This window comes from Mycobacterium sp. DBP42 (assembly GCF_005924235.1).
In the GTDB taxonomy this organism is placed as follows: Bacteria; Actinomycetota; Actinomycetes; order Mycobacteriales; family Mycobacteriaceae; genus Mycobacterium; species Mycobacterium syngnathidarum.
Genome location: NZ_VCMY01000040.1, coordinates 1 through 56,392, shown reverse-complemented (window position 1 = coordinate 56,392; position 56,392 = coordinate 1). Strand labels below are relative to the sequence as shown.

The 56,392-nt window shown below is 65.0% G+C and carries 58 protein-coding genes and 2 pseudogenes; 28 read left to right on the top strand and 32 right to left on the bottom strand.

Features of this window, described 5'->3' with window-relative positions; translation table 11 throughout:
* Nucleotides 1–154, top strand: a pseudogene (locus E0T84_RS25795) (DNA-binding protein); the annotation flags it as partial.
* A gap of 8 nt (nt 155–162) precedes the next feature.
* Entirely contained in the window at nt 163–1,308 is a 1,146-nt protein-coding gene (locus E0T84_RS25790) for a thiolase family protein (protein WP_070188417.1), read from the top strand.
* An 81-nt stretch (nt 1,309–1,389) separates the two neighbouring features.
* On the opposite strand, the gene E0T84_RS25785 is transcribed toward E0T84_RS25790, so the two are convergent.
* Complete coding sequence (locus E0T84_RS25785) at nt 1,390–1,995, bottom strand: TetR/AcrR family transcriptional regulator (protein ID WP_070188416.1); 606 nt, start codon at nt 1,993–1,995, stop codon at nt 1,390–1,392.
* Between the two features lie 188 nt (nt 1,996–2,183).
* Here E0T84_RS25785 and E0T84_RS25780 point away from each other — a divergent pair, with 188 nt between their 5' ends.
* From E0T84_RS25780 to E0T84_RS25770, 3 genes are all read left to right on the top strand, one after another.
* Nucleotides 2,184–3,476: a cytochrome P450 gene (locus tag E0T84_RS25780; RefSeq protein WP_070188415.1), complete on the top strand. Its 1,293-nt coding sequence runs from the start codon at nt 2,184–2,186 to the stop codon at nt 3,474–3,476.
* Nucleotides 3,477–3,645: 169 nt separating this feature from the next.
* The gene (locus E0T84_RS25775; protein WP_070188414.1) at nt 3,646–4,119 is read left to right on the top strand and encodes a hypothetical protein; all 474 of its coding nucleotides are present in this window, start codon (nt 3,646–3,648) and stop codon (nt 4,117–4,119) included.
* Nucleotides 4,120–4,122: 3 nt separating this feature from the next.
* A complete protein-coding gene (locus tag E0T84_RS25770; protein ID WP_234998499.1) occupies nt 4,123–4,572 on the top strand; it encodes a hypothetical protein in 450 nt (149 codons plus the stop codon).
* An 80-nt stretch (nt 4,573–4,652) separates the two neighbouring features.
* On the opposite strand, the gene E0T84_RS25765 is transcribed toward E0T84_RS25770, so the two are convergent.
* Nucleotides 4,653–5,024, bottom strand: coding sequence for a hypothetical protein (locus E0T84_RS25765; protein ID WP_070188432.1), 372 nt, complete (start codon nt 5,022–5,024; stop codon nt 4,653–4,655).
* A gap of 215 nt (nt 5,025–5,239) precedes the next feature.
* On the opposite strand from E0T84_RS25765, the gene E0T84_RS25760 reads away from it, so the two are divergent.
* Nucleotides 5,240–5,749, top strand: a complete 510-nt coding sequence (locus E0T84_RS25760; RefSeq protein WP_070188412.1) for a hypothetical protein — start codon at nt 5,240–5,242, stop codon at nt 5,747–5,749.
* 91 nt (nt 5,750–5,840) lie between these two features.
* Here E0T84_RS25760 and E0T84_RS25755 read toward each other — a convergent pair whose 3' ends face one another.
* Genes E0T84_RS25755 through E0T84_RS25720 form a run of 8 tightly spaced genes read right to left on the bottom strand, consistent with a single transcriptional unit; the run spans nt 5,841 to nt 15,483 of the window.
* The gene (locus tag E0T84_RS25755; RefSeq protein ID WP_070188411.1) at nt 5,841–7,583 is read right to left on the bottom strand and encodes an MCE family protein; all 1,743 of its coding nucleotides are present in this window, start codon (nt 7,581–7,583) and stop codon (nt 5,841–5,843) included.
* Nucleotides 7,584–8,954, bottom strand: a complete 1,371-nt coding sequence (locus E0T84_RS25750) for an MCE family protein (RefSeq protein ID WP_070188410.1) — start codon at nt 8,952–8,954, stop codon at nt 7,584–7,586.
* The gene (locus E0T84_RS25745) at nt 8,951–10,429 is read right to left on the bottom strand and encodes an MCE family protein (RefSeq protein ID WP_070188409.1); all 1,479 of its coding nucleotides are present in this window, start codon (nt 10,427–10,429) and stop codon (nt 8,951–8,953) included. The genes E0T84_RS25750 and E0T84_RS25745 overlap by 4 nt, the downstream gene beginning before the upstream one ends.
* Nucleotides 10,429–11,511 carry an MCE family protein gene (locus E0T84_RS25740; protein WP_070188431.1) on the bottom strand — a complete coding sequence of 361 codons (1,083 nt, stop codon included), beginning with the start codon at nt 11,509–11,511 and terminating at the stop codon, nt 10,429–10,431. The genes E0T84_RS25745 and E0T84_RS25740 overlap by 1 nt, the downstream gene beginning before the upstream one ends.
* Nucleotides 11,511–12,536: an MCE family protein gene (locus E0T84_RS25735; protein ID WP_070188408.1), complete on the bottom strand. Its 1,026-nt coding sequence runs from the start codon at nt 12,534–12,536 to the stop codon at nt 11,511–11,513. The genes E0T84_RS25740 and E0T84_RS25735 overlap by 1 nt, the downstream gene beginning before the upstream one ends.
* Nucleotides 12,533–13,810 carry an MCE family protein gene (locus tag E0T84_RS25730; protein WP_070188407.1) on the bottom strand — a complete coding sequence of 426 codons (1,278 nt, stop codon included), beginning with the start codon at nt 13,808–13,810 and terminating at the stop codon, nt 12,533–12,535. The genes E0T84_RS25735 and E0T84_RS25730 overlap by 4 nt, the downstream gene beginning before the upstream one ends.
* 10 nt (nt 13,811–13,820) lie before the next feature.
* Nucleotides 13,821–14,678, bottom strand: a complete 858-nt coding sequence (locus E0T84_RS25725; protein ID WP_036448723.1) for an ABC transporter permease — start codon at nt 14,676–14,678, stop codon at nt 13,821–13,823.
* A 13-nt stretch (nt 14,679–14,691) separates the two neighbouring features.
* A complete protein-coding gene (locus tag E0T84_RS25720; RefSeq protein WP_070188406.1) occupies nt 14,692–15,483 on the bottom strand; it encodes an ABC transporter permease in 792 nt (263 codons plus the stop codon).
* Nucleotides 15,484–15,503: 20 nt separating this feature from the next.
* Between E0T84_RS25720 and E0T84_RS25715 the strand changes: the two genes are divergently transcribed.
* Nucleotides 15,504–15,701 (top strand): hypothetical protein, encoded by a 198-nt coding sequence (locus tag E0T84_RS25715; protein ID WP_070188405.1) that lies wholly within the window; start codon nt 15,504–15,506, stop codon nt 15,699–15,701.
* 278 nt (nt 15,702–15,979) lie between these two features.
* Here the strand turns inward: E0T84_RS25715 and E0T84_RS25710 are convergent, their stop codons facing one another.
* Both E0T84_RS25710 and E0T84_RS25705 read right to left on the bottom strand, forming a co-directional pair.
* Nucleotides 15,980–17,194, bottom strand: coding sequence for a CaiB/BaiF CoA-transferase family protein (locus E0T84_RS25710; RefSeq protein WP_075910156.1), 1,215 nt, complete (start codon nt 17,192–17,194; stop codon nt 15,980–15,982).
* Nucleotides 17,191–18,669 (bottom strand): aldehyde dehydrogenase family protein, encoded by a 1,479-nt coding sequence (locus tag E0T84_RS25705; protein ID WP_070188403.1) that lies wholly within the window; start codon nt 18,667–18,669, stop codon nt 17,191–17,193. Before E0T84_RS25705 ends, E0T84_RS25710 begins: the two co-directional genes overlap by 4 nt.
* 263 nt (nt 18,670–18,932) lie before the next feature.
* On the opposite strand from E0T84_RS25705, the gene E0T84_RS25700 reads away from it, so the two are divergent.
* From E0T84_RS25700 to E0T84_RS25680, 5 genes are all read left to right on the top strand, one after another.
* Nucleotides 18,933–19,634, top strand: coding sequence for an SDR family NAD(P)-dependent oxidoreductase (locus tag E0T84_RS25700; protein WP_070188402.1), 702 nt, complete (start codon nt 18,933–18,935; stop codon nt 19,632–19,634).
* 49 nt (nt 19,635–19,683) lie between these two features.
* Nucleotides 19,684–20,544 carry a mycofactocin-coupled SDR family oxidoreductase gene (locus tag E0T84_RS25695; protein ID WP_138745903.1) on the top strand — a complete coding sequence of 287 codons (861 nt, stop codon included), beginning with the start codon at nt 19,684–19,686 and terminating at the stop codon, nt 20,542–20,544.
* A 34-nt stretch (nt 20,545–20,578) separates the two neighbouring features.
* Complete coding sequence (locus E0T84_RS25690; RefSeq protein ID WP_070188400.1) at nt 20,579–20,773, top strand: ferredoxin; 195 nt, start codon at nt 20,579–20,581, stop codon at nt 20,771–20,773.
* Between the two features lie 43 nt (nt 20,774–20,816).
* Complete coding sequence (locus tag E0T84_RS25685; RefSeq protein WP_075910163.1) at nt 20,817–22,181, top strand: cytochrome P450; 1,365 nt, start codon at nt 20,817–20,819, stop codon at nt 22,179–22,181.
* Nucleotides 22,182–22,298: 117 nt separating this feature from the next.
* Nucleotides 22,299–22,637 (top strand): hemophore-related protein, encoded by a 339-nt coding sequence (locus E0T84_RS25680; RefSeq protein WP_138745902.1) that lies wholly within the window; start codon nt 22,299–22,301, stop codon nt 22,635–22,637.
* 4 nt (nt 22,638–22,641) lie between these two features.
* On the opposite strand, the gene E0T84_RS25675 is transcribed toward E0T84_RS25680, so the two are convergent.
* From E0T84_RS25675 to E0T84_RS31950, 3 genes are read right to left on the bottom strand one after another with little or no spacing between them, the layout of a single operon-like run.
* On the bottom strand, nt 22,642–23,838 hold the full coding sequence (locus E0T84_RS25675; protein ID WP_138745901.1) for a cytochrome P450: 1,197 nt from the start codon (nt 23,836–23,838) through the stop codon (nt 22,642–22,644).
* 53 nt (nt 23,839–23,891) lie between these two features.
* Nucleotides 23,892–24,671 (bottom strand): spirocyclase AveC family protein, encoded by a 780-nt coding sequence (locus E0T84_RS25670; RefSeq protein WP_138745900.1) that lies wholly within the window; start codon nt 24,669–24,671, stop codon nt 23,892–23,894.
* Complete coding sequence (locus tag E0T84_RS31950) at nt 24,668–24,805, bottom strand: hypothetical protein (RefSeq protein ID WP_171055173.1); 138 nt, start codon at nt 24,803–24,805, stop codon at nt 24,668–24,670. Before E0T84_RS31950 ends, E0T84_RS25670 begins: the two co-directional genes overlap by 4 nt.
* Nucleotides 24,806–24,930: 125 nt before the next feature.
* On the opposite strand from E0T84_RS31950, the gene E0T84_RS25665 reads away from it, so the two are divergent.
* Nucleotides 24,931–25,563 (top strand): TetR/AcrR family transcriptional regulator, encoded by a 633-nt coding sequence (locus E0T84_RS25665; protein ID WP_138745899.1) that lies wholly within the window; start codon nt 24,931–24,933, stop codon nt 25,561–25,563.
* 2 nt (nt 25,564–25,565) lie between these two features.
* Here E0T84_RS25665 and E0T84_RS25660 read toward each other — a convergent pair whose 3' ends face one another.
* The 9 genes from E0T84_RS25660 to E0T84_RS25620 all read right to left on the bottom strand — a co-directional run bounded on the left by E0T84_RS25660 (nt 25,566) and on the right by E0T84_RS25620 (nt 36,320).
* Nucleotides 25,566–26,441: a mycofactocin-coupled SDR family oxidoreductase gene (locus tag E0T84_RS25660; protein WP_138745898.1), complete on the bottom strand. Its 876-nt coding sequence runs from the start codon at nt 26,439–26,441 to the stop codon at nt 25,566–25,568.
* Between the two features lie 31 nt (nt 26,442–26,472).
* Nucleotides 26,473–27,741: a cytochrome P450 gene (locus E0T84_RS25655; protein ID WP_138745897.1), complete on the bottom strand. Its 1,269-nt coding sequence runs from the start codon at nt 27,739–27,741 to the stop codon at nt 26,473–26,475.
* Between the two features lie 37 nt (nt 27,742–27,778).
* Nucleotides 27,779–28,987 carry a cytochrome P450 gene (locus tag E0T84_RS25650; protein ID WP_070945071.1) on the bottom strand — a complete coding sequence of 403 codons (1,209 nt, stop codon included), beginning with the start codon at nt 28,985–28,987 and terminating at the stop codon, nt 27,779–27,781.
* Between the two features lie 12 nt (nt 28,988–28,999).
* Nucleotides 29,000–30,466, bottom strand: a complete 1,467-nt coding sequence (locus E0T84_RS25645) for an aldehyde dehydrogenase family protein (RefSeq protein ID WP_138745907.1) — start codon at nt 30,464–30,466, stop codon at nt 29,000–29,002.
* 13 nt (nt 30,467–30,479) lie between these two features.
* Entirely contained in the window at nt 30,480–31,367 is an 888-nt protein-coding gene (locus tag E0T84_RS25640; protein WP_138745896.1) for an SDR family oxidoreductase, read from the bottom strand.
* Nucleotides 31,360–32,487, bottom strand: a complete 1,128-nt coding sequence (locus E0T84_RS25635; RefSeq protein ID WP_138745895.1) for a spirocyclase AveC family protein — start codon at nt 32,485–32,487, stop codon at nt 31,360–31,362. Before E0T84_RS25635 ends, E0T84_RS25640 begins: the two co-directional genes overlap by 8 nt.
* 1 nt (nt 32,488) lies before the next feature.
* Nucleotides 32,489–33,604: an ABC transporter substrate-binding protein gene (locus tag E0T84_RS25630; protein ID WP_070945074.1), complete on the bottom strand. Its 1,116-nt coding sequence runs from the start codon at nt 33,602–33,604 to the stop codon at nt 32,489–32,491.
* Nucleotides 33,605–33,691: 87 nt separating this feature from the next.
* Entirely contained in the window at nt 33,692–34,540 is an 849-nt protein-coding gene (locus E0T84_RS25625) for a CbbQ/NirQ/NorQ/GpvN family protein (protein WP_070945170.1), read from the bottom strand.
* 136 nt (nt 34,541–34,676) lie between these two features.
* Entirely contained in the window at nt 34,677–36,320 is a 1,644-nt protein-coding gene (locus E0T84_RS25620) for a nitric oxide reductase activation protein NorD (protein ID WP_138745906.1), read from the bottom strand.
* Nucleotides 36,321–36,470: 150 nt separating this feature from the next.
* Here E0T84_RS25620 and E0T84_RS25615 point away from each other — a divergent pair, with 150 nt between their 5' ends.
* Together E0T84_RS25615 and E0T84_RS25610 are read left to right on the top strand one after the other, a co-directional pair.
* Nucleotides 36,471–37,400 carry an SDR family NAD(P)-dependent oxidoreductase gene (locus tag E0T84_RS25615; protein ID WP_138745894.1) on the top strand — a complete coding sequence of 310 codons (930 nt, stop codon included), beginning with the start codon at nt 36,471–36,473 and terminating at the stop codon, nt 37,398–37,400.
* 187 nt (nt 37,401–37,587) lie between these two features.
* On the top strand, nt 37,588–38,907 hold the full coding sequence (locus E0T84_RS25610) for a TetR/AcrR family transcriptional regulator (RefSeq protein WP_070945077.1): 1,320 nt from the start codon (nt 37,588–37,590) through the stop codon (nt 38,905–38,907).
* A gap of 86 nt (nt 38,908–38,993) precedes the next feature.
* Here E0T84_RS25610 and E0T84_RS32455 read toward each other — a convergent pair.
* From E0T84_RS32455 to E0T84_RS25595, 3 genes and pseudogenes are all read right to left on the bottom strand, one after another.
* Nucleotides 38,994–39,107, bottom strand: a pseudogene (locus E0T84_RS32455) (dihydrodipicolinate reductase); the annotation flags it as partial.
* A 78-nt stretch (nt 39,108–39,185) separates the two neighbouring features.
* Entirely contained in the window at nt 39,186–40,361 is a 1,176-nt protein-coding gene (locus E0T84_RS25600) for an acyl-CoA dehydrogenase family protein (RefSeq protein ID WP_138745893.1), read from the bottom strand.
* A complete protein-coding gene (locus E0T84_RS25595; protein WP_070945079.1) occupies nt 40,362–41,393 on the bottom strand; it encodes an acyl-CoA dehydrogenase family protein in 1,032 nt (343 codons plus the stop codon). It lies immediately after the preceding gene.
* Nucleotides 41,394–41,671: 278 nt separating this feature from the next.
* Here E0T84_RS25595 and E0T84_RS25590 point away from each other — a divergent pair, with 278 nt between their 5' ends.
* The 4 genes from E0T84_RS25590 to E0T84_RS25575 are packed head-to-tail and all read left to right on the top strand — an operon-like array spanning nt 41,672 to nt 45,295.
* Nucleotides 41,672–42,796 carry an amidohydrolase family protein gene (locus E0T84_RS25590; protein ID WP_171055177.1) on the top strand — a complete coding sequence of 375 codons (1,125 nt, stop codon included), beginning with the start codon at nt 41,672–41,674 and terminating at the stop codon, nt 42,794–42,796.
* 21 nt (nt 42,797–42,817) lie between these two features.
* Complete coding sequence (locus E0T84_RS25585; RefSeq protein WP_171055176.1) at nt 42,818–43,972, top strand: amidohydrolase family protein; 1,155 nt, start codon at nt 42,818–42,820, stop codon at nt 43,970–43,972.
* A 1-nt stretch (nt 43,973) separates the two neighbouring features.
* The gene (locus E0T84_RS25580) at nt 43,974–44,366 is read left to right on the top strand and encodes a Rieske 2Fe-2S domain-containing protein (protein ID WP_138745892.1); all 393 of its coding nucleotides are present in this window, start codon (nt 43,974–43,976) and stop codon (nt 44,364–44,366) included.
* Nucleotides 44,366–45,295, top strand: a complete 930-nt coding sequence (locus E0T84_RS25575; RefSeq protein ID WP_070945083.1) for an alpha/beta fold hydrolase — start codon at nt 44,366–44,368, stop codon at nt 45,293–45,295. Before E0T84_RS25580 ends, E0T84_RS25575 begins: the two co-directional genes overlap by 1 nt.
* Before the next feature lie 23 nt (nt 45,296–45,318).
* Here the strand turns inward: E0T84_RS25575 and E0T84_RS25570 are convergent, their stop codons facing one another.
* Nucleotides 45,319–45,792 carry a hypothetical protein gene (locus E0T84_RS25570; RefSeq protein WP_171055175.1) on the bottom strand — a complete coding sequence of 158 codons (474 nt, stop codon included), beginning with the start codon at nt 45,790–45,792 and terminating at the stop codon, nt 45,319–45,321.
* A gap of 27 nt (nt 45,793–45,819) precedes the next feature.
* Here E0T84_RS25570 and E0T84_RS25565 point away from each other — a divergent pair, with 27 nt between their 5' ends.
* The 9 genes from E0T84_RS25565 to E0T84_RS25525 all read left to right on the top strand — a co-directional run bounded on the left by E0T84_RS25565 (nt 45,820) and on the right by E0T84_RS25525 (nt 53,916).
* On the top strand, nt 45,820–47,127 hold the full coding sequence (locus E0T84_RS25565) for an NADH-ubiquinone oxidoreductase-F iron-sulfur binding region domain-containing protein (RefSeq protein WP_138745891.1): 1,308 nt from the start codon (nt 45,820–45,822) through the stop codon (nt 47,125–47,127).
* The gene (locus E0T84_RS25560; RefSeq protein ID WP_138745890.1) at nt 47,124–47,345 is read left to right on the top strand and encodes a ferredoxin; all 222 of its coding nucleotides are present in this window, start codon (nt 47,124–47,126) and stop codon (nt 47,343–47,345) included. Before E0T84_RS25565 ends, E0T84_RS25560 begins: the two co-directional genes overlap by 4 nt.
* Before the next feature lie 84 nt (nt 47,346–47,429).
* Nucleotides 47,430–49,085, top strand: a complete 1,656-nt coding sequence (locus tag E0T84_RS25555) for an OB-fold domain-containing protein (protein ID WP_138745889.1) — start codon at nt 47,430–47,432, stop codon at nt 49,083–49,085.
* A 16-nt stretch (nt 49,086–49,101) separates the two neighbouring features.
* Nucleotides 49,102–49,983 carry an alpha/beta fold hydrolase gene (locus E0T84_RS25550; RefSeq protein WP_138745888.1) on the top strand — a complete coding sequence of 294 codons (882 nt, stop codon included), beginning with the start codon at nt 49,102–49,104 and terminating at the stop codon, nt 49,981–49,983.
* A complete protein-coding gene (locus tag E0T84_RS25545; RefSeq protein ID WP_075910155.1) occupies nt 49,983–50,801 on the top strand; it encodes an NAD(P)-dependent oxidoreductase in 819 nt (272 codons plus the stop codon). The genes E0T84_RS25550 and E0T84_RS25545 overlap by 1 nt, the downstream gene beginning before the upstream one ends.
* Nucleotides 50,801–51,589: an NAD(P)-dependent oxidoreductase gene (locus E0T84_RS25540; RefSeq protein WP_138745887.1), complete on the top strand. Its 789-nt coding sequence runs from the start codon at nt 50,801–50,803 to the stop codon at nt 51,587–51,589. Before E0T84_RS25545 ends, E0T84_RS25540 begins: the two co-directional genes overlap by 1 nt.
* Nucleotides 51,590–51,738: 149 nt before the next feature.
* Entirely contained in the window at nt 51,739–52,941 is a 1,203-nt protein-coding gene (locus E0T84_RS25535; RefSeq protein WP_138745886.1) for a cytochrome P450, read from the top strand.
* The gene (locus E0T84_RS25530) at nt 52,941–53,141 is read left to right on the top strand and encodes a ferredoxin (protein WP_036448623.1); all 201 of its coding nucleotides are present in this window, start codon (nt 52,941–52,943) and stop codon (nt 53,139–53,141) included. The genes E0T84_RS25535 and E0T84_RS25530 overlap by 1 nt, the downstream gene beginning before the upstream one ends.
* Nucleotides 53,142–53,148: 7 nt before the next feature.
* Nucleotides 53,149–53,916: an alpha/beta fold hydrolase gene (locus tag E0T84_RS25525; RefSeq protein WP_138745885.1), complete on the top strand. Its 768-nt coding sequence runs from the start codon at nt 53,149–53,151 to the stop codon at nt 53,914–53,916.
* Between the two features lie 83 nt (nt 53,917–53,999).
* Here the strand turns inward: E0T84_RS25525 and E0T84_RS25520 are convergent, their stop codons facing one another.
* The 4 genes from E0T84_RS25520 to E0T84_RS25505 form a co-directional block, all read right to left on the bottom strand.
* Nucleotides 54,000–54,917 (bottom strand): LLM class F420-dependent oxidoreductase, encoded by a 918-nt coding sequence (locus E0T84_RS25520; protein ID WP_138745884.1) that lies wholly within the window; start codon nt 54,915–54,917, stop codon nt 54,000–54,002.
* 11 nt (nt 54,918–54,928) lie between these two features.
* Nucleotides 54,929–55,225 (bottom strand): DUF1330 domain-containing protein, encoded by a 297-nt coding sequence (locus E0T84_RS25515; RefSeq protein ID WP_070945094.1) that lies wholly within the window; start codon nt 55,223–55,225, stop codon nt 54,929–54,931.
* A gap of 15 nt (nt 55,226–55,240) precedes the next feature.
* On the bottom strand, nt 55,241–55,435 hold the full coding sequence (locus E0T84_RS25510; RefSeq protein ID WP_036448614.1) for a ferredoxin: 195 nt from the start codon (nt 55,433–55,435) through the stop codon (nt 55,241–55,243).
* Nucleotides 55,435–56,392: cytochrome P450 (locus E0T84_RS25505; RefSeq protein ID WP_138745883.1), on the bottom strand; the 958-nt coding region annotated here is incomplete at its 5' end. The genes E0T84_RS25510 and E0T84_RS25505, both read right to left, overlap by 1 nt.

Below are 56,392 nucleotides of genomic sequence, written 5' to 3'. Positions count from 1 at the left end.
CGACACCGGCCCCGTCATCCGCGTCGAAGGCCGACTCACCGAAAACGACCCGACGAAACTGCAATTCGGCATGGACGTCGAACTCACCATGATCCCGTTCACCACCGACGAAGACGGCAACGAGATTGTCACCTTCGCCTTCCAACCCATCTGAGGATTGCCATGACCAATGACGTCGCCATCATCGGCGTGGGCCTGCACCCCTTCGGCCGGTTCGACAAGACCGCGATGCAAATGGGCGCCGAGGCAATCCAATTCGCGCTCGAGGACGCGGGCCTTCAGTGGAAAGACATCCAGTTCGGCTTCGGCGGCAGCTACGAGGTGTCGAACCCCGACGCGGTCACCCGCCTGGTGGGGCTGACCGGCATCACGTTCACCAACGTGTTCAACGCATGCGCCACTGCCGCCAGCGCGATCCAGCAGACCGCCGACACGATCCGATTGGGCAAGTACGACATCGGGATCGCGATCGGCCTGGACAAGCACCCCCGCGGCGCGTTCACCGACGACCCGGCCAAACTCGCCCTGCCGCAGTGGTATGCCGAGAACGGCCAGTTCGTCACCACCAAGTTCTTCGGGATGAAGGCCAACCATTACATCCACAAGCACAACATCTCCGAGGAGACGCTGGCGCGGGTGGCCAACAAGAACTTCCGCAACGGCGAGAAGAACCCGAACGCGTTCCGGCGCAAGGAGATCGCGGTCGAGGAGATCATGGCCTCGCCGGTGCTGAACTACCCGCTGCGGCAGTACATGTTCTGTGCACCCGACGAAGGCGCGGCCGCGGTGATCATGTGCCGCGCCGACATCGCCCACAAATACACCGACAAGCCGGTGTACGTGCGCGCCAGCGAGATCCGGACCCGAACATTCGGTGCGTACGAGGTCCATGCCACCTCGGCTCCGCTCGACGAGGATCCCTCACCGACGGTGTTCGCCGCCAAGGCCGCCTACGAAGCCGCGGGCATCGGGCCCGAGGACGTGGACATCGCCCAGCTGCAGGACACCGACGCCGGCGCCGAGGTGATCCACATGGCCGAGACCGGGCTGTGTGCCGACGGTGAGCAGGAGAAGCTGCTGGCCGACGGCGCCACCGAGATCGGCGGCTCGATCCCGGTCAACACCGACGGCGGCCTGATCGCCAACGGCGAGCCCATCGGCGCCTCGGGGCTGCGCCAGATGCACGAACTGGTACGCCAGCTCCGTGGCGAGGCCGGGGAACGCCAAGTGCCTGGCAGCCCCCGTGTCGGCCTGGCCCAGGTCTACGGCGCACCCGGCACGGCCTCGGCCACCATCTTGTCGCTCTAGTTCCCCTGGCGAGCAGACGTGATTGTCCTCCGCAACCATCGGTTCGGGGGACATTCACGTCTGCTCGCGCAGGGTCGGGTGTCAGGCCGGCAGTTCCAACGGCTGCGGTTCGCCTTCCAGGCGCCGCAGCCAGTCCTCGCAGAACTTCATCACCTCGGCATGCCCTGCCGTCATGCCCAGCGCCTGCTCCATGACCATCACCCGAGACACGCTGGCGGCGATGAAAGTCCAGACGATGGGCGGCACCTCGGACGCCTCGACGCCGTAGCGCCGCAGCGCCCCGTCGATCGCGTTGGTCTCCGCTTCGCGGAACAGCTCGGCGTAGCGGCCGATCTCCGCACGCAGCGCCGGCCGGTGGTTGGCGAGCCCCGTCATCTCCATCGTCAAGCGCGTTGCACTCGGGTCGGTGCCGAATCGCCACAGCGCCCAAAGCGGCTGCGGCGAGTTCAGGGCTGCGGCCTGCGCCGCCAACCCCTCCTCGGCACGCCGCGTGAACACCGCCAGGAACAGGTCGTCCATCGTGCGGAAGTAGTAGTGCACCAACTGGGGCTTGAGACCGGCCCGCTCGGCCACCCGGCGGGACGTCACCGCGACGTACCCCTCCTCGATCATGAGCGCCTCAGCGGCGTCGAGCAGCACGATCCGGTTCTTCGCGTCCGGCGCCCCGATCCTTCGCGCCGATGCCATCGATCCTCCTCACAACATGTCCCCGACGATGTCTGGCTGATCGTAACTTTCGCCCAGCCAGGTGATCTTGACCACGACTCTACCGCCATGCTAAGCAGGTGCTCAGCAATTTTCGAAAATTCTTCGCGCGGTGCAGCCCGTCGCGAAACCACCGCAGCGCATATCGATTTCGGGAGGCAGCACACACCATGAGCGATTCCAGCACGACCGATTACGACACCGTCGATTACTTCACCGACCCGTCGCTGGTACCCGACCCGCACCCGTACTTCGACCACCTGCGCAGCAAGTGCCCCGTCGTGACGGAGCCGAACTACGGCGTCATGGCGATCACCGGGTTCGAGGAGGCCACCACGGTCCTCAAGGACACCGACACCTACTCCTCCTGTATCGCGGTGGCCGGACCGTTCCCGCCCCTGCCCTTCACCCCCGAGGGCGACGACATCACCGAGCAGATCGCTGCGCACCGCCCGCAGATGCCGATGTTCGAACACATGGTCACGATGGACCCGCCCGACCACACCAACGCCCGTTCCCTGCTCAATCGGCTGCTCACACCGCGCCGGCTCAAGGAGAACGAGGACTTCATGTGGCGGCTGGCCGACCAGTGCCTCGACGACTTCATCGCCGACGGCAAATGCGAGTTCCTCAGCGCCTACGCAAAGCCCTTCTCGCTCTTGGTGATCGCGGACATGCTCGGCGTGCCCGAAGAGGACCACGAGGAGTTCCGCACGGTGCTCGGCGCCCCCCGGCCCGGAGCTCAGGTCGGCTCCCTCGACGGCGATCTCGTTGCCAGCAATCCATTGGAATGGCTCGACGAGAAGTTCATCAGCTACCTTGAAGACCGGCGCAAAGAACCTCGAGACGACGTGCTGACGGCACTCGCCACCGCGAACTACCCGGACGGATCCGTACCTCCTGTCATCGAGGTGGTTCGGTCGGCAACCTTCCTTTTCGCGGCCGGGCAGGAGACCACCACCAAACTGCTGTCCGCGTCGCTTCGAGTGCTCGGCGACCGTCCGGACATCCAGCAGGCCCTGCGCGACGACCGGAGCCGGATCCCGACCTTCGTCGAGGAGGCACTGCGGATGGACGCACCGGTCAAGAGCCAGTTCCGGCTCGCCAAGAAGAACACCACGCTCGGCGACATCGACGTACCGGCCGGCACCACGATGATGGTCTGCCCGGGCGCGGTGAACCGGGACCCGGTCCGGTTCGAAGACCCGCACACCTTCAGCCTGGATCGCAAGAACGTGCGTGAGCACATCGCCTTCGGCCGTGGCGTGCACAGCTGCCCCGGTGGCCCCCTGGCGCGCGTCGAGGGTCGAGTCTCGCTGGAGCGGATCCTGGACCGGATGGCCGATATCACCATCGACGAGGAGTTTCACGGCCCCGCCGACGATCGCCGTTACAACTACGAGCCGACGTTCATCCTGCGCGGCTTGACCGATGTCCATATCAGGTTCAAGCCCGTGCGCTGACAACCTCCCGAAGGCCGATTCCGCGGATCTCGTCTTCGCCGCATTTGCTATTCTCCGATTACGAGAATGACAATCTCACTGGCGAAGACGAGATTCCGGTTTCAGCACGCTGAAGCCTGATCACGTTCTATAGTCAGCCGACCAGTGCCTGATCCGTGGAGGTGTGCCTGTGAAATCCAGCTTGATCCGCGTGGCGATGAGCGCCGCGCTCGGGTTGGGGACAGCAATCGCATTGGCGCCGCCCTCGCAGGCCATGTACTTCGGCAACTACAACCTCAACATTCCGGATCGCCGCGATTTCCACACCTGGATCTGGTCGGCGATCACACCGTGCCACGAACCCGGGACCGACATTTTTGTGAAGGACTGCATCACCATCCGGACGATCCCGCAACCGGTCGCCAAAGCGGTCCCCAACACCGGGGACGCAAGATTGGTCGACGGTCGCTACACCTTGACGATCGATGAGTTCTACGGCCTGCGCTGCGGGGACATCTACTACGGTCCCACCATCCCGACCCACGACGTCTACACGTGGGACGCGAACACCCTTGCCGGCGAGATGGTCTCGTCGTTCGACGCCGGCTGTGACGGCGCGCCCGGCGGCTCCTTTACCTACCCGTTCACCTTGACGAGGATGTGATCGATGCGCCACCCCCTCGTCCGGATGCTCGCCGCTGCCGCTGCCACCGCGCTGGCAGCCGGCGCGGTCGCCACTGCCGCACCGGCATTCGCCGATGACCCACCGCCGCCCCCCGGTCCGCCGCTGCACCACGTGCAGTACACGGTGACCACCGACGCGCCGTACTGGGTGCACATCTACTACCGCGACAGTGAGCCCGCGATCTTCTCGGACTACAGCCACAATCCGTACCAATTCAGCCCACGAGTCGATGTCGATGTCGCGCCGGACAAACCGTGGGTGTTGGACACCATGCTGGCCGATCCAGACCTGTGGGCCATGGTGCTGGTGCAGAGTGGTGAGTCGCCGAACTTTCCGACCCCCGGGTTCAACTGCAAATTGGCAGTCGACGGTGTGGTGGTCAAGACCGACAGCGGCCCCAAGGGTGCGCTGTGTTCGATCCGGAATTGGTAACCCGGCTTCACGGTCAAACGCCAAGACACTTGAGGCGACGCAATATGCGTCGCCTCAAGTGTTTTCTGCGTCGTGGCGACTCAGGCGTCGCCGCGCAGCCATCGGGTCTCGCCGTTCATCGGAACACAGCTCAGGAACAACCCGTCCGGCGCCTGCGCCACCGAGTTCTGCTCGTTGATGCACAGGCTGTTCTCGTCCCTGACACCCACCATGGGGGGCGAGCGGAACCACCGTGGCTCATAGCGCCGCGGCGAGCCGCAGAACAGCAGCCGGCCCCACCCATTGCGCGCATCGACACCGAACACGTAGTAGGACGTGTTGTCACACGGCGCGCCGAGTACCGCATTGGGATTGATTCCCGGCGTGCAAAACGCGTCATTACATGTCTGCGGTCCCGCATTTGCCTGCGGGGCAGCCAGCATCCCGGCGACAATCACTGAAGCGGTCGCCATCACCGTCACACGCACGTTGCCACTTTCGCATAGCTGGAAATTAAACTCTCGATTTTGGAGAATATTACTACGATGGGTCCCGCCGCAGCTCTCCCACACCCCGCGACCACGGGTCCCACGGAACCGAATCCACCGTGGACCGACTGTTGATAGTGATATTCTCCCAAACTGAGAACATGGCTACCAGGCGATCAGGTCGGCCAGAAGGAGCGTTCATGTCAGTCACCCGGGTACGTGCCGGTGCGGTGGCAATCGCCGCTGCGGCGACGGTCAGCCTGAGCGGCGCCTCGCCTGCGGTCGCAGGCGAGCAGTGGGGTATCAACGGCACCTTCGCCACGTCGTCGAATGGCGCATGGGCCAAGATCAACGACCGCTACGAGGAGCAACCGCGGGTGGTGAGCACCTGGACGATCTCGACCCAGTGCATCTCGCCCACCGAATGCAGCGGCACGGTCAACAGCGACGCCGGCTGGTCCGCACCGGTCTACACCACGAACGGTCTCTGGTATGTCAAGCGCGTGGTACCCAACTGGCGTTTTTGTGCCGACGGCACCCCCGTCGAGGGCATGCAGGTGTACAAGTTCTACCCGGTGGGCTTCGACGGGCACGTGGACACATCCTCGAACGAATACGCCGGCGAGGACGTGACCAAGGGCCCCAGCGGTTCGTGTGGACGCAACCAGTGGCCAGTGGTTCGCATGCCGTTCTATATGAAGCTTGCGTAGATCCTCTCGGCATGCCCGGAACGAAAACTGAAGACAGAAAAGAGAACTGGCCACGGGCGATTGCCCGTGGCCAGTTCTCATGCATTGCACGCTAGGTCGGCATCAGGTCCTGCCACGTCTTGGGTGTGGACACCAGATCCGTCTGCTTGTACAGATTGCCGTCACTGCCCATGTACTCCCCCGTGCGCGGGTTGTACTTGGCAATCGCCACCGACGGCCCATTTCCGGCATCACCCTTGAATGCGCTCGGGGCCACGCCAGGTTCCGCGGGCATGGGAAGCTCCGGAGCATCCGGAAACACCCCTTGGCCGTGCGGGACCGACGGAAGCTCGGTGGCTTGCGGCGTATGCGCCTCAGGCACCGGAACCGCGTTGGGATCACCTGCCGGAGGCGGTGGCACGCCGGGCACCGGCGGCTCCAGGTACATCGGCTGCCCCGGCAGCAGCGGGCCAGGACCCGTCCCGGCGAAACTCGGCGCCGGCTGCGGCTCGGGTGCCGCACCCGGTGGCGGGGCGGTGACCCCCGTTGGCAGCGGAGTGCCGCCGAGCGGCCCGAAGATCTTCTCGTCAGGCAGCACCCGGGTATCCGGAGGTATGCCCTGGGCGATCAGATTGGGGTCGAGCGGGTAGGGGCCGAGGGCATGCTGGCGCTGCGCGAGCGGCTGGAAACCCTTGGGGTCGTTGCACAATTCAACCGTGGGCGCGCGCTTGCCCGGATGCGCCATACACGGGTAGTTGCGGGCACCGCGAACGCCGATCGGGGAATCCTGTGGCAGCTTGCAGTAGATGTCGTCGGGAGTGTCGATCACGGTGGTATCGGCCGGTGAGCGCCAGGCCGAAGGCGGGAGGAAGCCCACCGTGCAGGTCGGCGGATCCCCCAGGCCCAGCGAGAAGTCGGCCATCGGCAGACCGCTCGTGTTGTTGGTGTGCGAGTACGTCTGCAGCTGAGCGACGTACGGCGGCAACAACACCAGCAGTTGCTCGATCGACGGGTTGTAGGTGACCGCGATCTGACCGAACGTGGTCAGATTCGCCAGCAGGATTGGCAACGTCGGCTTGATCTGCTCGAGCAGCTTGGTGGTTTCCTGAGCGAAACCCGGACCGTTGCGCAGCAGTGATCGAATCTCGGGATCGTTCTCGGCGACCTGCCCGGTGATACCAGCCATGCTGGCCGCCCAGGTCCGGATCGAATCGGTGGTCTGAGCCTGTGCATCGAGGAAGGGCTTGGAGTCGTCGATCAACGCCCGTGTCTGATCGGAGACGGCGTTGGAGTCCCTGGTGATCGTCGATGCCGAGTCCAGCAGCGAGCCGAAGTCGTAGCCGGTGCCGTTGAACGCGTTGTAGGACTCGTCCAGCAGCTGGCTGAGCTTGTCCTTCGGGATGGTGTCCACCAGCGCACTGAGCTGATCGAGCATCGGGCCGACCTGCTGTGGGATCTTGGTGTCGGACATCATGATGACCGAGCCGTTCTCCAGATACGGCCCAGAATTGGTGCGCGGCAACAACTCGACGTACTGCTCGCCGACCGCCGACATGCTCCGGACCTCAGCCGCCAGGTCTGCAGGCACCTTCGGGGAACGGTCCAAAGACAGGGTCGCCTCGGCCCCCTTCTCGGTCAACTCCACCGAAGTGACCTTGCCGATCTGGGATCCGCGGTAGGTGACATTGCTGAATTGGTACAGCCCGCCGGTGGCCGGCAGTTCCAACTTCACCGTGATGCGTCCGATGCCGAGCAGCGTGGGCACCTGCATATAGGCGAACAGCATGACGGCCACACCGACGACAGATGCGACGGTGAAGAGAATCAGCTGAGTCCGGATGAAGCGGGTGAGCATTTATCCGCCACCCCCTGTCGGTGGAGTAGGAGCAGTAGGTGCCGGCGGTTGATCACTGGGCGCCGAACCGCCTTGCTGCGCATACGGTCCCGCGAAAACTGAGGTCGACCCGCTGGAGGGGTTCACCGGTTGGGGTGCTCCCCCGGGCATGGTCATCGGCGCCGGCGGTACCACGGGTAGCACCGGACCTGCATAGGTGGGAGGTGGAACATCCGGTGGCGGCGGTGCGTCCGGAGCCGGCGGGAACGCATCCGGTGGTGGCGGGTTGACCCCGGTCTTGAGCGGGTCATACGTGTAGTTCAGATAGCTCGGATCCCCGGGCACCGGAGCGTTTTGGGCGTCTCCCTGCTCCCATCGCGTTCCCATCATCAGGCTGCGCTTGAGATGCGGAATGGTCATGTCGAAGTACGCGAACAGGTTGTAATAGTCGCCGCGGATCACCCGGTCCATGAAGCTCTGGGTGAACGGGAAATGCGGCGCATATTCGAGCACCGAAGCCAGGTCCGGCCCGACGTTGGCCAAGGCCTTCAGCGCGGGCTCCAGATTCTTCAGGTTTCTGACCAGATCGGCCTGCGAATCGTTGACGAATTGGTTGGCGGTGGCGCTGAAGGTCCCGAGCTTCTGCAGCGCCGTGGTGAATCTCGGTCGCTCTTTGATCAAGACGTCGAGTGCGGGCGGGATCTTCTCCAATGCCCGGGTGATGACATCACGCTGTCCGGCGAAGGTAGAGGCCAGCTGATTCAAGCCCTGAATGGAAGCAACGATGTTGTCGCGCTGGGCATCCAGGGCGCCCACGAACGTATCCAGCCGGGTCAGCAGGTCACGGAAGTCAGTTTCCCGGCCGTTGATCGCGGCGCTGAAGTTGTGGATGATGTCGCCCATCTGGCCGAGACCGCCCCCGTTCACCACCGCGGCCAGCGATGACAACGTCTGCTCGGTCGTCGGATAGGTCGACGAGTTGTTCAGCGCAATCGTCGTTCCCGGCTGGAGTTTCCCGCGGGGAGCCTCACCGGCAGGCGCATTGATCGCCAGGTGCATCGAGCCCAGAAGGCTGGTCTGTCCGATGCTGGCCACGACGTTGGCCGGCACCACGACGCCGGGTTTCACCGAGAACTCGACGTCGGCGTGCCAGTCCCTCACCGACAGGCTGCGCACACTACCGACGACGACATCGTTCATCATCACCGGCGAATTCGGTTCCAGCGTAGCCACATTCGCGATTTCGACGTGGTAGACGCTGGAGTCCGCGCCGCGGCCCACTGCCCCGGGCAGGGGCAGCGAGTTTACGCCTTGGAAGGCGCATCCGCTCGCGGTGAGCGCAACGCAGGACCCGGTGGCGATCGCCAGCCGCAGCCGCTTGTCCCTGATCATGCTGGCGGCGTCCCTTCTGGTGGTAACGGCGCTTCGGGTGCCGGCGCTTCCGGTGCCGACGCTTCGGCGGCCAGGGGACCTGGCGCAGGTCCCGGTGGCGGGCCCGGTTGTCCGGCAGTCGGATTGAGCATGTCCGACACTGTGTTCGGCATGTTGGGCGGATAGTACTCACCGCCGGGCAGTAGCTGCTGGGCGCCTGGCGGCGGCACGCCGGGCGCGCGGCCGGTGAACGGCGGTGGTGGCTCCGGACCGGGGTTGTACGCCGAGATCGCCGGCGGCGTCTCGGGCGGCGTGGGCTCCCCACCCTCACCGCCGGGTGCCAGCCGCGGCTCGGAGTACTCGATCATCTCGGGGCTGGCCGATGGCATCAGGTAGGGCGTGATCGGGAACGGCAGGTAGTTGAAATTGATCAGCCGCAACGCCGGCCCGAGATACTGCGAGCAGAGTTTCGCGGTCTCGGGCGCGGTGGTGTTCTCGACGGCGCCGATGGCGCCGCAGACGAACTCGACCGGGTTGGAGAAGTTGTTCATCACGAACTGACCGACCGGGCTACCTGAGTCCGGGTTGTAGATGTTGTACCCGTTCATGAATGCGTTGGGCGCCACGTGGAGCAGTTGCTCGATGTGCATCTTGTTGTCGACCAGGTTCTGAGTGACATTCGCCAGGCGCTGGACCTGCTCGGAAGTCTGGTCACGGCTTCCCGCGACGAACCGCTGCACATCGACGACCGCCACCGACAGGTTGGTCAATGCCGCATCGAGATCCGACCGGCTGCCGTCGACCACGCTGGTCAGGGTGGCCAACCTGTTCTGGAACTGCACTACCTGCTGGTTGCTGTCCCGCAAGGCGGTCACGAACGTCTGGAGGTTTTTGATGATGTCGACGATGTTGCCACTGCCCTCGGCCAAGACCCGGGCAACACCGGACAACTGCGAAATCGTCTGCCGCAGTTTGTCGCCGTTGCCGGCCATCGCGTCGGCCGTGCTGTTGATGAACCGGGACACCGAGGTCCCGTCGACACCGCTCTGCGGTCCGAGGTCGGTGGACAACCGCATCAGCTGTTCTTTGACCTGGTCCCACTCGACCGGAACCGCGGTGCGGTCCAGGCCGATCACCGCGTCGTCAGGCAGCGTCGGACCACTCGACCGGTAGGCCGGCGCGAGCTGCACATAACGCGCGGCCACCAAGTTCTGGGCCACGATCACCGCTTTGGCATCGGCGGGTATCGGCACGTCATGGTCGACCTTGAGGGTCACCCGGGTCTGGGTGCCCTCGGGTTTGATGGACTCGATCGTGCCGACCTTGACGCCGGAGACCCGGACATCGTCACCGGGATAGACACCGGTGGCCGAAGTGAAGAGAGCGGAGAAGGTCTTCTGCCCGAAGAAGGCCTGACGCAGCACAACTGCCGCGCCGACGACCAGCAGCGCCACCAACGCCACCGCAAGCCATTTACCGAGACGACTGCGGTTCATCAGCGTGAACCTCCGGGAATTCCGTTGTAGGGCATTGGGAATTCAGCACGCGGGCCGGCATTGTCCGGTGGCTGACCGGCATTGGTTCCGCGCCTGAATCCGAAGGCATAGTCGAAGAACGGCTGCAGCAGCTGGGCCGGTTGCAGGTTGGGCACATAAGCGTTGTAGTACGCCCCGTTCGCCAGGGTCTCGGCCTGAGACAACTGGAACTTGTTCATGTTCGGCAACGCCTTGGTGATGTTGTCGCGGTTGCGTTCCAGCATTGCGGTCACCGAGTTGAGCCTCTTGAGCGTCGGCGCCAGCTGTGCCTCGTTGTCGGCGACGAGGCCGGACAGTTGCTGCGAGACGGCTGCGGTGTTGGCCAGCAGATCAACGATGGCCTGGCGCCGGTCGTTGAGCACCCCGAGCAGATCATTGGCGTTGAGGATCAACGTGTTCAGCTGATCGCTGCGCTGTGACAGCACCACGGTCACGTCGCTGGCGCTCTTGAGCAAGCTGGCCAGGCTCTCGTTGCGGCCGTTGATCGATTTCGACAGCCGGCTCAGACCGTCGAATGTCGGCCCGAGCTTCGGTGCGACCTGATCGATGGTCGCCGACAGGGTGTCCAGGGACTGGTTGAGCGAAGCCGTGTCGGTACCCGCCGAATTGGTGGTGAGGTCACTGACAGCGTCGGTCAGCGAGTACGGCGACGAGGTACGCGACGTCGGAATCACATCCGTGGTGCGCAAGGTGCCGCCACCGTCGGACTCCAACGTCAGCACCCGCTCGCCCAGCAGTGAACCGGTGCGGATGTGCGCCGTGGTCAGCGATCCCAGGGGGTACTTGCCTTCCGTGGTGAACGTGACCAGCGCGTCGCCGTTCTCCAACGACACGTCGGTGACCGAACCGATCTTGATCCCCGAAAGTGTCACGTCGTTGCCGGCGGCGATCCCGCCGGCCTCGGTGAACAGCGCCTGGTGGCGCACCGAGGAGGCCCATTGCTGCAGCCGCTCGGGCTGCAACCCGACGGCGATGACGAGCATCATCAGCACGACACCGATGAAACCTGCCTTGATCAGGTTTGATTCGCGGTACTTGAGCATCAGGGCTCCGCGCACCTCCCGCCTTCTTGTTTGATCATCGGGAAGTGCGCGGTGCGCCCCTGCAGATCGGTGACACGGATGGAAAGTCCGCAGATGTAGTACATGATCCAGCTGCCGTAGGAGCCCAGCCGGGCCAACTTGCGGAAGTTGTCGGGGGCCTTCTGCAGACCCCGGTCGAGAACGATCTGGTGGTCATCGAGCAACGGCGCCAGTCGGTTCATCTGATCGACGGTGCCCTTCAGCGGCGGCCGTGCCTCGGTGAGCAGGCTTGCCAGCGAAGCCGTTCCGTTGTCCAGCTGCGTCACCGCCGTGCCCAGCGGGTCACGATCCTGCGACAGGCCACTGATCAACTGTTCGAGGCGATCGACGGTGCCGTCGAATTTCTTGCCGTCCTTGGCGATCGTGCCGACCACCGAGTTCAGGTTGTCGATCAACTGCTGGATCACCTGATCGTTGTTGGCCAACGTGTTCGAGAACGACGAGGTCTTGCTCAGCAGCGAGTCCAGGGTGTCGCCCTGCCCTTGGAAGATCTGGATGAGCGACGACGTCAGCGCGTTGACGTCCTGGGGGTTGAGCCCCTGGATCACCGGGCGCAGGCCGCCGAGCAACAGATCCAGGTCGAGCGCGCTCGCGGTGCGGTCCTGGGGAATCTGAGATCCGGCCGGCAGGAGCTTGGTCGAGCCGGGGCTGTCGATCAGTTCCAGGTAGCGATCCCCCACCAGGTTCAGGTAGCGGACGGCGACCTTGGTGCTGGTGGTCAGCGCGACGCTGCGGTCGGTGTCGAAATCCACCTTCACCGACTTGTCCGGTTGCAGCGAAACGCTTTTCACCGTTCCGACCCGGACGCCGGCCACCCGCACCGAATCTCCTGCCTCCAGTCGCGAGGCGTCACCGAAGACTGCCGAGTAGCCCGAGTAGGAACCGCCGCGGTACTCCGAGAACGTCATGAACAGGAAGGCGGTGAGGACCGCCATCACCACGGCGAAGGACGCGAACTTGATGAATGTGCCTTTGCCGCGTTTCATCCCGGTTGTCCGATCTGCATGGTGTTACGGGGCGGGCCGTCCAGCGGGCCGAACAGCATCTGCTTGAGTCCGTCCGAGTTCAACAGGATGCCCTGGTTGCCGTACTTCCACGGGTTGGCGTTGGTGTCCATGACCAGGTACTTGGACTTGTTGCCGAATCCGATGTAAGGCAGGCCCATACAGTGTGGACCACCCTTGGCCGCCACCTTCGGGAGGTTTTGCGGGTATCGGTACCGCTCGATGCCCAGAGTGAAGGCCACGTTCACCACGACACCGGGTTCCGGCTGTGGTGGCGTGTGAGCCATGTAGTTCATGCCTTTCAGGCCGCATTCGATGCCGGGGGCGTACTCGTTGAGCAGATCGGTGGTGGGCGCCAACAGGTTCAGCGTGGTACTGAGCGCCTGCCGGTTGCCGCCGATGACTTCGTTGCCCGTATCGGCCAGGCCGATCGAGCTGACCAGGAAGTTGTCCAGGTTGTTCTGCTCGGCCACGATGCTGTCGCTGAGCTTGTTGGTGTTCTCGACGGTCTTGAGCAGGTCCGGCGCCGCGTCGCCGTAGGCGCGCGACACCGCCGCCATGCTCTCGATGTCGCCGGTCAGGTTGGGCAAGCTCGGCTCGATCTTCTTCAGCACCGCGTTGAAGTCGGACAGGGACTGCCCCATCGCCTCGCCGCGGCCGGAGAAGGCCGACGACAGCGCGCCCAAGGTCTCGTTGAGCTTGGCCGGGTCGATCTTGTCCAAGACATTGGTGAGTTGTTGGAAGACCGTGTTCATCTCGACGGTGACATGGTCGCCCTGGAGTGTCTGACCGGGGCGCAGTTTCTCGGACGAGGGATTGTCCGGGGCGACGAGCTGAACGTACTTGGCACCGAACACCGTGGTCGAGGCGATGTCAGCCTGGACGTTTCCGGGGATCAGGCGAAGCTGCGCCGGGTTCATCGCGAGGTGCAACACGGCCTTGCCGTCGGGGCGCTGCTCGATCGAGCTGACGGTCCCGACCTGAACGCCCCGCATCTTCACCTTGGCGTCCGGGTTCATCACCAGACCGGCCCGATCGGAGATCAGGGTGATCGGCTCGGTCTTGGTGAAGCTGCCGCGGAACAATGCGACCGCGAGGGCGAAGATCAGGCCTATCGCGACGACGGTCGCCAGACCGGCCAGTGGCCGTGCGGAGCCCCGCGCGCCGAAGCTACGCCCGGGACGGGCTGCCACCGGCGATGCGCTACTTGTGGTTTCGGACCGGTGGGCTGGGCCCGGTCCAACGTTTCGTGTCAACTCGTCTCCCTTAACCCGACAGGTTGAAGTTTCCGTTGGAGCCGTAGACGGACAGTGACACCAGCAGGGTCACCGAGACCACGACGATCAGCGACGTACGTACGGCATTGCCGACGGCCACCCCGACCCCGGAGGGCCCGCCGGAGGCGAAATAGCCGAAATAGGTATGGATCAGCAGGATGGTGATGGCCATGAGGACCGCCTGCAGGAACGACCACAGCAGGTCGATCGGATTGAGGAATGTCGTGAAGTAGTGGTCATAGAGGCCACCCGACTGCCCGAGCAGCACCACGGTGGTGAACTGGGAGGCCAGGAAGGACAGGATCACCGCGATCGCGTACAGCGGGGTGATGGCGATCATCCCGGCCACGATGCGGGTGGACACCAGGTACTCGACGGGCCGGATCGCCATGGCTTCCAGCGCGTCGATCTCCTCGTTGATCCGCATGGCCCCGAGCTGGGCGGTCACGCCGGCGCCGAAGGTGGCGGCCAGGCCGATACCGGCCACCACCGGGGCCGCGATCCGGACGTTGATGAAGGCTGCCAGGAAGCCCGTGAGTGCCTCGATGCCGATGTTGCCCAGCGACGAGTAACCCTGGATAGCCAGCACACCACCGGTGGCCAGGGTCAGGAACCCGACGATCACGACCGTGCCACCGATCATGGCCAAGGTGCCTGCACCCATGGAGATCTCGGCGATGAGCCGGACCAGTTCCTTGCGGTAGTGCATGGCCGCGTGCGGAGTGCCCGCCAGCGCCTTGAGATAGAACAGCGTGTGATCGCCGATCCGGCTCAGCGTCGATACCGGCTTGTTGAACTGCCGGGTCACCCGCGGATAGGTCGACCGCAGGATCGTCATCGTTCCCATTGCGTCCCCTGCCTCACGCCGTCAACCGGATACCGATGGCCGTAACGACCACATTGATCACGAACAACGCCATGAAGGCGTACACCACGGTCTCGTTCACCGCGTTACCCACTGCCTTGGCGCCGCCGCCGCTGATCGTCAGCCCGCGGTAGCAGGCCACCAGCCCGGCGATCAGCCCGAACAGTGCCGCCTTGACGCAGGAGATGATCACCTCGGGCACCCCGGTCAGCAGCGTGATCCCGGCCGCGAACGCGCCGGGGTTGACGTCCTGGATGAACACCGAGAACACGTAGCCGCCGAGGATGCCGATGATCACCACCAGGCTGTTCAGCAGCAGCGCCACGAGTCCCGAGGCCAGCATCCTGGGAGTCACCAGGCGCTGGATCGGGTTGATGCCCAGCACCTCCATCGCGTCGATCTCCTCGCGGATCGTGCGTGAGCCGAGATCCGCGCACATCGCGGTGGCCCCGGCGCCGGCGACGATCAGGACCGTCACCATCGGGCCCAACTGGGTCACCGCACCGAAGGCCGCACCCGCGCCCGACAGGTCGGCGGCACCTAACTCTCGCAGCAGGATGTTCAACGTGAAGCTCACCAGCACGGTGAACGGAATCGCCACCAGCAGCGTCGGTGCCATCGACACCCGCGCCACGAACCAGCACTGCTCCAGAAACTCGCGCCCCTGAAACGGCCGCTTGAAGATGAACCGGAAGGCATCCAGCGACATCGCGAACAACGCTCCGACCGCCTGCATCGGACCCGAGAGGTTGCGTAGCGATACCCCGGTCGACCACTTATCCGCCATGAGCGCTCCTGTCCCGGCTGGTGGCTGCCGGCGCCGCGGTCGGTGCAGCCTGCGGAGCCAACAGCGTCGTGTCGTACCCGGTACCTGCCAACCGGCTGGCCGGGCACCCGATCTTCACCGAAACCATCTGGGGTGCAATGCCTTTCACGTACCAGCGCGATACCGAGCCGTTCGGCTCGAAACTGGCCGGCAAATGCGAGGTGCGCTCGGACATTTGACGCACCTCCTGCCTTCCGCGGATCTTGTTGACCCCACCGGACCTACCGATGAAGCCGGACAGACTCGTCCCCGCGACCGCCCCCCGACTGCCTGATGCTATCGGACCTGCTATCTGTCGCGAGGGCAAATAACGCAGAACTTGCTCCCGTAGTTGACAATTGGGACCGGTCCCGGTGGACGGTTGCACCGTGCGACCGTCCACGCCGTGGGCTGCAACGGCAGCCGCTGACGACGGGCGGAGTGCGACGGTGGCGATCAATGGCATCGGGACGGCAGCCTAGGTGACAGCGCCGGCGGTCTTGAGTTCGATGATGCGATCCCAGTCCAAACCCAGTTCGCCCAGGATGTCATCGGTCTGCTCGGCGAAGCCCGGCGCCGGCCCGGTGCTCGGCGCCGTGACGTCGAATTGCACCGGGTTGGCCACCAACTCGAGCTCGCCGGCCTGCACCAGGTACTCGTTGGCCCGGATCTGGGAATCCTGTGCCGCCTGCAGGGTGTCCTGCACCGGGGCCCACGGACCGGCCAGCGTGGCGAATCGCTCGCTCCACTCTGGCAAAGTGCGTTTCTTCATCGCCTCGGTGAGGATCTCGACCGCGTCGGGCGTGTGTTCCGCGAACGATTCGGCAGTCGCAAACCTCGGGTCGTCGATGTAGCTCTCGAGGTCCATGTGCCGGCAGACGTCGGCCCAGAACTTGGTGGGCTGCATCATCACGAACGAGATGTAGCGGTCGTCCGCCGTCCCGTAGAGACCCACGAGCGGGTTGATCGGCGAGCCGTGCACCCCGGGCGGCGGTGTCACCATCAGTTGGTTCAGATGCTGGGTCAGCGCCACGGTGTGACCCATCGACCACAGGCCGCTGCCCAACAGCGACACGTCCACGATCGATGGCTCACCGGTCCGCTCGCGCTTGAACAACGCTGCCGTGATCCCGCCGGCCAGGTTGGTGCCCGAGATGGTGTCACCGTAGGCGGGCCCCGGGGGCGCGATCATGCCCTCCATGCCGGCCGGCGTGATCGTCGCGGCGGTGCCGGCCCGGCACCAGAATGCGGTCATGTCGTAGCCGCCCTTGACCGACTCCTCGCCGCGGGGGCCGAGGGCACTGCCGCGGGCGTAGATGATCTTCGGGTTGACCGCGCGGATGTCCTCGACGTCGATGCCGAACTTCTGCCGGTGCCCGGGCAGGAAGCTGGTGAGGAACACATCGGCCTTCTTGGCCAGCTCGAGCAGGACCTCGCGGCCTTCAGACACGGACATGTCCAGCCCGATGCTGCGCTTGCCGCGGTTGGCATGCTCGATGTTCGGGTTGGGATCGCCCTCGACGCGCAGCGGCCCGGTCTGGCGCAGACCACGCTGCGGGTCACCGGTGACGGCGTGCTCGACCTTGATGACGTCGGCACCCCACTCCCCCAGCACGGCCCCGGCTGAGGGGACGAAGCCGTACATCGCGACCTCTAGGACGCGGACGCCTGCCAATGGACCACCGGCGGTCATGACAGCACCCGGGCGAACGTCTTGGCCTCCAGGAACTCTTCGAGTCCGGCGGCACCCATCTCCCGGCCGATACCCGACTGCTTGTATCCGCCGAACGGACTGTCGGGACTGAAGTAATTGCCGCCGTTGATGGAGAACGTCCCCGTCCGGATGCGACGGGCCACCGCCAGCGCGCGGTCCTCGCTGCCGAACACCGCGCCGGACAGCCCGTAGATCGAGTTGTTGGCGATCCGCACCGCGTCGTCGTCGCCCTCGTAGGCGATGACGGCCAGCACCGGTCCGAAGACCTCTTCCTGGGCGATCTCGCTGTCGGGGTCGACATCCGCCAGCAGCGTCGGCGTGTAGAAGTAGCCGGGGTCGACCTTCTCGCCACCGGTGACCAGCGTGGCACCGGCCTCAACGGCGCGCTTGACCATGCCGTCGACCTTGTCGCGCTGCTTCTCGCTGATCAGCGGCCCCATGTAGGTCTTGGGATCGGTCGGATCGCCATACCTCACCAGGCCGAAGTTGTTCTTGATCAGCTCGACGATCTCGTCCTTGTGTTTGGCCGGCACCAGCAGCCGCGAGGTCAGCGCACAGCCCTGACCGGCGTGGGTGACCATGCTGAACGCCGAGAACAGTGCGGCGGTGTTGAAGTCGGCGTCGTCGAGCACGATCGCGGCCGACTTGCCACCGAGCTCCAGGAACACCTTCTTCAAGGTCTCGCTGGCCGCGGCCATGATGCGCCGGCCGGTCGGCGTGGAACCGGTGAAGGTGACCATGTCGACGTCGGGACTCGTGGTGAGCACCGCACCGACCTCTGGGTCGGCACCCGAGAGCACATTGACGACGCCGGCCGGGATGTCGGTGTGATTGGCGATCAGCTCGCCGAGCGCCAGCGTGATCAGCGGGGTGTCCGGAGCCGACTTGAGCACGACGGTGCAACCGGCAGCCAGCGCGGGCGCGAGCTTGGCCAGCGCCAGCTGGTTCGGATAGTTGTAGGCGATGATCGCGGCCACCACGCCGCCGGCTTCCTTCTCCACCCACCGGTGATGCTGCATGCCGCGGCTCTCGATGTTTCCGAGGTCCTCGGTCAGGGGGTAGGTCTTGAGCAACTCGGCGTAGTACCGCACGATGTCGATCGGACCGTCCAGTTGCGCGCCGGCACACAGCGCCGCGGTGGCGCCCACCTCGGTGGTGGTCAGTGCGGCCAGTTCGTCGCGATGCTCGATCAGGGTCTGGTGCAGCTGCTCCAGGCAGTGGATCCGCAGTTCCGTGTTGGTGGACCAGTCCGTGTTGTCGAATGCCTCGCGGGCCGCGGCGACCGCAGCCTGCGCATCGGCGACGGTGGCGTCGGGTGCGTAACCGAACACCTCACCGGTAGCTGGATTCACGGAAGGAAACGTCCGCGGCGTCTCGCGCAGCTCTCCGCCGATCAACAACTTCCGGTCAGCCCGCTGTTCTTGCGCGATGGTCGGCGCTTCCTGCTGCATCATCCTCCTCAGGCGATTCCCTACTGTGATGGAAACTGCATTCTCATCACCGGCGAATCATACATTCGCTCGATGAGAACTCAAGTGAAAGCTAGATCAGCTAGTCATGCCCTGTTCGCTGCGAATCCACCATCCGCGCAGGCGGCATGCAGGTTGGGCCCAGATCTTGCGGCGAGAGCCAATCCGAGAGTACGGTTCTCATAATCGGAAGGATGATTCTTGAGCCTTGAGAAAGCCCGGCGGCGCCCGGCGACCGGAGAACTGTCATGAAGAACGCCGTTGTCACCGGAGGAGGTTCGGGCATCGGGGCGGCCATCGCCGCTCGGTTGCGCGCCGACGGCCTCAACGTCGCAGTCCTCGACCTGCAGCCATCAGATGACGAATTCGCACACGTCGCCGACGTCACCGATCGGGCCGCGGTCGACACCGCACTCGATGCGGTTCGCGCCCAACTCGGCCCGATCTCGGTGCTGGTCAACGCCGCCGGCCTGGACTGCTTCAAGCGCTTCAGCGACGTCTCGTTCGAGAAGTGGCAGCAGATCATCGACGTCAACCTCAACGGTGTATTCCACTGCATCCAGGCCGTGCTTCCCGACATGCTCGAAGCCGGCTGGGGCCGCATCGTGAACATTTCCTCGTCGAGCACGCATTCGGGTCAGCCCTTCATGTCGCCTTATGTCGCGGCGAAGTCAGCGGTGAACGGCCTGACCAAGAGCCTGGCGCTGGAACTCGGACCGAGCGGGATCACGGTCAACGCAGTGCCGCCGGGCTTCATCGACACCCCGATGCTGCGCAAGGCCGCGGGCAAGGGCTTCCTCGGCGACACCGACAAGCAGATCGAGCAGACCCCGGTGCGGCGCATGGGCAAGCCGGAGGACATTGCCGCCGCTTGCGCCTTCTTCGTCTCCGAGGAGGCGGGCTACATCACCGGCCAGATCCTCGGGGTCAACGGCGGCCGCAACACCTGACGCGTAAGCGACGCACACAAAACATCATTGAAGCGAAAGGACACATGCAGTGGGACGGGTAGAGGGCAAGGTCGCATTCATCACCGGCGCGGCACGTGGTCAGGGCCGCAGCCACGCGATCCGGCTGGCCGAAGAGGGCGCCGACATCATCGCGGTCGACATCTGTAAGAACTACGACACCGTCGGCTATGCAATGGCGACGGCAGAAGATCTCGCAGAGACCAAGAACTATGTCGAGAAGACCGGCCGGCGCATCGTCACCGCCCAGGCCGACGTCCGCAACGAGGCCGAGTTGCGCTCCGCGCTGGAGTCGGGGCTCGCGGAATTCGGCAAGCTCGACATCGTCGTGGCCCAGGCCGGGGTCGCAGCGATGAAGGGCCAGCCCGCGATGCAGGCCTGGACCGACGGCATCAACACCAACTTCGTCGGCACCATCAACGCCATCCAGGTCGCACTACCGCACCTCAAGGAAGGCGCCTCGATCATCGCGACCGCGTCGGCCGCAGCTCTGATGGACGCCCACAGCAAGCCCAACCCCGGTAGCGATCCGGGCGGCATGGGCTACATGGTGTCCAAGCGGCTGATCTCCGAATACGTCCACGCACTGGCCACCGAACTGGCCGTGCGCGGCATCCGGGCCAATGTCATCCACCCCACCAACTGCAACACCAACATGTTGCAGAGCGAGCCGATGTACCGCTCGTTCCGGCCGGACCTGGAAAACCCCACCCGCGCCGATGCCGAGCCCGTGTTCGGCGTGCAGCAGGCCATGAAGGTCAACTTCATCGAGCCCGAGGACATCAGCAACGCGGTGCTGTGGCTGGCCTCCGAAGAGGCCCGTTACGTCACCGGCATGCAGCTGCGGGTCGACGCCGGCGGCTACCTCAAGTGGTACGACTACCACGTCTGATGCCGTATCCAGTGATTGGAAAGGAGTTGGCGCAGTGAAGGTTTCGGTCGATTCCAGTAGGTGCCAGGGCCACACCCTGTGCTCGATGATCGCGCCCGACTCGTTCGAACTCGACGATGTCGACGGCCACGCGTCGCCGGTTTCCGAGGTGGTGCCCGCCGACCAGGAGGACGCGGTCCGGGAGGCAGCACAGTCCTGCCCCGAGCAGGCCATCCTCATCGAGGAATGACGACGGCCAATCAGGCCGGCCAATGACAAAGGGAGACAACGCCGTGAGTATCGACCGCGATGTCGTTACCGACGACGACCGCAAGAAACACAAGATCCATTTCGACCGGCACACCCCGGAGTACCGGGAGCAGTTCCAGGACATCACCGAAGAAATGCACGCCAAGTGCCCGATGGCCTGGACCGATGTCTACAACGGGCACTGGATCGCCGCCGACAGCAAGCACGTGTTCGAACTGGCTCGCTGTCCAGTGGTGTCCAACCACCACGACATCAGCGGTGAGACCCCCTTTCAGGGCATCACCATCCCGAAGGCCAGCCGTGCCACCGTCGTTCGCGGCGGCATCCTGGAAATGGACGAGCCCGAACACAGCGCCTACCGCGGTGCGCTGAATCCGTATCTGTCTCCCGCGGCGATCAAGCGCTGGGAACCATTCGTCGACGAGATCACCCGCGCCGCACTCGATGAGCACATCGAATCCGGCGAGATCGACTTCGTCGAGCATCTGGCCAACGTGGTGCCCGCGGTGTTCACCCTGGCCATGATGGGTATCGAGCTCAAGAAGTGGAACGTCTACAGCGAGCCCACCCACGCGTCGGTGTACACCCCCGAGCACTCCCCCGATCGCGAGAAGATCAACGAGCAGCACCGCGAGATGGGCATCGACATCATCAACAACATGATGGAGATCCGGGAGACACCTCGGCCGGGTCTCGTCAATGCCCTGCTGCAGTTGCGCATCGACGGTGAGCCGGCACCGGATATGGAGATCCTGGGCAACCTCGGCCTGGTCATCGGCGGCGGGTTCGACACCACCACCGCCCTGACCGCTCATGCCCTGGAATGGCTGGGCGATCATCCTGACGAGCGCGAGCGGCTCAGCCGGGAGCGCGACACCCTGCTGCACCCGGCGACCGAGGAGTTCCTGCGGTTCTTCACCCCGGCACCCGGGGACGGGCGCACGTTCGCCGAGGACGTCGAGGTTGCGGGGCACCAGTTCAAGCAGTACGAGCGGCTGTGGCTGTCCTGGGCGATGGCCAACCGCGACCCGTCGGTGTTCGACAAGCCCAACGAGATCGTCCTGGATCGGAAGGGCAACCGGCACTTCAGCTTCGGTATCGGCGTGCACCGCTGTGTGGGTTCGAACGTGGCTCGCACGGTGTTCAAGTCGATGCTCACCGCCGTGCTGGACCGGATGCCGGACTATGTGTGCGACCCCGAGGGCACCGTGCACTATGACACGATCGGCGTCATCCAGGGCATGCGGAACCTTCCCGCGCGGTTCACCCCGGGCAACAAGCTCGGCCCCGGCCTGGACGAGACCCTGGAGAAGTTGCAGCGCATCTGCAATGAGCAGGAGTTGGCCCGGCCGATCACCGAGCGCAAGGAAGCCGCCGTCATCGACTGAGGCCGCTTTCGCGAGGACGCCTTGTCCGTCTGCCGCCTGTTAACCTCGAATGAGGTCGGGTCCGGCAAACGTGCAAGGCGTCGCCTTTTCGGGCGTACAACATGGGGGTTCCAACACGTGATCAAGTCTTCTTACAAGTACATCGCGGCCGCCATCGGCGGTCTGGCGCTGTCGGTTCCGCTGGTGCCGGGTGTGGCGTCTGCCCAGCCGGATTTCAGCGGCGTCGTCAACACCACCTGCAGCTACGAGCAGGTGATGGCGGCGCTCAACGCTCAGCGGCCCGACCTGGCTCAGCAGTTCAACGCTTCCCCGTTCGCTCAGGGCGCGCTGCGTAACTTCCTGGCCTCGGGGCCTGCCGAACGTCAGCAGACGGTGGCGCAGCTGCAGGCCAGCCCGGCCGCCCAGCAGTACTTCGGGCCGATCAACATGATCGCGGGCAGCTGCAACAACTACTGATCGGTCAGCCGGTCTTGACGGGCATCCGGGCCCAGCCCCGCACGCTTGAGGTGTGTGCTCGGTCCGCGTGGTCGTAGTCGACCTCCCAGTCGGACCAGCGCTTCAGCACTTCTTCGAAGGCCACCCGCGCCTCGACCCGAGCCAGTGCTGAACCGAGGCAGAAGTGCAGCCCCTGACCGAAGCTCAGATGGCTGCCTTTGCGGTGGATGTCGAACCGGTCCGGATCGGTGTAGCGGGTATCGTCCCGGTTGGCCGAGCCATTGAGCAGCAGCATGTAAGAGCCTTCGCTCACGGTCTGCCCGTACAACTCGACGTCGCACGCCACGTAGCGCGCCTGCACCGGTGACGGCGGCTCGAATCGCAGTGTCTCTTCGACCGCCGACGGGATCAGGCTGGGATCAGCGGCGAGCTCGTGACGCTGGTCTGGATGCTCACCGAGCAACTGCCCCATGAAGCCGATGAGCCGGGCGGTAGTTTCACCGCCGGCCCCGGCAATCATCGCCGTGTAGGCCAGAACTTCGGTGCGGTCCAGGCGCCGGCGGGTACCGTCCGGTTCATCGACCTCGGCGTTGAGCAGGTCTGTCATCAGGTCATCGGAGGGATGGGTAGAGCGCCATTCGATGTATTCGGCGAACTCCGCGAGCGACTCGGCGAAGATCGTGGCGCTGACGTCGCCGGCGTTGTCGCCCACCGAGATGTTCTTGTCGGTGCGTTCCCGGATCTTCTGCTGCCCGTCCTCGGGAATCCCGAGCAGGTAGCCGATTGTGCGCATCGGCATGATCGCGCCGAGGTCGACGACGAAGTCGAATCCGTCGGCTTCCATGAGGGCATCGAGCGCGTGAGAACAGAATCCGCGGACCAGATTCTCGACCGCCAGCATGCGGCGCGGGGTGAAGACCCGGGACAGCAGGCGCCGGTGCAGATCGTGTAACGGTGGGTCCTCGAACAGCAGGATGCCCGGCGGCACCTCGATACCGCTGAACAGGATGTCGGCGGTGGTGCCACGCCCGGACCGGTAGGTCTGCCAATCGGGCAGGGCAGCGGCGACGTCGTCGTAGCGGCTCAGCGCGTAGAAGTTGTACCTGTCGTTGTAGTACAGCGGGGCTTCTTCGCGCATCCGCCGCCACACGGGGTACGGATCATCGTCGATCGTGAAATCGAATGGGTCGTAGTACAACTCCACCGTCGAGTCGGTGCTCATCGTCGTCCTACCTTCCAATCATGTGGAGTGTCCCTGCGATTCGCTGTCGAACGCTATTGGGGCTGGTTCGGCACACCAGGGAAGAGCTGCTCGCTCGGGCCGACGTTCACCCAGCCACCGAGCTTGGTGATCAGATGGGGTGCGAACACCGAGGCGTAGGCCGCGTGGCCGATCACGATCACGGCGAGCACTGACAGGACGCCCGATTGCAGCCTCGTCTTCGCCAACTTGTCGGCCCAAATCTCGATCACGTTGCGGCCCTGCGAATCAGTACGCCCCAGTAGGTAGGTGAACAGCATCATCTGCAGGCCCATCGCGATGGAGTCGTAAATCGGGTACTGGTGTATGGTCCCCGACCACACCGCCAGACCCTCGATGACGTAGCCGTAGTAGAAGAGGCCGAGCCGGGCACCGACGATCGCGTTGAAGGCGAAGGCCCAGAGAAACCCGACACCGAAACCAACCAGCAGCAATGTCTGTGGTCGCCGCCAGTTCCATCTCCGGCTCGCCCAACGGCCAAGTGCCGCACCGATGATGGCAGGCAGCACGAAGTACCCCATGTAGCCGACCGGAACCGCCGAAGGCAGTCCGCCCCAGGTCAAGTTGAGTGGCCACCACGACGGCATCCGCGGCAATTCCGGCGGGAACTGCGCGTATACCGCCCAGTCGTACGGTGCCTCGATCCAGGAGAACGACAGCGCCGAGATGCACAGCAGCAGCAACGGGTGCAGCCGTCCGCGTCGCACACTCAAGTAGATGCCGACAGCCAGGAACCCCAGGCCGCTGATATAGGCGAACGCTACGCCGGCGTTGATCAATAGCTGCAGGCTCACTGTCCTAGCTCCCGGTCCGACACCTGCTGCGCCTCGGGCGGCGTACGACGCGCCTCCGGGTCGAAATACAGCACCAGACCGACGATCAGAATGATCAAGCCAAACAGGGTGCCCAACATGATCATTGCGCCCACTTCCACCCCCTCGGGATACGTTGTGCCAGTTTTAATAGTGGACACTATTATTTTGCGCCGGTCAAGGTCGCCTATCGTGAAGCTGATTGCCAGCGCTGGTCTGGGGAGATAGGAGAAAACAAGCCATGCCCCAGGGACGTTCGGCACCAAAGCGACCGCGCGGAGAGGCGCGCCGACTGTTGCTCCGCGCAGCTCGTGATCTGTTCTCCCGGCAGGGCTACCGCAGCACCACCACCCGGGAGATCGCTCACGCCGCCGACGTCAGCGAATACCTGTTGTTCCGTCACTTCGGTTCCAAAGCCGGGCTGTTCCGGGAAGCTCTGGTGCTGCCCTTCACGGACTTCGTCGACGAGTTCGGCCAGACCTGGCAGGCCGTGGTGCCGGAAGAAACCGACGAAGAAGAGCTGACCCGGAAATTCGCAGGCCGGCTCTTCGATCTTCTCGTAGCCCATCAAGGCCTGCTTCTGACACTCGTCGCGTCCGACGGCCTCAGTGCCGAAGAGATCGAAGGTACCGGTATCGCCGACATCGGACGTGCCCTTGGCCTACTCGGTCAGATCAGCGCGGAAGGCATGCAGATGCGCGGAATGAGGTCGACGCAGCCCGACCTGCCGGCGCACTCGGCTGTGGCGTTGATCGTCGGCATGGTCGCCCTGCGGTCGACATTCTTCGGCGATAGCCCCCCGTCCCGAGAAGCGATCGTCGACGAACTCGTCCAGGCACTGTTGCACGGTTTTCTGCACCGCCCCGCGCGATAGACTTACTGAGGGCCGTTGGGCCACTTGAGCAGTGAACCGGCATCGACACGGATGTGCTGGCCCGTGATGTAGCGACTGTCGTCGCTGGCCAGAAACACACCCAGATTGGCCATGTCTTCCGGCTCGATGTACGGGATCGGCATCGCCTGGAACAGATTGAAGAGCGGCTCGGCATCTTCACGGGTTGCCGTCTTGCCGGCGGCCTTGAGATCGGGGCGAAACACCCCGTACATGCCCTCGTTCTGCAGCAGGTGCGTGTTGCAGTTTGTCGGGTGGATGGCGTTGACCCGAATCATCCTCGGCGCCAGGTGAAGACACATCTCGTCGACGTACTCCATGACGATGCGCTTGCTCCAGCCGTATCCTGCACCGCCGGGGCCCATGTCGGGACTGGTGGTGGTGCCGCGGATCATCCCGGCAGTGGAACCGGTGACGATGATGGATGCGCCGGCGGGCAGATGCGGGATCGCCACCGCCACGGTGTTCATCACACCCAACAGGTCGACGTCGGAGGCATCGACAAAGCCCATCGGATCGGGGTTGCCCATGGCCATCGGCAGGATTCCGGCGTTGGCGACCACGATGTCGATCCTGCCGAGATCGGCCAGACCCGCCTCGACCGCATCGCGCAGTTCGTGGCGCTCGCGCACATCGGCCACCCGGGCAACCACTCGGCGGCCGAGTTCCTTGATCTTGCGTTCGGTCTCGGCCAGATCCTCGGGGGTGGCCAACGGGTAGGGGTTGGACGGGATGTCACGGCAGATGTCCACCGCGATGATGTCGGCGCCCTCCTTGGCCATCGCCACCGCATGTGCCCGGCCCTGCCCGCGCGCCGCACCGGTGATGAAAGCGACCTTGCCGTCGAGCTTTCCGGTCATGTACGACTCCTTAGTCTGATGCCGGCCGGGTTCAGCCGAGTGGGGTGAACGTGATGTGTAGTTCGGCGAGACCACGCATGATGAACGTGGGTTCGTAGGTGTAGTCGCGGTTGTCGACCGGCCCGTGATGCTCTTCGGAGATCGTGATATCGCTCATCCGGTCGAGGATCCGATTGAGCGATATCCGGCCCTCCGCACGGGCCAGCGGGGCACCGGGGCAGGAGTGAACACCACGGATGAACGCGATCTGTTCCCGCACATTGCTGCGGTCGGGCTGAAATGAGTTGGGTTCGAGGAACTTCCGCTCATCACGGTTACACGCGCCGGGAAGCACCATGACGGTCGTACCCGCCGGAACCTCGACAGCACCGATGCTGGTGGTCTTGCTGGCCATCCGGAAGTGCGACTTGACCGGGCTTTCCATCCGCAGCGCCTCCTCTAGGAACGCCGGAATCTTGCCGCGGTCCCCGCGCAGCATCTCTTCGAATCCCGGGTTGTCTCCGATGAACCGGACCGCCGAGCTGACGAGCTTGGTGGTGGTCTCCGTACCTGCCGCAAACAGGAATGTCGACAGGTTCATCACGTCTTCGATATCAGGCGTCGAACCGTCCTCGTACTTCGCCTGCGCCAGCCCGGTCAGCACGTCCTCGCGTGGCGCGCGCCTGCGGTCCTCGATGTAGCCGTAGAACTTCTCGTTGAGCCACTGCAGGGGGTTGTGCGTCGTCGGCGCTTCCTTGCCGAGCTCGCCGACTGTCTCCAGCGCGAACGCCGCCTTGAATTCCTCGTGATCCTCGGCCGGGACCCCGAGCAGATCCGCAATGACCAGCAGAGAGAACGGTTTCGCGTAGTCCGACAGGAACTCACAGCCGCCCTTGTCGATGAAGGTGTCGAGCTGCTGATCGGCCAGCCGCCACATGAAGTCCTCGTTCTCCTTGAGGCGCTTCGGCGTTATCAGCTTGTTCATCAGCCCCCGGGTCCGGGTGTGCAGCGGGGGATCCTGCGAGGTGATGTGCTCGGCCATCGGAACTGCACCGCGGTGTCGTTCGATCAGGTCGGTGACGTCGTCACTGTCGCCCGGCCCGAAGGGCATCCCGGAAAACGGGCCCGCTACCGACACGCACGATGAGAACGCCGGATCCTTGTAGACGGCCAGCGCCTCGTCGTAGCCGGTGACGGTGACGACGTTGAACGGGGTGGCCTGGGTGACAGGGCATTTGGACCGCAAGTGGTCGAAGTATGGATACGGGTCGGGAATCAATGCCGGGTCGGTGAAGAAATCCACCGTCTCGAAGTCGGTCATCTCACGCTCTCCTGATGGCTTTCGTTGCGCGGGGTTGTCATCCGAACAGAACCGGCAGCGACGTCGGTGACCGGAAGATCTGCCCGCGGATGTGCGGGTCGTCTCCGTCCGGGTCCAACCGCAGGTTGGGCAGCCGGTCCAGCAGAAGGTTGACGGCAGTACGCATTTCGAGCCGCGCCAGATGCATGCCCAGGCACACGTGCACGCCGTGACCCCAGGCCAGGCTGCCCTTGGCGGTGCGGAAGATGTCGAACTGGTCCGGGTTCTCCCACCGATCTTCCTGTCGATTCGCCGAACCGAGCATCGGCATCACCGAACAACCTTCGGGAATGTGCACCCCACCGAGCTCGGTGTCGCAGGTGGTGGTACGCGTGATGGTCAGCAGTGGCGGGTTCCACCGCACCGCTTCCTCGATGGCCTGCGGCAGCAATGACCGGTCGGCCTTGACGGCACCCAGCTGCGTTGTGTCCGTGAGCAACCCGAACAGCAGGTTGCCCAGGGACCGGTAGGTGGTCTCCACGCCGGCAGGCAACAGCAGCCGCAGGAACGAGAAAATCTCTTCATCGGTGAGCTTTTCGCCGTCGATCTCGGCCTCGGCGAGCAGACTGATCATGTCGTCCTTCGGCTCGGCACGGCAGGCCTGCAGGATCGGCGCGAAGTACTCGCACAACGCGGCCGACGCCGCCAGCCCGCGCTCCGGGTTCATGATCCAACTCAGCAGCGAGATGGACCACCGCTGGAATTGCGGATAGTCCTGCTCGGGCAGTCCCAGCAGCCCGGCGATGATGCGGCTCGGATAGTCGAACGTGAATTCCTTGACCAAGTCGACCTTGCCCTTGGCCGCGAACCTGTCGATGAGCTCGTTGGCAACGCGACCGACCAGCTCGTCTTCCCAACGCGCCAAGGCCTTTTGCGAGAACGCCTTCGACACCAGCGAACGCAGCCGGCCGTGCACCGGTTCGTCCATACCCAGCATCACCCGGTCGCCGAGCACCGGACCGAACGCCGCGATGACGCCTGACGACGAGAACGTCAGATTGTCGCGCAGCATCTGCTGGGCATCCTCGTAGCGATACACGATGAAGACGGGCTTACCCGCCTCCCCCGGCATCGCCGACATGTCGATCCGCTGGACCGGTTCCTCGCGCCGAAGCCTGGCGAGCTCCGGGAACGGATCCCGGACGTCTCCCGAGACGGCGTCGTCGAACGAGCCGAAGTCCTCGAGGTCGTCAAATAGCTGCGACAAAGTTCTCCCCTCCTAGCCGGCCGGGTATGCGACGGACTTGATCTCGGTGTACTGCTCGAATCCGGCGGTGCCGTTCTGGCGCCCGACACCGCTGTTCTTGTAGCCGCCGAACGGGGTGTCCGCGCCGTACCCCGCGGTGCCGTTGAGCCCGATGAACCCGGCGCGCAACCGGCGGGCGACGGCGAGCGAGCGGTCCAGCGAGCCGGACATCACATTGCCGGCGAGTCCGTACGGGCTGTCGTTGGCAATACGGACGGCGTCGTCTTCATCCTCGTAGGGAATGACCACGAGGACCGGGCCGAAGATCTCCTCCTGCGCGATCGTCATCGAGTTGTCCACATCGGTAAAAAGGGTTGGGTTGACCCAGAATCCCTTGGCATACAGCCCAGATGCCGTCGGCGCCTGCGTACTGCCGACGAGCATCGTGGCGCCTTCGTCGACTCCTTTGGCGATGTAGCCCAGGATGCGTGCCTGCTGTTTGGCCGAGATGACGGGACCGCAGAGGGTTCCGGGGTCTTGCGGATCACCAGGGGTGATGTTCTCGTAGATGGCTTTCAGGATCGCGACGCCCTCGTCGTAGCGGGAGCGCGGCAACAGCATTCGAGTGGGAGCAGCGCAGCCCTGCCCGGCGTGCAGCAACGGGCCGATACCGATTAAACATGCGGAATTGAACGCTGTGTCATCCAAGTCCTCCAAGACAATCGTCGCCGATTTCCCGCCGAGTTCGAGGAACAGCCGCTTCATGGTTGCGGCACCCTTTTCCATGATCCTCTTGCCCACGGCCGTGGAGCCGGTGAACGAGATCATGTCGACCTTCGGTGACAGGGTGAGCGCTTCGCCGACGAGGTGGTCCGACGCTGTCACGACATTCACCACACCCGCGGGGATATCGGTGTTCTCGGCGATGAGCCGGCCGAGTCGGGTGGCATTGAACGGCGTGTCGGGCGCCGGTTTGAGCACCACGGTGTTGCCGGTCGCCAGCGCCTGCCCCAGCTTGTTGATCGCGACCTCGAACGGGAAGTTCCACGGCACGATGGCACCGACCACGCCGACCGGCTCGTGCCACACCTTTCGGGTGGTGTTCACGCCGGTGACCGAGACCACCGTGTCACCGAGATCGGTTTCCCACGGGAATGTTTCGATCAACCGGGCCGGGTACCTGAGTCCGTCGGCGAGGGGCGCGTCGAGTTGCGGTCCGTGCGTGACGGCGCGCGGTGCACCGACTTCGCGGATGAGCTCCTCGCGCAGCTCCTCGACCTCACGTTCGATGGCCTCGTGCAGTTGTTCGAGGCAGCGGCTGCGGAGTTGATGATCGGTGGACCAGTCGGTCTCGTCGAACGACCGGCGGGCGGCGTCGATGGCCCGGTTCATGTCGGCCTTCGACGCGTCCGACACCTCTCCCAGGACCTCTTCGTTCGCCGGGTTGATGTTGGTGAACGTGCCGTCCTGACCGTCGACGAGCTTGCCGTCGAGCAGCATTCTCGATTCGAAGTCAGTCACGGCCCGCACCTTCCCCTCGGAGTGCGCCGAACCGCGGGATTCCCATCATCAGCCGGGTCATCTGGTGCAAACCCGCCGCGGGCAGGAAACGGTTGGCGATCAACAACATTCGTGCGTCGGGGCCGACAGCGGTCTTGACGAAGGGTTTCGGGCTGTCGAGGGCTTTGGCCAGACCCGCGGCGAACTTTGCGGGGGGCCGGGCCGCGCGCTTCATCATGGCCCGCCCCCGCTTGTCCATCGTGCGGTGGTGGCGGGCATAGGGCCCGTCGAGGTCGCGGACGTCCGTCGTGCCCGCGTCGGTGATGATCTCCGTGTCGTAGGTACCGGTGACCAGAATCGTGACGCCGATCCCGAACGGCCCGACCTCACCGGCCATCGACTCCCCCCACCGTTCCAGCGCCCCTTTGACCGCCGAATATGGTGCGGTGGCCGGCATTCCACGAACCCCGGCAGCGCTGGAGATCAGCACGATGCGGCCCCGTCCGGCGTCTCGCATCGACGGCAGCAACGCCCTGGTGAGCGCCACCGGTCCGAAGACGTTGGTCGCGAACATTCGCTCCCACAGGTCCGGAGGTGTCTCCTCGACCATTCCGGCCGCCGAGATCCCGGCGTTGTGAACCACCGCATGCGGTGCCCCGAGGGTTTCGGTAACAGCCTTGGCCGCCGCGGCGATCGAAGCAGCGTCGGTGAGGTCGAGCTGGATGCCGATCAGCCGGTCGTCATCGTTCCCTGCGCCCGTCGCCTCCCGCAGCAGTGTCATTCCGCGATCCGGCGAGCGCATCGCAGCCACCACGCGCCACCCCTCGCGATAAAGGTGCGTGGCCGAAGCGAAGCCGAGCCCGCGGGACGCACCCGTGATGAGGACTGTGCGCTCAGTCATGCTGGTTCCCCGTTGCGCACCGATCGCTCTTCGAACCCAGCTCGACGTCGAGGTTGCGGGACGGTCCCTGCTGCCAGGTGGACCACTTGCCCACCGAGTACGGCCCCTCGGCACCGTTCGCCCGGTAGTAGCCCTGGGGGTCATAGATCTTGGCCTCGGGATATGGCCACGGGCAGGCGACCGAGGTGGCGAGTCCGCTGGCCTTGATCGCCCAGAACCAGCCACCGTAGGCGAAGTACGACACGTTGATGATCGCGAACATCACCAGGAACGTGCCGAGTACGGGCTTCGTCGGGAAGAGCCTCGCCTTCGCAGCGAGCTTCTCGGCCACCGACTTTCCCGTGTCGTCGCGATAAACGAGGATCGCCGCCGGGATCATCACGAACGTCACCGAGAGCGATTCCCAGATGAGTGGGAACTGAAAGGTGCTGCCACCGAACATCGTTCCGAACGGAATCGCCTGCGAGTAGATGTAGAGTCCGGTCCGCACCAGGCTGACTTCCAGTATGGCGTCGAAGATGAACCCGATGACCAGCACCAGGGCGCCCAGGCTGACCAGCGGGTGTCGGGTGACGAAGGCCTCTGGACCGTGTTTGGCCTGCAGCTTGCGAAGAATCCAGATCGCCGGGAAGTACGGTCCGAAATAGAACAATACGTAGCCGAACACGATGAACGGTTCCACCGTCGGCGACATCATGATCAGGTACCAGTTCTCTGGCCAGTGCAGCAGCATCGGGTTGTATACCGCGTACGGCGACCAGTTCATGATCGGGTCCTGCCAGACGATCAGCGTCGTGCACAGCACCATCAGCAGTACCGGACTGCCGGGGTTTTTCCGCCAGCAGGCAACGAACATGACGGTGAACGCCACGACGATGATCACGGCACCCACCTGCGGGATGATCTGCCAGTGGTCGAACGCGGTCAGGAACGCGACGGGACGTGGCCGCCCCTCGACGTTCGGGTTGGCCACCCGCGAGTCGACGTCCGTCCGCCCGACCGCGACGAACAGGCCGAGAAAGCCGAGCCAGGCGAGCAGCGCCACCACCCGGCCCCAGTTCGGCCCTTTGCGCGGCGGCTTGACCTGTGTGTCAGGCGGTAGGGATTCCCTGGTAGTCATGTCATTCCGCCCCGAACCGGTCGACGAGGTGCGAGTTGATGCCGTCGGCATCGAGGGTCCGCGCGACCAGATATCCCGGCCCCATCCATGCGCGTCGCGTCCACTTCCCCAGGGACACCCGGGTTCCCGGCGCGCCGGACGCCGCGGGCATCATCTTCACGCGCTCGAGCGCTTCTTTGACCCCGCGCGGGCTCAACGGATGCGCGTCGGTGAAGGCGCGCACCAGCGTGGCCGCTACGTCGTGGTTGACCACCGACACGCAGTACTCGGGGCGACTCCCGTTGTACCGCTTCGCATACCGATCCAACCAGGCCTGTCCGACGGTGTTTCCCTCGTCGTACTGGTCGACCCCGACCCAGCCCAGAAACGCGCTCCACATGATCGGGTTGACCCATGCGTTCTGGAACGCGGTGGTGGTGAAACGGGGCGGGTCCCAGTTGACGGCCTCGAGCGCGGGGTTGATGAAGACGATGCCGAAACCGAAACCGAGATGCACGATCGCCTCGGCCTTCGCCTCGTGCAGCGTGCTCACCGCGGCGTTGATGTCCTGGGCAGTCTGTGCGATCGCGGCTTCCGCGACGATACGAATACCCTTGCGCGCACATGCAGTTCGCAGATTATTCAAATAGCTGTCACCGATGAGGTTCTGCTCGACCAGGACGCCGATCTCGGTCAGGCCCCGCTTGGAGACCAAATCCGCCAGGAAGATGGGTTCGTCGGTCATCGACCCCTGGGGGAAGGCGAATGTCCACTCGCCGAGCCAGTCGTCGGTGCCCGTAACGCTGATCGCCGGCACCTTGAAGCGGTCCTCGATCGCTTCGCGCAGTGGCACGCAGTTGTCGGTGATGTTCGGCCCGAACACCACCAGGCAACCCTCGTCGACAAGCTCACCGAAGGCGTCGATCACTGCCTTGACCGATCCCTTCGGCAGCCCTTCCACCTCGCGGTAGATCATCTGCACCGGGCGATCCATCAGGCCCTGCTCAACTGCCTCCTCGAACACCAGCTCAAACGTCTGGGTGAACGAGGCCATCAGTTCTTCCGGGAAACCCGGCGGCAAGGTGAAATCCATCAAATAGCCGACTTTGATGGGCTGCGCAGTGCTCTCGTACGACATCTGACCTCCATGTTTCGGCGCTCATCGCACAGGCGCCGTGGGCAGACCTAATATTTGTTCAGACACTAATGGCGGCCGGGCACACCGTCAATCACGTGATGCGGATCCACCCAGGTAGACGTCGATCAACTCGTGCAGACCGCGACCCACCGCAACGTCATCGGTGAGCGGCCCCGCGATCGCCACCCTGGCCGCCACCGCGACCGGCAGGCCTTCGGCGATGAGCCGTCCCGCTGCGATCAGCACCCGGGTCGACGCGACCTCACGCAGGCCTCCGGTCTCCAGGCGCCGGATCGCCTGGCCGAACCGCACCAACTCGACAGCCGTGGCATGATCCACGCCCGCTTCGTGAGCGATGATCCCCTCTTCGACATCGGGATCCGGAAAACCGAACTCGATGGCCACCATCCGCTGGCGCGTCGAGTCCTTCAGGTCTTTGAGCACACTCTGGTAGCCCGGGTTGTAGGACATGACGAGACCGAATCCCGGTGCCGCATCGAGCGTGATGCCGAGACGTTCGATCGGCAACTGGCGCCGGTAGTCGGACAGTGGGTGCAGCACCACCGTGGTGTCCTGCCGAGCTTCGACCACCTCGTCCAGGTAGCAGATCGCACCTTCCCGCACGGCGCGGGTCAGCGGCCCGTCCATCCACACCGTCTCGTCGCCGCGTAGCAGATACCGACCCACAAGGTCGGCGGTGGTGAGGTCGTCGTGGCAGGAGACGGTGATCAACGGCCGGCCGAGGTCGTGGGCCATCGCCTCGACGAAGCGCGTCTTACCGCACCCCGTCGGCCCCTTCAAGACCAGCGAAAGGCCCTGGCGGTACGCCGCCTTGAACACGATCTCCTCGTTGCCGACCGGTCGGTAGTAGGGACGTGCACTCAGAGCCTGCGAACTGGCGCCGTTCTGGTGAGCGAGCCCGGACTCGTTGGCCATCAACACACCTTTCGCCGTAGCCGCAACGCTGCGGTACGGAAGTGAGCCTATCGTGGAACAGATGTTTGTTTCAATCATTCTTCAGAACGCGGCTGCTCATATCCGGTCAGCCCCAATGAGATTCTGGGACTTGATATCACGACACTCGGCGACGAACCTCGCCGGAACGAATCGCGGAGCGGAACACTGGCCCGATCACGCCGGCGAGCTGATCGGGACTTGCGATGGTGGCGTGAGCGGCACTCCCGAACACCCGACGCAACGACTCCACGTCGGTGCTGGCACCGATGGTCAGGCACACGCAACCGGTCCCCCGACGCCGAGCCTCGGTCAAAGCGCGTCGGGCGTCGGCAGCACCGTAGCCGCGCTCGTAACCATGGTCGTAGGCCAGTCCGTCGGACAGCACGACCAGTAGCCGCCGCGAGGTGCCACCACGCTCCTCCAAGACCGCCGAACCGTGCCGGATCGCCGCTCCGAGACGCGAATACGCGCCCGGCTCAAGGCTGTTCAGCCGCCGGAACACCTGTGCATCCAGGTGGTCGTCGAACCGTTTCACCGGAACCATCGTCACCGCCGACCGACCCTGGGAGTAGTAGGCGTACAGCGACACCCGGTCACCCAGGTCGTGAAGCGCCACCATCAGATGGGCCACTGCCGTCCGCTGTTGCTGATGCACCGTGCGCCCGACGGTGCCCGGCTCAGCGGCTGAACCGGAGATATCCAACAGCAACAGCACCGACAGGTCCCGCCGGCGGCGCAGACTGTCCAGGTAGACGGCCTCGTCGGGCACCGATCCGGCCCGGACTTCGACCCGGGCCTCCAGCGCGGCGTCGATGTCGATGTCGTCGCCCTGCGGTTGCCGATGACGCCGATGCAGTCCCATGCCAAGACGTGCCAGGGGGCGCCGCACGCTGATCGCGTCCTCGATCTGCTGGGTCGCGTGCGGCTTGATCTGCGGGTCAGCCTCGCGGACGGTGCACCAGGCGGGTCGATAGACCCGGCGTTCGGCGTTCCATTCCGGATACTTCACCCCGTCGGTCTTGACGTCGACGATTTCCTCCGACGACACCGTGGCGAGCGAGGAGACCGCGTGCGCCCCGCGTTTCGTCGAGTTGGTTCGGTGCGTCGGCGAATCGGCACCGGGCGGCCCCCCACTGCTGCCACCCGTCTTGCGGGACGACGACAAGAGCTTCTTGAGCCATTTTCCGATGGCCCCACCCCCGCCGATCGGGCTGGAGAACAGATCGGGGTCATCAGAGTCGTCGACGTCGTCTTCATCGAGTTCCTCGAGCTCCTGCTTCTCATCGCGCCGCGGCACATGTGCCACCGACCGCTCATCTACAGGCTTGGCCGCTGCGCACGCCGCCAGGACCTTCCTGGCCTGGATCACACCGAATCCCGTCGGCGGATCGGGTAGCGCACCCTTGCCGCTCGCCATCGCCAGGGACGCTGCTGGTGAATCGCTGCCCTCGCAGACCCTCGGGTCCGCGAGGGCGCCAAGGGAATTCGGCAGGAGTGCGCGGTTGACCAACAGCGCGCGTTGTCCCTCGACGGCCAGATAGCGGCCGGCCAACCGCCGATGACGGACCAGGGCTCCGAGCACATCAGGGTCCAGGCTGCCTGCCGCGATCAGCGATGCCTGCACCGCCACCGATTCGAGCTGCGTACGCGTGGACGCCGACGGATCGACGAACACGGTCTTGCCATCGGTCCACGGCGTGGCACCCGGGGCGGCCGCCGTCACCGCAACCGGACGAGCTGCCAGGGCGGACGCCAGCATGCCCAGCCCGGCGAACCGGCCGTCGTCGTCACCGCCACCGGGCACTTTCCACCTCCGCACCCTGTTGACCAAATATCTGTTCCACCGTAGAGTTCGGGCCGACCGGAGTCAATCAACCGACCCGGAACATCAACTGGCAAGGGCTACAAAGTGATCGACTTCGACGACCAGGTCGCCGTGGTGACCGGTGCCGGCCGCGGACTCGGCCGGATATACGCCCTCGAGCTGGCACGGCGCGGCGCCACCGTGGTGGTCAACGACCTGGGCGGGTCCATGTCCGGCGACGGTTCGGACGTCGCGGTGGCCGATCAGGTTGTCGACGAAATCGTCGGCTCCGGCGGTACCGCGGTGGCGTCCTACGATTCGGTCGGCAGTCCCGAAGGTGGCGAGGCGATCGTGCGCACCGCCATCGATCAGTTCGGTCGGCTCGACGCGGTGATCAGCAACGCGGGCATCTTCAACAGCATCCCGTTCGACGAGCTCTCCCCCGAAGACTGGCGTCGCATGCTGCGAGTGCACCTCGACGGCGGCTTCTACCTGTCCCAGCCTGCGTTCCGGGTCATGAAGAACCAGGGCTACGGCCGGTTCGTGTTCATCGCCTCGTCGGCAGGGATGTTCGGCCAGCACCTCGAAGCCCATTACGCTGCAGCCAAGGCCGGCCTGGTCGGCCTCGCCAATGTGATCGCGCTCGAGGGCGCGCCGCACGGAATCCTGGCCAACACCGTACTGCCGTTCGGCATCTCGAGGATGGTCACCGAGACCCTCGGCGATCCGAAAGCGCTTGAGGGCAACGACTTCTTCAAGGCGATCCGGCCTGAGCTGGTGGCACCCTTGGTGGTGTACCTGGCCAGCCGTGACTGCGAGTTCAGTCATCAGAACTTCTCTGCCTGCGCCGGACGGTTCGCCCAGGTGTTCGTCGGGCTGGGTGAGGGCTGGCTGGCACCCACCGACAGCAACCCGACCGCTGACGATGTCGCCGCTCATCTGTCGGAAGTGGCTGCGACAGAGCCGTTCACAGTGCCGGGGTCGATCTACGACGAGGTATTCGCGGTTACCGAGCGGCTCGGCGTCACCGGGTGAGTCCGGCGACAGCGTTGCCGTCGGCACGTTCGGCGCAAGGCCCGCAACCCGGCCGTGCCGGGTCTACCGGCGTCTTTGGCTTCACGGGATCCCCGGCGCACAAGCGCTGTTCTGGTAGCCTCTAACCAAATATTGGGTCGGAAACCCAAATCGTATGACGGGAGCCAGCAATCATCGTGGAGCCGCTGTGGGCCGTCCCCAGGTAACCCCTGGGGAGCGCAAGACGCTCAAGCGCACCCCAGGTCGCGCAACCGAACCCGGCACCGTAGCGGAGGATCGTACGCGCCGGACCGAGATCCTCGAGACCGCCGCCACGTTGATCGCCACGTCGGGCCTGCGCACATCGCTGCAGGAGATCGCGGACGCGGCAGGCATTCTGCCGGGCAGCCTGTACCACCATTTCGAATCCAAAGAAGCAATCCTGGTGGAACTGCTCGAGCGGTATCACGAGGACCTCGACCGCATCGCCGAGCACGCCCAGCGCCGGTTGGACGGCCCCGATCCGGCGTCGCCGTTCGACCGGATCGCCGAGCTCGGCTCGGATATCGCGCGATGCGCCGTCGCACATCGTGCCGCTCTTCAGATGTCGTTCTACGAGAGCCCGAGTTCCAACCCCGACCTCGTCGCCCTGGCACAGCGCCGCCCGACGGCCACGCTGGATGCCATGCAGCAGACGCTGCGAGCCGCCCGATGGGCCGGCTACCTGCGCTCGGATATCGATCTGGCCGTTCTGGCCGACCGGATCTGCCAGACCATGCTGCAGGTCGGCCTCGACGTCATGCGCCACAATGCCGCACCGGAGAAGGTCGCCACCCTGCTATGCCGGATTCTGTTGGAAGGCTTGTCCACCGGCCGGCCTACCGACACCGAACTCGACAGGTCGGTCCCGTTCATCGCGGCCGACGCCGTGGTGCGGACCTGGATCGAGGAGGCCGCCTCCGAGGCCGATGACAAGACCGCCCATATCCGTGCGGTAGCGCGGGCGGAGTTCGGCCGGCGGGGCTATGAGGGCACGACCGTGCGCGACATCGCCTCGGCCGCAGGCATGGGTACCGGCACCGTGTACCGGCTGATCGGGTCGAAGGACGAACTGCTGGCGGCGATCATGCAGTCCTTCGGGGAGAAGATCGCCGTGGGCTGGACCGAAGTCCTCGGATCCGAGGGCACCACGATCGAAAAGCTCGACGCGCTGAGCTGGATTCACACCAACGCGCTGGACCAGTTCGGAGACGAGTTCAGGATCCAGCTCGCATGGATGCGCCAGTCCCCGCCGGACACCCCCAACCCCGGCTGGTTGTTCACGCAGCGCGTCAAACAGGTCAAGTCACTGCTCGCCGCAGGGATCAGGGCCGGCGAGATCAGCATCGACAGTCCGTCGAACGAGATGCTGGCGCGGTCGGTGATCTGTGTGGGCTGGATCCCCGAAAACATCCTGCGGCAGTTGGATACCCGGGCAGCGCAGATCCACGTGCGGGATACGAGCCTGCGCGGTGTCGTCGCGCGCTAGACACCGACCTCCCTAGCTCGAGCAGACGTGAATGTACCCGGAATCAACAGTTTTCGGGTGCCTAAGCGTCTGCTCGGCCCAGGAGGCTAGTCGAAAGCGTATCGCGGCAACGTATTCGGGATGTCGAGTGAGTTCAACAAGCCTGCGGGTGCGTCCACGACGTAGGGAATCGCATTGACCACCCGCATCGCGGTGGCCGCGCCGACCTCGCATTGTCACGCCAGAGTGGCTGTCGAGCTCGACAGCCACTCTGGCGTGACGCTGGGGTCCAAAGCCACTCAGCGCCGGGGCAACCCCAGCACCTGGGTGGCGATGATGTTGCGCTGGATCTCCGAGGTCCCACCGGCGATCGTGCCGCCGAAGCTTCTGGCGTAGCGCTCGAACCAGCTGGCGAAGTAGTGGTCGAGGTTCATGTGCGCGTACGGACCGGAGGTGGTCGGGTGGATCAACCCGTCGGGACCGGCCGCGGTCAGCGCGTTCTCGAACGCGTTGCGCTCGGCTTCGGATCCGAACAGCTTGAGCACCGACACCGAGGCGGTGTCGGCTTCGCCGCGTGAAGCCTTGGCCAGCGCCGCAGATCCCATGGCGCGCAAGGCCTGATAGTCCATGATCGTGGTGGCGTACTGGTCGCGCTCCAGCTCGGTCTTCGGCTGGAAGTCGGCCAGCATGTTGTCGATCCGGTCGGCGAAGCCGAGCCACATCATCGTGCGCTCGTGACCCAGCGATCCGTTGGCCACACCCCAGCCGCCGTTGAGCGTGCCGACCAGGTTCTCGGCCGGTACCCGGGCGTCGGTGAAGAACACCTCGTTGAAGTCGAGGTTCTCCTCACCGGTCATGTCGGCGAACGGCCGGCACACCACACCGGGGGTGTCGGTCGGGATGATCAGCACGCTGATTCCCTTGTGCTTCGGTGCGTCCGGGTCGGTGCGCACGAAGGTCAGCAGGAAGTCGGCGTCGTGGGCGCCCGAAGTCCACACCTTCTGTCCGTTGACGACGAAATGATCACCATCGAGGACGGCACGCGTGCGCAACGAGGCGAGGTCGGAACCCGCGCTCGGCTCGCTCATACCGAGTGAGGCGGTCTTCTCACCGCGCAACACCGGCACCGCCCAGCGGTGCTTCTGCTCATCGGAGCCGAACGTAAGTAGTGATGCCGCAATGATGTTGACGCCCTGCGGATTGAAGCTGTGGTAAATCCGGCGTCGGCACAGCTCATCGAGGTGGACGAAGGTCTGTACCACGGTGGCGTTGCGCCCGCCGAACTCCGGTGGCTGAGCCGGCAGCAGCCAGCCGTTGTCGAAGAGCAGCCGCTGCCAGTCGCGGGCCCACTGCGGCATGTGCGAGACCGAACGGGGCCGCTCCAGCGTGTCGGCCTCCGACGGCAGGTTCGCATCGAGGAACGCGGAGAACTCGGCGCGAAACTCCTCGACGTCGGAATCGTATGTCAGCTGCATTTACAGTCCCCTGTAGGTCGTGCGGTACTCAGCGGCAATGACGGCTCGGTGCTCGGCAGCGCCGCCCAGGAGAAGCTCGCCGGCCTTGGCCCGCTTGAGCGCAAACTGCACGTCGTTCTCCCACGTGAAGCCCATCCCACCGAACAACTGCACACCGTGGCGGAACACCACGGTCTGGCACTCTCCTGCCGCCGCCTTGGCCATCCTCGCCGCCAGTCGGCGCCGCGGATCGTCGGCGGCGATGGTCAGTGCGGCGAAATACGAAAGCGCACGGGCTCTTTCGATGGCAACGTGCATGTCGACGGCCTTGTGCTGCACGGCCTGGAACGAGCCGATCGCCACGCCGAACTGCTGACGCTGCTTCACATGGTCGAGCACGAGGTCCAGCGCCCGCTGGCAGGCACCGACCATGGTGATGGCCATACCGGTCAATGCGAGATGGTGTGCCTTCTCGGTGTCGACTGGACTCTTCTCGCTCCTCGCGTGCGCGGTCACCCGGTCCGTGTCATCGACATGCACGTTGTCGAATGACACCTCGGCGACGTGCAACACCGGATCGAACACCGCGCTGCGCTTGGCGGAAACCTTGCCCGCATCGACCAGGAACACACCACCGTCGGTCACCACGGCCAGGTTCTGTGCCCGGTCGCCGTCGAGGACGTGGTGGGCGGTTCCGGCCAGCACCCAGCCGGTGGCGTCCCGGTTGGCCGTCACACCGCTGTACACCGCGGTCCCGGCCTTGGCCGGATCGAACCGGTCGCCCGCCAGCGGCGCGTACTGGGTCATGGTCGCCAGGTACGGCGTCAGATCCGTGGCCCGGCCGAGTTCTTCGAGCACGATGGCCAGTTCCACCGCATTCTCCGATTCGGTGAGCTCAGTCCAGCCCTGGTCGATATAGCTCTGCCAGAGCGGTGTCGGGTCGACACCCTGCTCGGCCACTTCACGGACCAGCGTGGCCGGGCATTGTTTGGTCACCGCATCGCGCACGGTTTCCTGCCATAGCCGCTGATCGGCATCGAATTCGAGTAGCACCCGCCGCCTCCTGCCGCACTTTCACGTCCGGGAGGAGAATAGCATTCTCTTTCTAAGGCGACTCCTTCTCCTCCAGCAAGTACCGGTTCTCCATGCCAGTGCGCTGTACGGATCACCAGCACCGGCGCTTACCTGGGCGAAAGGGCCGCAACGCTCTGAGAACTATGTTCTTGCCATAGAAGAATATGGATCTAGACTGGCTGTAAGATCTGGCGCAGCAGACACGTCGTCGTCAGCTGGTGCCTGCTCGTTTCCGGACGAACATCGGAGGACAAGTCTTGGCTTTGAAAGACCCGGCGCAGCCCGGCAGTGCGGGAACGCCGCTCATCGACGCCAGCGTGCACATCTTCATGCAATCCAACAAGGATCTGCGGCGGAACTTTCTGAAAGAACCCTTCGCCAGCCGTGGCTTTCCGGATTACGAGATGAACTGGTACGGCGCACCGGGTGGCGAGTACGCCAAGGACACCAAGGGACCCAACCGCGAGTATCCCGGTTCGGATCCCGACATCGCCGCACAGCATCTGTTCACCGACCGCGGCGTCGACATCGCGATCCTGCATCCGATGACCCGCGGCATCATGCCCGACCGTCACCTCGGTACCGCCTTGGCGGCGGCGCACAACGAAATGATGGTCACGCGCTGGCTCGAACACGACGAACACGGCGAGCGGTTCCGCGGCACCATCCGGATCAACCCGGACGACATCGTCGGGGCCTTGCGTCAGATCGACAAGTACAAGGACCACCCTCGGGTGGTCCAGATCGGTATCCCGATGCAGTCGCGCGAGCTCTATGGCAAGCCGCAATTCTGGCCGTTGTGGGATGCCGCGGCCGACGCCGGCCTACCGGTGGCCGTGCACATCGAGGGTGGGGCGGGCATCCAATTCGCCCCGACGCCGTCGGGCAAGACCAGGACGTATGAGCAGTACCTCGGATTCATGGCGCTGAACTACATCTACCACCTGATGAACATGATCGCCGAAGGCGTGTTCGAGCGGACCCCCGATCTGAAGTTCGTCTGGGCCGACGGCGCCGCGGACCTGCTGACGCCGTTCATGTGGCGCATGGATTGCTTCGGCCGTCCCCACCTCGAGCAGACCCCCTGGGCGCCAAAGATGCCCAGCGACTATCTACCCGGGCACGTGTATTTCGTCCAAGGCGCGCTCGACGGCCCGGGCGACACCGAGTTCGCCGGAGAGTGGTTGAGCTTCACCGGCAAGGAAGACATGGTGATGTTCGGTTCCAGCTACCCGCACTGGCAGCTGAACGAGCCGCAGATCCCCACTGTGTTGAGCACCGAACAACGGGAAAAGCTGTTGTGGCGCAATGCCGCGCAGCTGTACGGCCTCGAGGCCGCGTTCGCCGGTGTGGGTTCAGCATCCGCGGTTGCGGCACAGTAAAGGCAGCTGAGGGAGGCCCTGATGACGACCACACAGCCAGTCACGACGAACCCGCGGGTGCCGGCGAAAGAGCGGATCGCGATTCGGTGCGTCGACTCCGACGTGCACCCGATGCCGCGCCGCGGCGAGCTGATCGACTACATCCCCGAGCCGTGGCGCAGCAAGTACTTCTTGAGCCACAAGGTCGGTGAGCAGATCTACTACGACGCACCCGATTACGCGCATGCCTACGCCATGCGAGTGGATGCGTTCCCACCCGACGGTGAGTTCGCCTGCAGCGACCCGGATATGGCGTTGCGCCAGCTCATCATGGAGGCCGGCTCCGACATCGCGATTCTGGAGCCGACCCACTCCGAGCACCGCCTCGGCGAAGCGACCGCGGCCTACTGCACCGCGGTCAACCTATGGCTGGCCAATCACTGGCTGGACAGTCACAACAACTGGCATGAACGCTGGCGGGGATCCATCTGTGTCGCCATCGAGGAGCCGCAGACCGCAGTAGCCGAGATCGAACAGTGGGCCGAACACCCGTACATGGCCCAGGTTCTGATGAAGGCCGAGCCGCGCCCGTCATGGGGTGATCCGAAGTACGACCCGATCTGGGCCGCGGCCACCAAGCACGACATCACGGTGAGCTGTCACCTGTCCCGGGGTGAATACGAGACCCTGCCGGCACCACCGGTCGGCCTGCCCAGCTACAACCACGATTTCATGGTCAGCTACTCGCTGTTGGCGGCCAATCAGGTGATGAGCCTGATCTTCGACGGGGTCTTCGACCGGTTTCCGACACTGCGCATCGTGTTCGTCGAGCACGCCTTCACCTGGATCCTGCCGCTGATGTGGCGCATGGACGCCATCTACGAAGCCCGCAAGTCCTGGATGGACATCAAGCGCAAACCATCCGAGTACGTCAAGGACCACATCAAGTTCACCACCCAGCCGCTGGACTATCCCGAGGACAAGACCGAACTGTCCCGGGCCTTCGAGTGGATGGAGTGCGACAAGATCCTGTTGTACTCCAGCGATTACCCGCACTGGACTTTCGACGATCCGCGCTGGCTGGTCAAACATCTGCCCGAGCACGCGCGCGAGGCCATCATGTTCCGCAACGGCATCGAGACCTACAAGCTGCCAGAGACCGTCCCGGTCCTCGAGGGACAGGCCCGGGTGTTCTGAGATGGGCGAACCCGATAAGCGCCCACGGCTCGCGCAGGGACGCGAGCACGTCGTGGCCACCGTCGACGAGATCCCGCCCGGTACACACAAACTCGTGCCGATCGGTCGCCACGGCGTCGGCGTGTACAACGTCAACGGAACGTTCTATGCCATCGCCAACTACTGTCCACACGAGGGCGGTCCGCTGTGTTCGGGCCGTGCCCGCGGGCGCACGGTGGTCGACGACGATGTACCCGGCGACGCAGTGATGGTCCGCGACAAGGAGTTCATCTACTGCCCCTGGCATCAATGGGGTTTCGAGCTGGCAACCGGCACCACCGCGGTGAAGCCGGAATGGAGTATCCGTACCTACCCGGTCCGTGTGGTTGGAGAAGATGTGTTGGTGATGGCCTGATGAGCGAGCTTGCGAGCGAATCAACAGCCCTGGCTGCAGTTCCGCAGCTCAAGCCCGGCGAGAAGACCATGGAGATCAACGGCGGCAACGTCGTCTACGAAATCCTCGGCGACAAAGGTGATTTCATCGCCCTGACGCCCGGCGGCCGGTTCAGCAAGGACATTCCTGGTCTGCGACCGCTGGCAGAAGCCCTGGTCGCGGGCGGCTACCGGGTTCTGCTGTGGGACCGGCCGAATTGCGGCAGATCAGACGTGCAGTTCTACGGCCAGAGCGAATCACACATGCGGGCCGAGACGCTGTACCGACTGATCACCGCCCTGGACGTCGGACCGTGCTTCATCCTCGGTGGCTCCGGCGGCGCACGTGACTCGATGCTGACCACCATGCTGTATCCGGAGATCGTTCGAAAACTGGTGGTGTGGAACATCGTCGGTGGCGTGTACGGTTCATTCGTCCTCGGCGGCCACTACGTCACCCCGAGCATCCTGGCGGTACGCGGTCTCGGCATCGAAGGCCTGCTGAATGTGCCCGAGTGGCGCGAGCGGATCGCGGAGAACCCCGCGAACCGGCAGCGTCTGCTCGACCTCGACGCCGACGAGTTCCTCAAAGTCATGCTGCGGTGGCTCAACGCGTTCGTGTCGAAGCCGGGCCAGACCATCCCGGGTGTCCCGGACGAGATGTTCGACAACATCACCGTGCCCACCTTGATCATCCGTGGCGGCGAGAACGACTGGGATCACCCCAAGCGCACCTCGCTCGAAGTGAGTTGCCTGATCAAGGGTTCCAAGCTGATCGATCCGCCCTGGCCCGAGGACGCGTGGGAGCGGGCCGGCGAGAAGTTCGCACAGAGCGGCGGCAAGACGTTCTGCCTGTTCGACACTTGGGTTCAGGCGGCCCCGGCGATCATCGACTTCCTGAGGTCGTCGTGACGGCGGTACGCGCTGCCCGCGTGTCACACCGTGCGGATGTGCACCTCGCAGTTCAGCGAAGCCTCCAGGGCGGTATGGATGCGGCTTTCCGGGATGCGTGTCAGGTCAGCCTTGTCCAGGGTCACCGTCACCACATCCCAGCCCTCGTCATCGACGGAGCGCACGATGTCACCCGACAGGCCGAATCCGGCCAGTACGCCGCGGGCATCCTCGTCGGTCCCGCGGCTGACGAAAGTGACCACGCCGGGCGTGGGTGCGGTGCCAAACGCCTTGGCGCACAGCGCCATCGCAATGGTCTGCAGCTCTGGTGCGTCGTCTCCGGCGATCAGCACCTCGACCTCGCGACGATGCGCGGGGAGTCCGGCGAGCTGGTTGTCCAGCACCTCGGCACCGCGCACACCCAGCAAGTCACGGAGTGTTGCCATGCCCTCGGATAGCTCCTGCGCCCCGAGCTCACCAGCCGGATCCACTCCGACGCGCACCACCGCAGTTCTCATACCGGTAAGCCTAGCCGGGGACGGGATGTGACCATGACAGCCGAACTCACGGTCGCCGCATGGCCGGGGATCACCCCGCGGCTACTGCGCGACGGGCCGGAGTCTCTCGAGGCCTATCGGACTGCCGGGGGCTATGCGCCCCTTGCGGATCCGGAACATCTTCTGAACGAGGTGCAGGCCAGCGGATTGCTCGGCCGTGGCGGTGCGGCCTTCCCGATGGCGGTGAAGCTTCGCACCGTGCGTGACAACGGCCGGCAGGGCGGCGAGACCAAGGCCGGCTCCGTGGTGATCGCCAACGGAGAGGAGGGCGAGCCGGCCTCGATCAAGGATCGCTGGTTGCTGCGCAACCGCCCGCATGCCGTGCTCGACGGCCTGCGGCTGGCGGCCGGGGTTGTCGGCGCCGACCGTGCCGTGGTGTATGTATCGGATGCGCATGCCGCCGAGTGTGTGGAACGTGCACTGGCCGAACTGCCCGGCGACCTGGGCCGTCCCGGCATCGAATTGGTCACCGTGACACCGGGTTACGTGGCGGGTGAGGAAACCGCTGCCGTGCATGTGGTCAATGGCGGACCGGCCAAGCCGACCGACAAACCGCCTCGACCGTTCGAGGAGGGCGTGGCCGGCAAGCCCACGCTGATCAGCAATGTCGAGACGTTGGCACAGCTGGCATATCTCCACCAGCACGGAGCGCAGTCGTTCCGCGAACTGGGCACCGAGTCCTGCCCCGGCACTTTCCTGGCCACGATCACCGGCGCCGGCCGCCCGCCCGCGCTCTACGAACTTCCGCACGGCATCCCGTTCGCCGATCTGCTGACCCTGCACGGGGTGTCCCCGGACCACGTTCGCGGGGCGCTGGTGGGTGGATACTTCGCCGGCTTGGTCAACCGCGACATCGTCGGGGCCACACTGGATCACGGATCGGTACGGGCGCTGGGCAGCGGGCTGGGCTGCGGCGCGATCGGCATTCTCACCGATGACTGCCCGGTTGCGGTCGCTGCGTCGGTGCTGGCCTACTTCGACCGGGAGAATGCCGGCCAGTGCGGCTCGTGCTTCAACGGGACGGCAGCGATGGCCGCTGTCGCCACCGGACTGCGCGACGGCAACGCCACCGCCGAGGACCTTGACCGGCTCAAGCGGTGGTCGGTGGTGCTGCGCGGTCGTGGCGCGTGCGCAACCCTCGACGGTGCCGCGAACGTGGCAGCCAGCCTGCTCGCCCAGTTCCCCGACCTCGTGCAGCGTCACCTCGAAAATGGCTGCCAGACCTGCCGTTCCGGCGCTTTCACTGCGGCGCGGCCATACGAAGTGGAGTCTCTGGAGGCGGTGGTGGCGGTATGAAGATCAAGCTGGACCGCACGTTGTGCGATGGCTTCGGGCTGTGCGCCAAACACGCGCCGGAGTACTTCCCGCTGGATGACTGGGGCTACGCCGTGCTCAAAGGCGACGGCGACATCCCCGAGGCTGACCAAGATGCGGTACGACGCGCCCTGCTGGACTGCCCGGTACACGCCATCATCGAGCTGAAGGATGCACGCACCGCTCGTGAGGCCGGCTGAGCGCACAGGGGTATGGATCACCGATCCCGGAAACTGGTAACGTGATTCTCCACACAGAATAACCCGCTTACCACCGGAGTCGAGTTGTCACAGATACCGGGACGTCCGCTCCCGACGGTCACCACGCTCAACGAGTACTTCTGGACCGCGGGCGCCGACGGGGTGCTGCGAATCCAGGAGTGCCAGGACTGCAGCGCCCTCATCCATCCGCCGCAACCGGTCTGCCGGTACTGCCGTAGCCACAACATAGGCGTGCGCGACGTGTCCGGGCGTGCATCGCTGGCCGGGTTCACGGTCAACCACCGGTTCGGTTTCCCCGACATGCCGCCGCCGTATGTGGTGGCCGAAGTGGCCATCGCCGAGGATCCTCGGGTCCGGCTGACCACCAACATCGTCGACTGCGATTCCGAGGATCTCAAACTCGGTATGCCGGTGGAAGTCGAATTCCAGCAGGTCGAGGATGTCTGGCTGCCGGTGTTCAAGCCATCGACGGACACCAGCGCCACCCCGCCGGTGGCCGAACCCGTGGCGCCTCAGGACATCGCCAAATTTGTGCGCCCCATGCTGACCAAGGAGAAGTTCGAGGACCACTCGGCCATCACCGGCATCGGCATGTCCACCATCGGCCGGCGCCTCATGGTGCCGCCCGTGTCACTGACCATCGAGGCGGCCGAAAAGGCCGTCGCCGACGCCGGTTTGACGTTCGACGACATCGACGGCCTGTCCACGTATCCAGGTCTTGACATCGCCGGCATGGGCGAAGGCGGGGTCACCGCACTGGAAGGCGCGCTGGGGCTCCGGCCGACCTGGATCAACGGCGGCATGGACACCTTCGGGCCCGGCGGCTCGGTGATCGCGGCAATGATGGCGGTCGCCACCGGCATGGCCCGCCATGTGTTGTGCTTCCGCACCCTGTGGGAGGCCACCTTCGGTCAGCTGGTCAAGGAGGGCAAGATGTCCCCTCCATTGGGTGGGCGCACCAACAGCTGGCAGCAGCCGTTCGGGTCGACCTCGGCCGCACACACGTTGGCGCAGAACGCCGGTCGCCACTTCGACCGGTACGGCACCACCCGCGAAACGCTCGGCTGGATCGCGCTGAACCAACGCGCGAATGCCGCGCTGAACCCAACGGCCATCTACCGGGATCCGATGACCATGGACGACTACCTGTCGGCCCGCATGATCACCACCCCGTTCGGCCTCTACGACTGCGACGTGCCGTGCGACGGCGCGGTCGCCGTCATCGTCTCGGCCATAGACACCGTCGCCGACCGCCCCAAGCCGCCGATCCGGTTCGAGGCGGTCGGAACTCAGATAATCGAGCGGCTCGACTGGGACCAGACCACCCTCACCCACGAGCCGCAGGTACTCGGGCAGAGCGCCCACATGTGGTCGCGAACCTCTTTGCGCCCCAGCGATGTCGACGTCGCCGAGCTCTACGACGGGTTCAGCTTCAACTGTCTGTCGTGGTTGGAGGGACTTGGCTTCTGCGGCATCGGAGAGGCCAAGGACTTCCTCGACGGTGGCCACAACATCGCGCGCGACGGTGTCATCCCGCTCAATACCCACGGCGGGCAGCTCTCGCACGGCCGCACGCACGGCATGGGCCTCATCCACGAAGCGGTCACCCAGCTGCGCGGAGAGGCCGGCGAGCGCCAGGTGGCCAATGCCAAAGTGGCCGTGGCCAGCAGTGGCGGTCTGACGCCGAGCGGCGTGCTACTGATGCGCAGGGACGACTGAAGCATGCGCGTGCCCCATGAGTAAGGCAGCCCCGCACCCCAGAGTGGTGATGGTCGACGGCATCCCGATGTCGGCGCTGGTGGCCGAGGCTCCCGACCCGCGCGCCGTTGTCGTCGCATTGCACGGCGGGGCCACCACATCGGCGTACTTCGACTGCCCCGGCCATCCGGAACTCTCGCTGCTGCGCATCGCGGTCGACCACGGATACACCGTGATCGCGCTGGATCGTCCCGGTTACGGTGCGTCGGCCGCCTACCCGGACGCCATGGTGCACCCCGATCAGCGGGGCGCATTGGCGTTCGGCGCAATTCAGCGCATCGCCGGCGCTGGAGACCTGTTCGTCGTGGGCCATTCGATGGGCTGCGAACTTGCCCTGCACCTGGCTGTACACCGACCCGAGGTACTCGGCGTGTCGCTGGCCGGCACCGGCCGCCGCTACCATCCGGCTGCGCAACAGCTGCTGAAGGACGCCTCACCCGTGAATCGGCCGCGCGGTCTGCGCGAACTGCTGTGGGAGCCGGCCCGGCTTTACCCGTCCGATGTGATCGGCGCCGGGTTGTCCGCGGGCGGCACCGCGTACGAGGGAGATGTCGTCAAAACCTGGTCACGCCAAGAGTTTCCGGCATTGGCCGGGCGGACCAAAGTGCCCGTGCAATTCCTCGCCGGCGAGTTCGAGAACGTATGGGAATCCGACCCCGAGGCATTGGCCGGGATCGCCACGATGTTCAGCGCGGCACCGCGAGTGCAGACCGGTGAGCTCGCCGAAAGCGGGCACAACCTCAGCGTGGGCCTGTCCGCCGCGAGCTACCACCGCGCAGTGCTGTCGTTCGCCGACGAATGCGTGGCTGACCGCGGGCACGAGACCGTGAAAACCGATGTGGAAGTGGAGGCAGGTTGATGCGAGTCGGATTTATCGGGCTGGGCAGCCAGGGGGCGCCGATGGCCCGACGGATCATCGAAGGTGGCTTCGAGACCACCCTGTGGGCCCGGCGTCCGGCATCCCTGGAGCCCTACGCCGACACCGCGGCCAAGACGGCAGGCTCCCCCGCCGAGCTGGCTGCCGCCAGCGACCTCGTCTGCCTGTGCGTGGTCGGGGACGACGACGTCCGCCAGGTGCTCGACGGCGAGACCGGCGTGCTGGCCGGCCTGGCCCCCGGTGGCATCATCGCCATCCACTCCACCGTGCACCCTGACACCTGTCGGGAGCTGGCCGAACAGGCTGCAAAACAAGGGGTTACCGTCATCGACGCCCCTGTGAGCGGCGGCGAGCCAGCCGCATCGGCCGGCACCTTGCTGGTGATGGTCGGTGGCGACGAGGAAGTCGTCGAGCGGGTGCGTCCGGTGTTCGCCACCTATGCAGACCCGATCGTGCATCTCGGTGGTGTCGGCGCCGGCCAGGTCGCCAAGATCCTGAACAACCTGTTGTTCAGCGCCAACCTGGGTGCCGCCATGAGCGCACTGGAACTCGGTGAAGCACTGGGAGTTCCACGTCAGGCACTGTGCGAGGTGGTCACGCGCGGTTCGGCTACCAGCAAGGCGCTCAACAGCATCGCCATGTTCGGCGGCACGTTGGACAACTTGGCGCCGATCGCCGGGGCACTGCTGCAGAAGGACTGCCGGCATGCCGCCAGCTTGGCCGACAACGCTTCAGCCCCGCAGGGGGCCGTGTTTGATGCCGCGGACAATGCCCTGGCCATCATGAACCATCCACGCTGATGCGCGTCGGCTTCATTGGCGCGGGCCGCATGGGCGCACCGATGGTGCGCCGGCTGAGCACCGCAGGACACCAGGTACGGGCGTTGGGCCGTGACGACGAAAAGCGCACTGCGGTAGCTGACCTCGGCGCTGAGCCGGTGAGCTCGCCGCGTGAGGCAGTCGAGGGTGCCGACGTAACGATCGTCTGTGTGTTCACCGACGAGCAGGTGCGTGACCTGTGTCCGGATCTGATCGACGAGATGGCCGAGGGCTCGGTGCTCGTGCTGCACACCACCGGCAGCCCCCGCACCGCCGAGGCCCTCGCCGAGCGCGGGGCCGCGCGCGGTATCGCTGTCATCGACGCCCCCGTCAGCGGCGGACCGCACGACATCGCAGCCGGGACCGTCACGGTGTTCGCGGGTGGCCCGGACGACGCGGTGGCCCGTGCCCGCGAGGCGCTGGCCGCCTACGCCGATCCGGTACTGCACGTCGGCCCGGTCGGCGCCGGGCAACGGGTGAAGCTGGTCAACAACGCGCTGTTCGCCGCGCAGATCGGCGTGGTCGCCGAGGGCGTACGCCTGGGCGACCGGCTGGGTATCGACGAGGCGACGCTGCTCAGCGCGCTCACCCATGGCAGCGCGGCGAGCCGCGCACTGGGCGGTATCGCCGCCACCGGGTCCGCCGACGCCTTTATCGCGCGAGTCGGCGAATTCATCGGCAAAGACGTGGCCGTGGTTCGCCACACCGCATCTGAGCTGGACAGCGACCTCGGCCGACTCGAGGGACTGCTCGACGTCGCGATCAAGTGACCCAAACGGACACCACGACCTGATCAGCACCCATTTTGCGCTTTTCAAACACTCTCAACAGGATTACTGTTAGCGTTACAGTTCAACAGTTTCCCGTAACGTGTCACGACACTTCCGGCCCAGCCCGCCGCGAAGGAGGAGCCAGCCAAATGACCAAGGCCCAGGTGATCTTCGATCCGTTCTCCGAGGAGTTCTTCAACAACCCGTTCGACATGTACCGCCGGATGCGCCAGGACGCACCGCTGTACTACAACGAGGACTCCGACTTCTATGCCCTGACCCGGCACGAGGACGTCGCCGCGGCGTTGAAGGATCACGAGGCGTTCTCCTCGTCGCGTGGCTGCGACCTGGCCATGGTGCAGAGCGACGAGCCACCGCAGAAATCGATCATCTTCATGGACCCGCCCGATCACCGGCACATGCGCAGCCTGCTGAACAAGGCGTTCACCCCGCGCATGATCCAGTCCCAGCGCGACACCGTCGTCGAGCAGATCGATCACTTCCTCGGGAAGATCGACTCCGACGAATTCGATGTGGTGCAGGATTTCTCGGGGCCGTTCCCGGTCGAGGTCATCACGCGGATGGCCGGCGTCGACCCCGAGTACCGCCAGCAGGTCCGGCACTGGATCGACACCAGCCTCTCGCGTGAACCGGGACAGGTCGGCTACTCCGAGGCCGGCATGCAGGCCAACATCGACACCGGCATCTACTACTACGGGCTGGTGCAGAAGCGCCGGGAAGACCCGCAGGACGACATGATCAGCCGCCTGATCGCCGCGGAGATTCCCGGCGAGAACGGCGAAATGCGCCGCCTCGACGACATCGAGATCACCGGATTCGCCACCCTTCTCGGCGGGGCGGGCGCCGAAACCGTGACCAAGCTGGTCGGCACCGCGATGGTGCTCTTCGCCCGTAACCCCGAGCAGTGGCAGAAGCTGCTCGACGACCGCGAGAAGATTCCGGCCGCGGTCGAAGAGCTGCTGCGCTACGAGGGCCCGGTGCAGTACAACGTCCGCTACACGCTCAAGGACGCCCACGTGCCGAGCGGCACCATTCCGGCGGGCAAGGCGGTGTTCCTGATCAGCGCCGCGGCCAACCGCGATCCCGACGCGTTCACCGATGCCGACACTTTCGACATCGAACGTGACCGCACGGAGGCGCAGAACCTGGGCCTGGGTTACGGCATCCACAGCTGTCTGGGAGCCGCGCTGGCCCGGATGGAGAGCGCCATCGCCTTGGAGAAGCTGCTCGATTTCATGCCCCGCTACGAAGTGAAATGGGATCAGCTGCAACGGGTTCACATGCAGAACGTGGCGGGGTATTCGCACGTGCCGGTAAGGGTGTTGAGGTGATGGCGAAAAAGGTTCACGTCGATTTCGAGATCTGTGAGAGCAACGCGGTCTGCATGGGGATCATCCCCGAGGTGTTCGACCTCGACGATCAGGACTACCTGCACATCCTGCAGGAAGACGTGACGCCGGAGAACGAGGCGCTGATTCGCGAAGCCGTGCGTCAATGCCCACGACAGGCCATCTCGATCAAGGACGAGTAGCCCGCGCATGCGGTTCGTCTTCGTGCACGGTGGTTTTCATGCCGGCTGGTGCTGGGAACGCACCATCGCCGAATTGCAGGGCCTGGGTCATGACGGTGTCGCCGTAGACCTGCCCGGGCACGGCGCCCGGGTCGCCGAGGAGTCGACGCTGGCCAACCGGCGGGCCGCCATCGTCGACGTGATGCGGCCCGGGGATGTCCTGGTGGGACACTCCGGCGGCGGATTCGACGCCACCCTCGCCGCCGACGCAGCACCGGACCTGGTGGGCCACATCGTGTATCTGGCCGCCGCACTGCCCCGGGAGGGCCGGACGTACCCCGAGGCCATGGCCATGCGGTCAGCCGACGATGAGTTGGGTGGCGAATTCGACGGGGATGTCGGCGAGATGCTGGGCTATCTGCATTTCGACGAGGAAGGTGCCATGCACTTCGCCGACTTCGACGGAGCCTGGCGGTACTTCTACCACGACTGCGACGAGGCCACGGCGCGTTGGGCTTTCGACCGGCTGGGCCCCGAGCGGTTCGGCGACACCACGGTGACACCGGTGTCGGTGCCGCAGTTCTGGGCGGCCGATCTGCCTCGCAGTTTCATCCGCTGCACCCAGGACCGGTCGATGCCTCGCTGGCTCGCCGACACCGTCACCCAACGTCTCGGCGTCGAGCAGCTGACCATCGACACGTCGCACTCGCCGTTCCTGAGCCGTCCGCGCGAGCTGGCTGAGTTGCTGGTACACGCCACGACGACCACGCCGATCGCCGCGCTGACGCCGGCCTGACTCCGTTTCGCTGCGCCGTTTTCGACGCCCGGGTCGCTTCGGGCGACGGAGCACGACCCAGACGTCGAAGTCGGTGTCGCAGGCTAGGCAGCGATGACCGTCTCACCGAATTTCTCGATGGCCTCCAGCGCGTGGGCCAGGCTGTCCCCGGGAAGGGTGACGTGCAGCCAGGTCACCCCCAACGCGGCGAGCTTGTCGACCCCAGCCAGGTACGCGTCGGCGTTGAAATCGTCGCCACCGGGATTGCCGCCTTCAAAGTTGTTGAACACGATGTCGATTCCGCCGGGATCGCGACCAGCCGCGCTGAGGCGCACCCGCAGATCCTCGATGCCGGCAGCCAGGGCGTCCAGCGAATCCATCGCCGCCGTTCCCGCGGTCTTGGCCAGACCGGCAGGCGCGGCGAACGGGCACCAGCCGTCGCCGTGCTTGGCCACCCGCGCCCGTGCGGCCGACGTGTTGCCGCCGATCCAGATCGGCGGATGTGGGCTCGCCGCAGGCCGGGGGTGCGCGGTGATCCCGCGGGCGCTGAAGTTCGTGCCCTCGAAGGAGTAATCATCGGTAGTCCAGATACCGCGGATCACCTCAAGCGCCTCGTCGAACAGCGCGGCACGCTCGTCGTAGGACACCCCCAGGGCGGCGAATTCCCGCTTTAGATAACCGACTCCGACGGCCAGCGTGAACCGGCCACCCGACAGCAGGTCCAAGCTGGCACCGGATTTGGCCACCACGAAGGGATTCCGGTACGGCAACACCACGATGTTGGGTACCAAGCGCAAGGTCGTGGTGTGCGCCGCAGCAAAAGCCATGGCCACGAACGGGTCCAGCGCATCGTGCCCACCAGCATCGAGCCAGCGCTGGGACGGAGCCGGATGATCGGTGAATCCGAACCCGTCGAATCCCGCTGCTTCGGCCGCAGCGGCCATCGCCGCAACTCCGCTGCCACTCACCAGATCCGGGTGATACGGGTGGGTGTGCATCGGGTAGGTGATGCTGTAGCGCACAGCGGCTCCGATCAGGCGGGGAAACCGGACAGGATGACTCCGTTGCACTCGGCAGCTCCCTGCCGGACCTTCGCGGCTGCCTGGTACGCATCGGAGTAGTACCACTCGCGTGCGGCGTCAACCGACTCGAATTCCAGCACCACGGTTTGCGTTCCGTGCCAGCTACCTTCGATCACCTCGGGCTTCTGGTCCACGGCCACGATGGTGGCGCCGCCCATCGCCTTCGACGCCAGCTTGGCGTACTCCCCCATGCCGGCCGGATCCTTGATGTCCTCGGTGATGATGACGTAGCCCTTGGCAGATGCCATGACGAAACTCTTTCTCTAGTCGTTGATTTCACTGATCGCCCGTTCCGGGCAGTTGTCTATCGCCTCGCGCGCCGCGTCCTCGAGCCCGGCGGGAACGTCTTCCGGGTCTGCCACCGCCCAGCCGTCATCCGACATCTCGAAGACCTCGGGACACAACGTCAAGCACATGCCGTGTCCGGCACACCGGTCCTCGTCAACCCTGACCCGCATCAGCTGTCGAACTCCAGATGCAGCTCGGTCAGCCCACGCAGGATGAAAGTGGGGATGTAGTTGTAGCGACGATCGCCGTCCGAACCGTGCTTGGCCTCGGAGATCCGGATGTCGGTAGTCCGGTCCAGCAATCGCTCGATACCGACCCGAGTTTCGGCACGCGCCAACGGGGCCCCCGGGCAGCTGTGGATACCGCGGCCGAAAGCCAGGTGCTGACGGGCGTTCTTGCGCGCCGGGTCGAAGGTGTCCGGATCCTCGAACCGCCGAGGATCACGGTTGGCCGCCCCGTTGAGCACCATCACCGTCGTGCCGGCGTTCAACTCGGTCTCGCCGATGGTCACCGGGCAGCGCGACAACCTGAAATCGCCCTTGACCGGGCTCTCGATCCGCAACGCCTCCTCGATGAAGTTCGGGATGAGGCTGCGGTCGGCCCGTAGCCGCTGCTGGATCTCGGGTTGTTCGCCAAGGACCTTCAAGGCGGTGCTGAGCAGACGCACCGTGGTCTCCTGCCCGGCCGAGAAGACATTTGTCGCCACCCGCGCCACATCGCCGATATCCGGGATGCTGCCGTCGGGGAACGTAGCCTCGGACAGGCCGGTCAGTACGTCGCCGCGCGGATTGGCCCGACGATCCGACACATAGTCGGAGAACTGGCCGTAGAGGAACTCAAGCGGGCTGTGGGACAGCGACTCCTTGCTCGTGCTGCCGATGCCACCGCCCGAATTCTGCTTGATGCCGTTGACGAAAGCTTCGCGATCCTCGTCCGGGATACCCAGCAGGTCAGCGATCACGAGCAGCGTGAACGGACCGGCGAAGCCCTTGATGAACTCGCCCCTGCCGGGCGCGAGATAGCTGTCGAGGACTTCGTCGGCCAACTGCCACATCGCGTCCTCGTTCTCCTTGAGGCGCTTGGGCGTGATCAACCGCATCAACAGCGAGCGATGGTCGGTGTGGGTG

Bases quoted from the DNA above. Each gene is read 5' to 3' on its own strand.
- E0T84_RS25790 (WP_070188417.1), top strand. From the start codon at position 163: ATGACCAATGACGTCGCCATCATCGGCGTGGGCCTGCACCCCTTCGGC.
- E0T84_RS25785 (WP_070188416.1), bottom strand. From the start codon at position 1,995: ATGGCATCGGCGCGAAGGATCGGGGCGCCGGACGCGAAGAACCGGATC.
- E0T84_RS25780 (WP_070188415.1), top strand. From the start codon at position 2,184: ATGAGCGATTCCAGCACGACCGATTACGACACCGTCGATTACTTCACC.
- E0T84_RS25770 (WP_234998499.1), top strand. From the start codon at position 4,123: ATGCGCCACCCCCTCGTCCGGATGCTCGCCGCTGCCGCTGCCACCGCG.
- E0T84_RS25765 (WP_070188432.1), bottom strand. From the start codon at position 5,024: ATGGCGACCGCTTCAGTGATTGTCGCCGGGATGCTGGCTGCCCCGCAG.
- E0T84_RS25760 (WP_070188412.1), top strand. From the start codon at position 5,240: ATGTCAGTCACCCGGGTACGTGCCGGTGCGGTGGCAATCGCCGCTGCG.
- E0T84_RS25755 (WP_070188411.1), bottom strand. From the start codon at position 7,583: ATGCTCACCCGCTTCATCCGGACTCAGCTGATTCTCTTCACCGTCGCA.
- E0T84_RS25750 (WP_070188410.1), bottom strand. From the start codon at position 8,954: ATGATCAGGGACAAGCGGCTGCGGCTGGCGATCGCCACCGGGTCCTGC.
- E0T84_RS25745 (WP_070188409.1), bottom strand. From the start codon at position 10,429: ATGAACCGCAGTCGTCTCGGTAAATGGCTTGCGGTGGCGTTGGTGGCG.
- E0T84_RS25740 (WP_070188431.1), bottom strand. From the start codon at position 11,511: ATGCTCAAGTACCGCGAATCAAACCTGATCAAGGCAGGTTTCATCGGT.
- E0T84_RS25735 (WP_070188408.1), bottom strand. From the start codon at position 12,536: ATGAAACGCGGCAAAGGCACATTCATCAAGTTCGCGTCCTTCGCCGTG.
- E0T84_RS25725 (WP_036448723.1), bottom strand. From the start codon at position 14,678: ATGGGAACGATGACGATCCTGCGGTCGACCTATCCGCGGGTGACCCGG.
- E0T84_RS25720 (WP_070188406.1), bottom strand. From the start codon at position 15,483: ATGGCGGATAAGTGGTCGACCGGGGTATCGCTACGCAACCTCTCGGGT.
- E0T84_RS25710 (WP_075910156.1), bottom strand. From the start codon at position 17,194: ATGACCGCCGGTGGTCCATTGGCAGGCGTCCGCGTCCTAGAGGTCGCG.
- E0T84_RS25705 (WP_070188403.1), bottom strand. From the start codon at position 18,669: ATGATGCAGCAGGAAGCGCCGACCATCGCGCAAGAACAGCGGGCTGAC.
- E0T84_RS25700 (WP_070188402.1), top strand. From the start codon at position 18,933: ATGAAGAACGCCGTTGTCACCGGAGGAGGTTCGGGCATCGGGGCGGCC.
- E0T84_RS25675 (WP_138745901.1), bottom strand. From the start codon at position 23,838: ATGAGCACCGACTCGACGGTGGAGTTGTACTACGACCCATTCGATTTC.
- E0T84_RS25665 (WP_138745899.1), top strand. From the start codon at position 24,931: ATGCCCCAGGGACGTTCGGCACCAAAGCGACCGCGCGGAGAGGCGCGC.
- E0T84_RS25660 (WP_138745898.1), bottom strand. From the start codon at position 26,441: ATGACCGGAAAGCTCGACGGCAAGGTCGCTTTCATCACCGGTGCGGCG.
- E0T84_RS25655 (WP_138745897.1), bottom strand. From the start codon at position 27,741: ATGACCGACTTCGAGACGGTGGATTTCTTCACCGACCCGGCATTGATT.
- E0T84_RS25645 (WP_138745907.1), bottom strand. From the start codon at position 30,466: ATGCTGCTCGACGGCAAGCTCGTCGACGGTCAGGACGGCACGTTCACC.
- E0T84_RS25640 (WP_138745896.1), bottom strand. From the start codon at position 31,367: ATGACTGAGCGCACAGTCCTCATCACGGGTGCGTCCCGCGGGCTCGGC.
- E0T84_RS25635 (WP_138745895.1), bottom strand. From the start codon at position 32,487: ATGACTACCAGGGAATCCCTACCGCCTGACACACAGGTCAAGCCGCCG.
- E0T84_RS25630 (WP_070945074.1), bottom strand. From the start codon at position 33,604: ATGTCGTACGAGAGCACTGCGCAGCCCATCAAAGTCGGCTATTTGATG.
- E0T84_RS25625 (WP_070945170.1), bottom strand. From the start codon at position 34,540: ATGGCCAACGAGTCCGGGCTCGCTCACCAGAACGGCGCCAGTTCGCAG.
- E0T84_RS25620 (WP_138745906.1), bottom strand. From the start codon at position 36,320: ATGCTGGCGTCCGCCCTGGCAGCTCGTCCGGTTGCGGTGACGGCGGCC.
- E0T84_RS25600 (WP_138745893.1), bottom strand. From the start codon at position 40,361: ATGCAGCTGACATACGATTCCGACGTCGAGGAGTTTCGCGCCGAGTTC.
- E0T84_RS25585 (WP_171055176.1), top strand. From the start codon at position 42,818: ATGACGACCACACAGCCAGTCACGACGAACCCGCGGGTGCCGGCGAAA.
- E0T84_RS25580 (WP_138745892.1), top strand. From the start codon at position 43,974: ATGGGCGAACCCGATAAGCGCCCACGGCTCGCGCAGGGACGCGAGCAC.
- E0T84_RS25575 (WP_070945083.1), top strand. From the start codon at position 44,366: ATGAGCGAGCTTGCGAGCGAATCAACAGCCCTGGCTGCAGTTCCGCAG.
- E0T84_RS25570 (WP_171055175.1), bottom strand. From the start codon at position 45,792: ATGAGAACTGCGGTGGTGCGCGTCGGAGTGGATCCGGCTGGTGAGCTC.
- E0T84_RS25560 (WP_138745890.1), top strand. From the start codon at position 47,124: ATGAAGATCAAGCTGGACCGCACGTTGTGCGATGGCTTCGGGCTGTGC.
- E0T84_RS25550 (WP_138745888.1), top strand. From the start codon at position 49,102: ATGAGTAAGGCAGCCCCGCACCCCAGAGTGGTGATGGTCGACGGCATC.
- E0T84_RS25545 (WP_075910155.1), top strand. From the start codon at position 49,983: ATGCGAGTCGGATTTATCGGGCTGGGCAGCCAGGGGGCGCCGATGGCC.
- E0T84_RS25540 (WP_138745887.1), top strand. From the start codon at position 50,801: ATGCGCGTCGGCTTCATTGGCGCGGGCCGCATGGGCGCACCGATGGTG.
- E0T84_RS25535 (WP_138745886.1), top strand. From the start codon at position 51,739: ATGACCAAGGCCCAGGTGATCTTCGATCCGTTCTCCGAGGAGTTCTTC.
- E0T84_RS25530 (WP_036448623.1), top strand. From the start codon at position 52,941: ATGGCGAAAAAGGTTCACGTCGATTTCGAGATCTGTGAGAGCAACGCG.
- E0T84_RS25525 (WP_138745885.1), top strand. From the start codon at position 53,149: ATGCGGTTCGTCTTCGTGCACGGTGGTTTTCATGCCGGCTGGTGCTGG.
- E0T84_RS25515 (WP_070945094.1), bottom strand. From the start codon at position 55,225: ATGGCATCTGCCAAGGGCTACGTCATCATCACCGAGGACATCAAGGAT.
- E0T84_RS25510 (WP_036448614.1), bottom strand. From the start codon at position 55,435: ATGCGGGTCAGGGTTGACGAGGACCGGTGTGCCGGACACGGCATGTGC.